Here is a 57671-nt window from a genome sequence, read left to right as displayed (position 1 = left end):
AAGATAACACCAGCCCGGCAGCGCGAAAGCCCGGCATTTGACCGCATCCTTTTCGGTCATCACCAGGGGTAGCTCTGGACTGAAACTCAGTTGTTCCAGGCTATAGCGGGCGTGATCGGCGAAGGGGTGCGGGATCGGCCGCCAGTGTAGCGTCTCGAGCGTGGTGAAGAAACGCTGTGGATTGCCGATTCCAGCGACCGCATGCAGCTGCTGGCCCGACGGAAAATGGTCAAGAGGCCAGGCCTGCCCCGTGCTCAGCTCGACTAGTTTGGATGGCTGCAGGGCAAATGCGAAACCGGAGGGACTGTCCGTCAACGCGCCGTTTATCAGCACCGCATCGACCGATCCCAGTCGCTCCAGTGGCTCACGCAGCGGCCCCGCGGGCAAGCAGCGTTGGTTGCCCAGCCCGCGAGCCGCATCGATAAGGACTAGCTCCAGATCGCGGGCCAACCGGTAATGCTGCAGCCCATCGTCGGAAAGAATCAGATCCAGCGGCTCGAGCTCGAGCAACCTACGAACCGCGCGGGAGCGGTCGGGATCGATCATTACCGGTACATTTGTTCGTTGCACAATCAATAACGGCTCATCGCCAGCTTCGGCGGCGCAGTGCTCGGGCTTCACCCGCCAAGGATACGAAGGAGGTCTGGCGCCGTAACCACGGCTGACTACACCGACCTTCAAGCCTCGTCGCTGACAATGCTCGATGAGCCGGAGAATCAAGGGGGTCTTGCCGGTACCGCCAACAGTGATATTGCCGACCACCACTACCGGCACTGGCGCCCGATAGCAATCGAGCACCCCGCTGATAAACCGCTTCCGCTTAGCGATCACCACGCGCCGGTAGAGCCATTCCAGCGGTGCGAGCAGGGCCAAGGCAGGATGCCCTTCGTACCAGGCCCGCTGGAGACGATCAGCAAAGGACATCAGGGCTCCGGCTGGGCCTCAACGGTGGTGATGCGCAGGTGCGCGAAGCCCAGTTTGCCGGCCGCATCCATGGCGGTAATGACCGCCTGATGTGGCGTTTTGCCGTCGGCGCTGATGATCATCGGCAAACTTGTATCGCCGCCTGATTCCTTGCTGAGCGCCGCCATCAGCGTGCTCAAGTCATGCTTGATCAGCGCCTTACCATTGAGGCTGAAGCTGCCACTGTCGTCGATAACAATTTCCAGCCGCTTCTGCTCATTTTCCTGCGGTGGGACACCGCTTGCCGCCTCAGGAAGATCAACCTGGAGCTGGGTTTCGCGAGTAAATGTAGTCGTCACCACGAAGAACAGCAGCAGGATGAACACCACATCAATCAGCGGGGCCAGACCGATGTCGACGTTCTCCCGCGCCTTGCGTCGAAACTTCACGCCTTGCCCTCACCCAGGTCGACGTCACGGTCACCCTGCACCACTTCAACCAGCTTGATCGCTTCCTGCTCCATGCCGACTACGAGCTCTTCGACACGGCGCAGGAGGAAACGATGGAAAAACAATGCCGGAATGCCGACCATCAGGCCTGCAGCGGTGGTAATCAACGCCTTGGAAATCCCCGCTGCAAGCAACGGCGCGTTGGCCATACCAGCGCCCATAAAGGCACTGAAGATTTCGATCATGCCCAGTACCGTGCCAAGAAGCCCGAGCAAGGGCGCGATACCTGCAATCGTACCCAAGGCATTAAGGTAGCGATCGAGATCGTGGACGACACGGGCGGCCGCTTCCTCGATGCACTCCTTCATGATCTCCCGGCCATGCTTGGAGTTAGCCAGACCAGCAGCCAGGATCTCCCCCAGCGGCGAATCCGCACGCAGCTCCTTGAGCTTCTGGTTGCTGAGCTTCTTGTCCTTGATCCATTTCCACACCTGGCCGAGCAGGTGTGGCGGAGTCACTCGGCTAGGCCGAAGCGTCCATAGCCTTTCGGCGATAATACCGGCGGCCGCGATGGAACACAGGATGATTGGCAGCATTATCCAGCCGCCCGCTTTAACCAGCTCCCACACGAGATGAATCCCCCTCGAAAAAGTGGCGCCACTCTAGCATAGGGCTGCCAGCCCGCCGACGGCCCGGGTTCTCATTTTTCCCGCCAGAATTGCCGCTCGGCACGTAATCCTCGAGCGGGCTCGAAACGGCCGAGGTGAATCTGCATCGCTCCACGCTCTGCCGTGTCATGGAGCTGTGCTCCAGCCGTCTGCAGCCGCTGCACCACATCCGGATGCGGATGGCCGAATGAGTTATGCAAGCTGCGCGAGATGAGCGCGCCTCCGGCTCCGGTTGCCTCGATGAACGCCGTCGAGGAGGAGCTGCGACTGCCGTGATGCGGCACCAGTAGCCAATCGACCGCAAGCGGCAGATCGCTGTCCATGAGCGCCTGTTCAGTTTCCACATCGATGTCGCCGGTGAGCAGCAGACGTTCGCCATTCGCCTCGATCAGCAGCACACAGGAGGACTGATTCCCATCCCTGGCCTGCGGCGACCGCCAAAGCGTGAAGCGGACTCGATCCCATTCCCAGTCGTATCCGGAACGGCACATTTCGGCGTCTAAGGAAGCGGGCAGGCCCTCCGGTTCACCACTGCGTACTCGCTCAGCTGGCATCTGTCGCTGGATCGCCAGAGCCCCACCCGCATGGTCGCTATCGGCATGGCTGAGAATCAGCAGATCGAGGCCACTCACGCCCAGCGTGCGCAACGATGGCAATACAACCCGTTCACCAATGTCGAAGTCACCATATCGCGGTCCTGCGTCATACAGCAGGGCATGTTCCTCTGTGCGCACCAGCACAGCCAGCCCCTGGCCGACATCGAACAGCCAGATTTCCGCCTGCCCAGGCAAGGGCTTGTTGGTCGGTGGAAACAGCAACGGCAGAAGAAGCACCAGACTCAGCGCCCGGAAAGGCACGCCTGAGGGCAACAGGATCAGCAGCACGCCAAGCGCAACCAACAACCAAGCCCAGATTGGCAACGACGCGGGCAGCCACGCGGATTGCCAGTCAGCGAACCATCGCAACACATCAAAGAGCATCGCCAGCAACCCGCCGGTAATCCAAAGCAACGACTCACCAACGACCGGCAGCCATAACAAGATCGTGCCCAGCAATGACAGCGGTACGATGACTACGCTGACCAAAGGCACTGCGAAGAGGTTGGCGATCGGTCCACTCAGGCTAACCGGCAAACCCAAGGCGAGCAAAACCGGAAACAGGCCCAGCCCCATGCTCCACTGCGCACGGGCTAATGCACGCCACCAACGCCAGCCGCCAAGCCGACCACGAAACACCAGAGCAAGCAGCGCAACTGCCAGGAAAGACAGCCAGAATCCCGACTGCAGCCCAACCAGCGGATCCAACAGCAGGACGCCATCGAGCGCGATCAACAGCGGAAGCCAGACTCCGAGCTGCCTATACCGTAAACGCCACACGAGCACGAGGGCGACCATCACCAGCGCTCGCTGGACCGGGACCTCAAACCCTGCCAGCCAACCGTAGCCAAGCGAACCCGCCAGAGCTAGGCCGCAAGCACAGGGCAACCAGGCGACTCGATGCGGCCAGACACCCCAACGCACCAGCAACGCCACCAGACCGTAGAGCAATCCGGCGAGCATGCCAACATGCTGCCCCGATATGACCATCAAATGGACGGTTCCGGTGTCTTGGAGGATGCGCCAATCAGCCGTGGACAGGCCACTGTCATCGCCGACCACCAAGGCGGCAAGCGCACCGGAACGACCCTGAGCGTCAACCGCCAGCAAGCGCTGCCGTAACTGGTCACGCCATGCCAACCCGCCTTCGGCCGCCCCCACGCGCTCTCCAGCTTTTATCGTGCCGCTGGCACCGATCCGCCGGGCAAGAAGCCAGGCCTCGTAATCGAAAGGATGCGGGTTGACCAGGCCCCGTGGCCGTTTCAACTTGGCAGCAACCCGCCATCGCTCGCCCGCCCGTATTACCGGACCGTCGTACCACGCAAGGCGAAGCCTTGACGGAAGACCTCTGTGCCGAGACGAAATATCCACCAGTTCGAAGCGCACCACGCCATCGCGAACATCCGGCAAACCCGCCACCTTGCCTTCCAGCCAGAACGTCCGGCCATCAAGCTCAACCGAAAGGCGATCGTGCAACGCGTCATGGGCGCAGAGACAGGCCCATGCAAACCCGCACAGAAAACATCCGATCGCTCGCCAGCGGAACGGCAACAACACCAGGCCGGCCACCAACACGAATGGCAACACCGAAGCGGGCGGCAATTGCGGTAAAAAACGCAGCAGTAGAAGGCCTGCTGCTAGCGCCAGCATCGCTGTACGCATCGGATCTCCGGAGTCCGTTCCAGTCATCGGCCGTCTGACAAATTCAGACACCGCGCCATATAGCCTGGCCAACATCCTGTCGGCGCTCACAGTGTAGAATTTATGTCACAACTCCTCTCAGCGCCGGGTCTCGTTTCAGGCATAATCGGCGCGCTTCACCCCGCCAGAGAATCTTCATGCCGCGTCGTTTTTTCAAACGCTACATGCCGCACCCTGACCGCTTAAAGACGCACAAGTCTTTGCGGTTTCTCGGCACACTGACGCATGACCCCAACCTGCTGCATCTTAATCGGCATTCGGTTTCCCGGGCGATGGCTATCGGCTTGTTCTGGGCCATGATCCCTATGCCCATGCAGATGCTTGCTGCCGCGCTGTGTGCAGTATTGGCCAGGGCCAACCTGCCGATTGCCGTTGGCCTGGTCTGGCTGACCAATCCGCTGACGATGCCGCCGGTGTTCTACTGCAACTACAAGGTAGGTGCCTGGCTACTGGACACGCCGGTTTCCCCGATGCCCATGGAACTTAGCCTTGCCTGGGTGCGCCAGATGCTGAACAGCCACTGGCAGCCGCTTTTTCTAGGCTCGTTCGTCGTCGGCATCGTGGCAGCGGTATTGGGTTACGTTGCGACTCAGAGCTACTGGCGCTGGTGGGTCGGTCGCAGTTGGCGCAAGCGGCAGATGGACCGCCGCTGACGTCGTAGTTACTCGTAGCGCAGTGCTTCGGCCGGCTGTGTTTGCGCCGCCCGCCAAGCGGGATAGACCGTTGCCAGAAAACTGAGCAGCAGCGCCGCCAGCGTTACCAGCAAGACATCTTGCAGCCGCAGCTCAGATGGCAGGGTGCTGATGAAGTACACATCCGAACTGAAGATGTGCTGTCCCGATACCTTTTCCAGCCAGGCGACCAGGGCACTGACGTTCATCGCCCCAAGCACACCCAGTACCGTCCCTATTAGGGTTCCTGTCAATCCGATGATGCTTCCCTGAACCATGAAGATCGCCATGATTTGCCGTGGCGTTGCGCCAAGGGTCCGCAGGATCGCGATATCCGCTCGCTTGTCGGCGACTACCATGATCAGGGTGGCGATGATATTGAACGCTGCCACCGCCACGATCAGCAGAAGCAACAGGCCGATCATGGTCTTTTCCATTTTCATCGCGCTGAACAAACTGCCCTGGGTAAGCGACCAGTCTTCACTGCGATAACCCTTTCCGAGACCGGCGACAAGCTCGCTTGCGATCTGCGGTGCCCGATAAAGATCAGCCAGCCTGACCCTCACGCCTTCGACCTGCCCCGGTTGCCAACGAAGAATCTGGGCTGCATCGGCCCTGTGGATCATCGCCAGACTGCCATCCAGCTCAGCACCCACCTTGAACACCCCGACGACGTTCAGACGCTGCATCCGCGGCGTTATACCGCCAGGCGCATCGCTGAGCTCAGGCACGATCAGCGTGAGCTTATCGCCCAACTTCAGACCAAACCGTCGCGCGGTCATCAGCCCGACGATAACGCCTGACTCCCCGGCCTCGAGATCGTCGAGATTGCCAGCGACCATCTTGGTGTCAAGGATCGACACTTCACCCTCGGCCTGTGGATCGATGCCGTTGATTTCAATTGGCTGCATCGAGCCACGGTAGGACAGCATGCCCTCGAGCTGGGTAATCGGTGCAGCGCCGAGCACCCCCGGGTGCGCTTGCAGTTGCTGGGCCAGCGATTGCCAGTCATCCACCGGCCGCCCATCACCGGCAATCACAGCGTGCGGCACCATGCCGAGGATGCGGTTGCTCATCTCGCGCTGGAATCCGTTCATGACCGACAGCACAATAATCATCGCCAGCACACCCAGCGACAAACCAATCATGGATGTCAGAGAAATGAATGAAATGAAATGGTTGCGGCGCTTGGCCCGCGTGTAGCGGCTGCCAATGAAGATACTGAGCGGCCTGAACATTAGCCTGCCACCAACCGGCCATCTTCCAGGCGCAGTATGTGATCCATCTGCCCCGCCAGTTGCGGATCGTGCGTGACAACAAGAAAAGCCGTACGCAACGAGCTGCTCAGCTCCAGCATCAGGTCTTGAATACCCTGGGCCGTGTGGTGATCAAGGTTGCCGGTAGGTTCATCGAGCAGCACCAGTGCCGGACGGTTCGCCAGGGCACGCGCGATCGCCACGCGCTGACGCTCTCCCCCGGACAGCTCTGAAGGCTTATGGGCGAGCCGGTGGCCAAGCCCCACACGCTGCAACAGTTCGGTTGCGCGCGTTCGCGCTTCCGGTATCGGTGTCTTGCCGATCAGCAGCGGCATGCAGACGTTTTCGAGGGCGCTGAATTCAGGCAGCAGATGATGAAACTGGTAGACGAAGCCCAGCGCACGATTACGCAGCAGGCCGCGGTCCTTTTCGCTGAGCGCAGAGAGTTCTTCCCCAGCCAGCCAGACGCTCCCCTCGCTAGGCGTATCCAGCCCGCCAAGCAGATTGAGCAGAGTGCTCTTGCCTGAGCCGGACGTGCCAACGATGGCAACCCGCTGGCCCGGAAACAACTCCAGCTCAAGACCGGAAAGCACACTGACCGACTCCGGCCCCTGTTCGTAGCGTTTTCCCAGGTTGCGGCAGCTCAGTACCGCAGCCTCGTTCGCAGACCGTCCATTCATAAGCAACTCACTCATATCGTAACGCCTCGGCCGGTTGCGTCCGGGCCGCACGCCACGCCGGATACAGGGTGGCGAAAAAGCTGAGAATCAGTGCTGCAGCGCAGACCTGGATCACATCGGCCGTCATCAGCCGGGATGGCAGATAATCGATGAAATATACGTCTGCGTTGAGAAATTTGTGCCCGATCAAGCGCTCTAACGCAGCGATCCAACTGCTTACATTGAGCGCTGCGAAGATGCCCAGCAACGCGCCCACCAGCGTACCGACAACGCCTATCACGGTGCCCTGGACCATGAAGATCGCCATGATCTGCCGCGGCGTCGCGCCAAGTGTTCGCAAAATTGCGATGTCTCCACGCTTATCCGTCACAACCATGACCAGCGTGGAAATGATGTTGAAGGCTGCTACCGCGACGATCAGCAATAGCAGCAGGCCGATCATGGCCTTTTCCATACGGATTGCCTGGTAAAGGTTACCGTGGGTGCGGGTCCAGTCCCGGGAATAGAACTCATCCCCCAACTGGCCCGCCAGCTCCCAGGCAATACGCGGGGCCTGAAACAGATCGACGAAACGCAGACGCAGCCCCTGAACCTGATCAGGCTCCCAGCGATGCAATCGCGCCAGATCAGAGATATTGGCCATCGCCACATAACCATCGATCTCGCCCGCACCCACATGAAAAATACCGCGCACGGTGAAACGCTTCATGCGCGGGAAGACACCCGCCGGCGTGACGGTGACCTCAGGGGCCACGAAGGTGACCTTGTCGCCGACAGCTACACCCAAGGTGCTGGCCGCCTTATCACCGATAACAATGCCGAACTCGCCAGGCGCCAGTTCTGCTAGCCCACCCTCACGAAAAAACTGGCCCACGATGGATACTTCCGGCTCGATAACCGGGTCCACAGCGTTAATCAATATCTTGGTCACCTGCCCGCGATGGGTCAGCAAACCTTGCATCTGTATGAACGGAGCAATCGCAGCGACTTGGGGATGCTGCGCCAACCGCTCAGCCATCGTCTGCCAGTCGTCGATAGGCGTCGCGCTTTCGATAGTGGCGTGCGGCACCATCCCTAACACACGGCTGCGCATTTCATGATCGAAACCATTCATCACCGACAGCACAACGATCATGACCAGCACACCGAGCGCCAATCCGATCATGGAGGTGAAAGAGATGAAGGAGACGAAGAGGCTGCGACGTCTGGCGCGTGTGTAGCGCGCCCCGATATACACGGACAGCGGTCTGAACATAGATCGTTGGATTCGCTTTCGCTGGCGGGAAATAACAAGCTGAATGACGACGCCAAGCAGCCTGATACACTCAAGCCATCACTGCAGCTCAGGGATCGACATGCCCATAGACGACACTGATGATCGCCGCGAATACTATCGTATCGAGGACATGATCGCACTGGAAATCCTGCCACCGGAACACGCCGAAACAGTCTCAAGTCACGGATCGACACAACGGTTCGAACTGCTCGGCGAACTCCACCAACTCGACTTCGAGACGCAGCATCTGCTGCGTCAGATAGCCGAGGGTAACCGCACGCTGGCCAACTACCTGAAGGTGCAGAACAAGCGTATCGAGCTGATTGGTCAGGCGCTCGCTCAGGATCTACTGCGGGACCTCGGCCCGCCACGCGCAACCGTGCTGTCAGAAGGCGGCATCAATTTCGTAAACGACCAAGCGCTTGATGTGGGTTCGACATGGTTACTTAAACTGGCACTGATGCCGCAGGGTCTGGGCATGCTGCTAACTGCACGTATAGCGAGCTGCCAAGCGCTCGAGAGCGGAAAATTCGCAGTCGGTACGTCTTTCGAAGCGTTGACTGATGCACAACGACAATTGCTTGCGCGGCATATCCTGCAGAAACAGGCGGCGGAACGACGCCTGGCTCGTGAAAGCTCGCAAGGACCTGATTGATGCGCCCTCTTCTACTCATTTTGCTGATATCCAGCCTGAACACATCTGCACACGCTGACGACATCAAAATCCCGGTCGGCCAGCAAGGCCAGGCCAACGTCCCGCTCCCCAGCCGCGGGGATGCGAAGATCGATGTCCTTGACCGTTTTGGTCTAGCCGATGAGGAACGTCCGGCGATCGGCCAGCCGCCGATCACTCGCTGGGATTACCGCAATTTTTCTGTCTACTTCGAGGGCAACCGGGTGATCGACAGTGTTGTCCATCACCAACATTTCCCGTCATTGCAACCAGAGAGACAACCGTGACGCTTATCTATGGCCACCGCGGCGCAAAGGGTGAGGCGCCTGAAAATACCCTGGCCGGGTTCAAGCAATGCCTCGCCCACGGCGTACGCCGCTGCGAACTCGATCTGCACCTGTCCAAAGACGGTGAGTTGATGGTCATCCATGACCCGACGCTTAAGCGCACCACAGGGCGACGCGGCAAGGTCGTCGAGCATGACGCACAAGAGCTGACCCAATACGACGCGCGCCAGGGAGGCCCAAACTGGAAACAGCCATGCCCCATACCGCGTTTAGCTGAGTTGTTCGAGCAGTGCGACTTCGAGCACTGGCAACTGGAAGTTAAAAGCGCCTCGCGCGTTCGCGCCGCACGCTCGGTGTTGGCGATCAAAGCGCTGGCAGAACGTCATAACCTGCTCGACCGGGTCACCGTTACATCAGGATCGCGGGAAGTGCTGCGCGCCTTGAAACGACTGACGCCCGAGCTTTCATGCGGCTTGGTCGCCGAATACGCCTGGCTCGACCCGCTGAAGGTGGCCAAGCAGTACGACTGCTCGCTGTTAGCCTTGAAATGGACGCTATGCACGCCGGAGCGAATCGCCAAGGCCCGCCAGCTCGGTCTGCATGTATCGGTCTGGACTGTCAACGACCCTGCGTTGATGCGTCGGCTTGCAGATTTCGGTGTAGACAGCCTGATTACCGATTATCCCGGCCTTGCCGTCACGACGCTGCGCAACGCATAAAGCGAGGCCGCCATCACAGCGGCCTGGAATTGCTGCCCTTAAAAACTTTCCCGATTCGGCCAGCGCCAGTCTCGGGTATCTTCCCCAACCGGCTCAGGCCACCGGTCAGAGCCGCTCAAAAAAGCCGGTTTAGCCCATCGAAAGCCGCAACGCGGTAAGCCTCGGCCATGGTCGGGTAGTTGAAGGTGGTATTGATGAAATACTTCAGCGTATTCGCCTCGCCCGGCTGGTTCATGATCGCCTGGCCAATGTGGACGATTTCCGAAGCCTGATAGCCGAAACAGTGCACGCCAAGTACCGCCAGCGTCTCGCGATGGAAAAGGATTTTCAGCATACCGACCGGCTCGGCTGAAATCTGCGCCCGTGCCATGCCTTTGAAAAAAGCCTTGCCTACTTCGTACGGCACCTTGGCTTCGGTCAGCTCACGCTCGTTCTTACCGATCGAACTGATCTCCGGAATGGTGTAGATACCGGTCGGCACGTCGTCGACGAAACGCCAGCTATCGTTCTCCACGATGCTGCCCGCTGCCGACCGCCCCTGATCGTAAGCAGCGCTCGCCAGGGATGGCCAACCAATTACATCACCCGCTGCGTAGATGTTGCCGATCTCAGTGCGGTAATGCTCGTCAACTTTGATCTGACCGCGGCTGTTGACCTTGAGGCCGATGTTTTCCAAGGCGAGCTTGTCGGTATTGCCAGTGCGACCGTTACACCAGAGGAAGGCATCCGCCTTGATCTTCTTGCCAGATTTGAGGTGCAGGATTACGCCATTGTCCACCCCCTCGACACGCTCGTACTCCTCGTTATGACGAATGAGCACGTTGTTGTTGCGCAGGTGATAGCTGAGCGCGTCGGAAATTTCGTCATCAAGGAAGCTGAGCAACTGGTCGCGATTGTCGATCAGGTCGACCAGTACACCAAGGCCGCTGAAGATCGATGCGTACTCGGAGCCGATCACCCCAGCCCCGTAAATAATCAGACGGCGCGGCGTGTGGCTCAAGGTCAGAATAGTGTCGCTGTCATAGACACGAGGATGCGTGAAGTCGACATCAGCCGGGCGGTAGGGGCGCGAGCCGGTCGCAATGATGAACTGGTTCGCTACCAGCGTTTCGACCATCCCGTTCGCACTGACGACTTCGACCGTCTGCTCATCGGCAAAACTGGCAGTGCCGAAGAAGATATCGATGCGGTTGCGAGCGTAGTAGCCAGTGCGAGATGTAACCTGCTTGGCGATTACGCTCTCAGCGCTTTTCAGGACGTCGGGAAAAGAGAACCAACGGGGCTCGCCAATCTGGCGGAACAGTGGGTTGGTGTTGTACTGCATGATCTGCCGCACCGAATGGCGAAGCGCTTTTGACGGGATGGTGCCCAAGTGCGTCGAGTTACCGCCCACGTGCGGCCTGCTGTCAACCACGGCAACCTTACGGCCAGCCTTGACGGCATTCATCGCCGCACCTTCGCCGGCAGGGCCTGAGCCCAACACCACCACATCGTAATTGTAGACAGCCATATTCACCCCAGACCACGCAGCAGGCAGTCCTGCCGCTGTTAACGAATTCTGTAAAGCAGATAGTGGAAGCTGCTCATCGGCGCGCAGCCGCCTGGATCGTTGCGCCGTCACTCGGGTCGCCTCGACACTGCATGCAAAGATCAGCACCCGGGACGTTGATTATTCCGGGCGTTCGAACACGTCAGTTGTCAGCGTCTGGTCGCGTCATACGCGAGATCTGCTTTTCCACCGCGACTCGCCTGTTCATTCACCTCTTCACATTTCTCACGGCTCCCGCCGCAAATCGAGCATTCCTTCTCGATGCCAAGATTGGCGATGCCCCCGCAGGAGCCTGCAATCGGTTTGCGACCCATGATCACGCCAATGGACATGCCGAACACCACTAACAACATGACCAGAAAAACGATTAACCAAGTCATTCGTCTACTCCTGCACCAAACAGCTCATCAAAAGCCTCAGTGCTTTTGCTAATAAATTCCTGCCCATCACGAATCACGAAAAACGCTGCAATGTTTCGCTCCGTCGCATATGCCAGGCCACGCTCGGGCCCGAGCACCATTAAAACAGTAGACAATCCATCTGCCCGCAATGTCGAGGGATCGACAACCGTCACGGCCGCCAGACGATGATTGATCGGCGCACCGGTCAGTGGATCAAGCGTATGCGAATAGCGCTTGCCGTCTCGCTCGAAGTAGTTGCGATAATCACCTGACGTCGAAACTCCAAGACCGTCAAGCTCGATAATTCGCTGTGCGACTCGCTCGTTGTCATGCGGCGCCTCGATTGCAATACGCCAGGGTACCCCATCAGGTTTATGACCGAGGGCCTTGAGCTCGCCAGTAATCTCCACAAGGTAACGGCGAACACCGGAAGCCTCGAGATTTGCGGTTACCCGGTCCACTGCATAGCCTGCAGCGATACTGTTGAAATCAACCTGTACGGCCGCATCTTTGCAGAGCTGCTCGCCTTCGATACGAAGATGCTGATGCCCCATATTCTTACGTGCCTGAGCAATCTCGTCTGCAGAGGGAATCCGCTCACCGGTGCCCTTCGGGCCAAAGCCCCAGAGATTGAGCAACGGCTCGACCGTCAGATCGAAAGCGCCTTCGCTTTCCTCCGAGAGCTGCTGGCCGGCTCGGAAGAGCTCCAGAACCCCCTCAGGCACGGCCATGCAGGTGCCAGCAGGAAGCGCGTTGAAAGCCTCGATATCCGAGTCAGCACGGTACGTAGACATCTGGCTGTCGATCTCGGCCAAAATCGCATCCGTTTCGTTCTGCAGCTGCTCTTTGGAAACCGCGGCGTCCCCGGGCACGTACTTCACCGAATAGGTGCTGCCCATGGTCGGCCCGCCGAAGCTTTCCACCTGCTCCTGAAACAGACAGCCCGTCAGGGCTGTCGCCAAGGCGACAACGAAGACGGGCCGTAGTAACGCTTTAGGCATGCTAGCCGCCGAAGTCGTCGAGCAGGATATTCTCCGGTTCAACGCCCAGGTCGGTCAGCATCTTGATCACCGATGCGTTCATCATTGGCGGTCCGCACATATAGAACTCGCAATCTTCAGGCGCCGGATGGCCCTTCAGGTAGTTCTCGTACAGCACGTTATGAATGAAGCCGGTCGGGCCTTCCCAATTGTCTTCCGGTTGCGGATCGGACAACGCAAGGTGCCACTGGAAGTTATCGTTCTCAGCCTGCAGCTGATCATATTCCTCGACATAGAAGGCCTCGCGCATCGAGCGAGCGCCGTACCAGAAGCTCATCTTGCGCGTGGACTTCAAACGCTTGAGTTGATCGAAGATATGGGAACGCATCGGCGCCATACCCGCACCGCCGCCGATGAAGACCATTTCCGCATCGGTGTCCTTGGCGAAGAACTCGCCGAACGGCCCGTACACGGTCACTTTGTCGCCGGGCTTCAAACTGAACACCCAAGAGGACATCTGGCCAGGTGGCAGATCGTCTTTACCGGGTGGCGGCGAAGCAATACGGATATTGAATTTCACCAGCCCAACTTCTTCCGGATAGTTCGCCATCGAGTAGGCACGAATCACGGTCTCCTCGACCTTTGACACGTACTTCCACTGATTGAACTTGTCCCAGTCGCCGCGATACTCCTCCTGGATATCGAAGTCTTTGTAACGGACCTCATGCGGCGGGCACTCCAACTGCACATAACCGCCAGCACGGAAATCGACGTTCTCACCCTCTGGCAACTTCAACGTCAGCTCCTTGATGAAGGTCGCCACGTTGGGGTTGGACAGTACGGTGCATTCCCATTTCTTTACGCCGAACACTTCTTCCGGCACTTCGATCTGCATGTTCGCTTTGACCGGAGTCTGGCAGGACAAACGCCAGCCTTCGCCCGCTTCGCGGCGAGTGAAGTGAGATTCTTCAGTCGGCAGCATCTCACCACCGCCGCTCTCGACGATGCACTTGCACTGAGCGCAGGTGCCACCACCGCCGCAGGCAGAGGAAAGGAAGATATTGTTGGCCGCCAACGTCTGCAGAAGCTTGCCGCCCGCCGGAACTGTAATGGTGCGTTCGCCGTTGATCTCGATGCTCACGTCGCCACTGGATACCAGCTTGGCGCGCGCCGCGAGGATGATCACAACCAGTGCAAGCACAATGGCCGTGAACATGCCGATGGCGAGGAAAATTTCGTAACTCATCAGTTCATCCCGTCCTTACAGCTGTACGCCAGAGAAAGACATGAAGCCCAGCGACATCAGTCCGATGGTGACGAAGGTGATCCCGAGGCCCTGAAGGCCTTCCGGCACATCGCTGTACTTGAGCTTTTCGCGAATGCCAGCAAGCAAGGCGATAGCAAGCGCCCAGGACAGACCCGAACCCATGCCATAGACCACACTTTCAGACAGGTTGTAATCGCGCTCGACCATGAACAACGTGCCGCCCATGATCGCGCAGTTCACAGTGATCAACGGCAGGAACACGCCCAACGCGTTGTAGAGGCTGGGTACATACTTGTCGAGGGTCATCTCGAGGATCTGAACGATCGCCGCAATCACCCCGATGTAGCTCAGCAGGCCGAGGAAGCTGAGATCGACTTCCGGCAAGCCAGCCCATGACAACGCACCGGCCTTCAGCAGGTAGGTGTAGATCAGGTTGTTGGCGGGAACGGTAATGGCCTGCACAACGATGACCGCGATACCCAAGCCAATGGCAGTTTCGACCTTCTTCGAGATTGCGATGAAGGTACACATGCCAAGGAAGAACGCCAGGGCCATGTTCTCGATGAACACGGCACGGACGAACAGGCTGATGTAATGCTCCATTAATAAGCCTCCTTGTTCGAGACCTGAGGCGCCATCTTGAAGGCCGGCTTCTCGACCTGCTCACGCTTCCAGGTACGAATGCCCCAGATGATCATGCCGATCAGGAAAAACGCCGACGGAGGCAACAGCAACAAGCCGTTGGGCTGGTACCAGCCGCCGTCATTGACCACTGGGAGGATGGTATAGCCCATCAGTTTGCCAGCACCGAACAGCTCGCGAACGATACCCAGCACGATCAGCATAGCGCTGTAGCCCAAGCCGTTTCCGATACCGTCGAAGAACGAGAGCACCGGCGGGTTCTGCATGGCAAACGCCTCGGCACGGCCCATCACGATGCAGTTGGTGATGATCAGCCCGACGAACACCGACAGCTGTTTGGACAGCGAGAAGGCGTAGGCCTTCAGGACCTGGTCAACCACGATTACCAACGACGCAATGATCACCATCTGCACAATCATGCGGATAGAGCCTGGAATCTGGCTACGGATCATTGAGATGAACAGGTTGGAGAACGCGACCACCAAGGTCAGCGCGACAGACATCACCAGCGCTGTTTTCAGGTTGGAGGTAACCGCCAGCGCCGAGCAAATTCCTAGAATCTGCAGGCCGATGGGGTTGTTGTTGAAGACCGGATTGAACAGGACTTCCTTAATAGTAGGTTGCGACATACTCAGGCCTCCCCAGCGCGCAGGTTAGCGATAAAAGGACCGAAGCCGTTCTCACCCAGCCAGAAATGCAGCAGGTTGTTGACTCCATTACTGGTCAGCGTTGCGCCGGCAAGCGCATCGACCTGATGGTCGGCTTTCGGGCTCTGCGGATCGACCCCGCCTTTGACGACCTGGATCGCCAGCTCGCCATCCGCGGTGTACAGCTGCTTTCCATCCCAGAGGCTGCGCCACTTTGGATTGTCGACTTCGCCACCCAGGCCTGGTGTTTCACCGTGCTGGTAGAAGCCGAGGCCCGCCACAGTATTCAGATCTTCCTGAAGGGCAAGGAAACCATAGAGCGTTGACCAGAGACCGTAGCCACGCACCGGAAGCACCAATGTATCGAGCTCGCCTTCGGTTTCGACGATATACACGACGCTGTACTTCTCACGGCGCTTGATCGAAGCGATGTCCTGCTCTGGTGGCAGTGCATCGGACAGCTGTGGGTCCTTCGCAGCAACCAGTGGGTCGAAGGTGTTCGGATCGAACTCGTCGCTGAACTTGCCAGTCTCGAGATTGACCAGCTTGGCTACGATGCGTTCTTTATACAGGGCCTTCACCTCGGCGCCGGACATACCGGCCTCACCAAGCCCCGCGATCGCCAGGATGCTGCGCTGCTTATCGAGCTGACGGTTCTCCAGCTGTGTCGGCCGCAGCGCGACAGCCGCACCGGCGACGAACACCGAGCACACCAGACAAACCAGCAGGGCCACTATCAACGTACGGACAGTGGATTCTTTTTGACTAGACATTACGCGCCAGCCTCCGCTTGATATTGGCCTGAATGACAAAGTGGTCAATCAACGGTGCACAAAGGTTGGCAAACAGAATCGCCAGCATCATGCCTTCCGGGAAGGCCGGGTTGACTACACGGATCAGCACCACCATCACCCCGATGAAGATGCCGAAGACCCACTTGCCGGTGTTGGTCATGGATGCCGAAACCGGGTCGGTGGCCATATAGATCAAGCCGAAGGCAAAGCCACCCACCACCATGTGCCAGTACCACGGCATGGCAAACATCGGATTGCTGTCCGAACCGATCAGATTGAACAGCGAGCTCAGCGCGATCATGCCGATCATGGTGCCCGCAACGATACGTATCGATGCGATCTTGGTCAGCAGCAGTACCGCGCCGCCGATAAAGATGGCCAGCGTGCTGGTTTCACCCAGCGAACCATGAATGGTGCCGACAAACGCGTCCATCCAGGTAATGCCACTCTCTACGACGTTTTCTATACCACCGGCAAAGCTCAGGCTCAGCGCAGTAGCACTGGCATAGCCATCGACCGCAGTCCAAACGGCGTCACCGGACATTTGCGCCGGGTAGGCGAAAAACAGAAATGCACGGCCGGTCAGGGCGGGGTTGAGGAAATTCTTACCGGTGCCGCCAAAGATTTCCTTGCCGATCACGATACCGAAGCTGATGCCGAGCGCGACCTGCCACAGCGGAATGCTGGGCGGCAGCGTGAGCGCGAACAGAACCGAGGTAACGAAGAAGCCCTCGTTGACCTCATGCTTGCGGATCGACGCGAAGAGCACTTCCCAGAAGCCACCAACAATGAAGGTGACCGCATAAACCGGAACGAAGTACGCTGCGCCCTGGATGAAGTTGTCCCAGGCACTGGACGGGTCAAAACCCGCCAACGCGCTGATCAATGCAAACTGCCAGCCTTCCTGAGCCGCAAGCAGATCGGGGCTTTGTGCATAGATCAGGTTGGCCTGGTAACCGGTGTTCCACATACCGAAGAACATTGCAGGAAAGGTGCAGAGCCAGACGGTGATCATCATCCGCTTCAGGTCAATACCATCACGCACGTGGGCGGTGGTCTTGGTGACGCTGCCCGGACGGTAGAGGAAGGTGTCCGCCGCTTCGTAGAGCGCGTACCACTTCTCGTACTTGCCGCCCTTTTCGAAGTTGTGCTCGATCTTGTCGAGGAATTCGCGAATGCCCATTCTTTAACCCTCCTTCTCGATACGGGTCAGATTGTCCCGCAGGATCGGGCCGTACTCGTACTTGCCAGCACAGACGTAGGTGCACAACGCCAGGTCTTCTTCATCCAGCTCGAGGCAGCCCAATTTTTGTGCAACCTCGGTGTCTCCAACGATCAAGGAGCGCAGCAGCTGGGTCGGCAGCATGTCGAGCGGCATGACCTCTTCGTAGTTACCGACTGGAACCATGGCTCGAGGACTGCCGTTGGTGGACGTGGAGAAGGCGAACTTCTTGCCACCCATCAGCTTGGAGATATAGATGTTGAGGATCGAGTGCTTGTCACTGCCGGCGCGCAGGTAGTGCAACATCTCCCGCTCCTTACCTTCACGCAGGCAGGAGACCTGCTGGTGGTAACGACCGAGAAAGGCGAAAGCGCCATGTGCGGTACGACCACCCAGGACAGATCCAGAGACGACACGGTTTGCGCCAGGCTGCAGCTCGCCAGCGGTCAATTCATCGAGATTGGCACCCAGCCGGGTGCGCAGCAGACGCGGAGTCTCGACGACCGGGCCGGCCAACGAAACCACGCGCTCCACCGACAGCTTGCCAGTCAGAAACAGCGCACCGATCGCGATGACGTCCTGGTAACCAATTGTCCACACGCTTTTGGAAGCGCTGACTGGATCCAGGAAATGAATATGCGTACCGGCCAGACCGGCAGGATGCGGACCAGCGAAGCTCTCCGTCTGAACTTTCGCAATCTGCTCGCCGGCCAGCGAAGCCCCTTCGGCTTTGCACAGAAACAGCTTGCCCAGATTGCCGAGAACCTTTAGGCCTGCTTCGAAATCAGCAGCTCGCTCCGCGATGATCACTGCCGGATCGGCAGCCAACGGATGCGTGTCGATGGCAGTAACGAAGATCGAGCTGGGCACAGCATCGACAGCCGGAACCTTGCTATACGGGCGAGTGCGCAACGCAGCCCAAAGACCGGCCTGCTGCAGATTCTCACGAACCTTCTCGTTACCCAAGCCTTCCAGCTCGGCTGAGCCGTACTGATTGAAAGAGACCTCTTCGGTACCTTCCAAATCGATGACGACCGATTGCAGGACGCGCTTCTCGCCACGATGAATCGCAGCGACCACACCAGCCCCAGGCGCGGTGAAATGGACGCCAGGTGTCTTCTTGTCGGAAAACAGTACCTGTCCCAATTTCACGCGATCACCGACCTGAACTTCCATGGTCGGTTTCATGCCAGGGTAATCAAACCCTACTACGGCGACGCTTCGCACGGGCCTTCCGGCCTCGATACGCTGCGCCGGCGCACCTGCAATGGGCAAATCTAGCCCACGTTTTATATTGATCATCGGCTCGCCTAACCACTGATTTTGAAAGACTTTTTTACAGGCCCAGCGATTTAGCTGAAGGTCGAATTGCACGACGCACACCGAAACGTATATCGGCGCGACGCTATGCCACGGGCCCAGGTAGAAATCCGCCCGATTATAGAGGCCACGACCCGCGACTGACCACCCAAGGCCTTCCAATTTTTTGACTCAAGACAAGTGGTCATCCGTAACCGACTATTGACGGTTCGAGTACAAGCCGTCGAGCGCAGCGCCTATGGAGAACCAAAAAAAACGAAAACGGGAGCCGAAGCTCCCGTTATTTGCGGTTAAACCTAGGTGTTTAGCGCGGGAAGGCAGGTGGATTAACCCCAGCCATGTCTTCCATCACACGCACCACCTGGCAGCTGTATCCAAACTCATTGTCATACCAGACATACAGAACGACACGGTTGTCGCTGCAGATCGTTGCCTCGGCATCCACCACGCCAGCGTGACGGGAACCTACGAAGTCGCTCGAAACAACCTCCTGCGAATTGACGTAATCGATCTGCTTCTGAAGATCCGAATGCATGGCCATCTGGCGCAGGTACTCGTTGATCTCTTCGCGGCTCGTGGCCTTTTCCAGGTTTAGGTTGAGGATCGCCATCGAGACGTTCGGCGTCGGAACCCGAATGGCATTACCGGTCAACTTGCCCTTTAGCACCGGCAGCGCCTTGGCAGCGGCTGTCGCAGCACCCGTTTCGGTGATGACCATGTTCAGCGCAGCGCTACGACCACGACGACTGCCTTTGTGGAAGTTGTCAATCAGGTTCTGGTCGTTGGTGTAGGAATGCACAGTCTCGACGTGACCGTTGACAATGCCGTACTGGTCATTGACCGCCTTGAGCACCGGCACAATGGCGTTAGTGGTGCAAGATGCCGCGGAGACTATCTTGTCGTCAGCGGTAATCGCGCCATGGTTGATGCCATGAACGATGTTCTTCAGCTCGCCCTTGCCCGGCGCAGTCAGCACAACCCGGTCGACACCTGGGCACTTGAGGTGCTGACCGAGGCCTTCGGCGTCACGCCATTTGCCGGTGTTGTCCACCAGCAGCGCATTCTCGATGCCGTACTGGGTGTAATCCACCGAAGACGGGTCGTTCGAGTAGATCACCTGGATCAGGTTGCCGTTCGCGGTGATGGTGTTGTTTTCCGCATCGATATGGATGGTGCCTTCGAACGGACCATGTACCGAATCGCGACGCAGCAGGCTGGCGCGCTTGACCAGGTCGTTTTCAGCACCCTTGCGCACGACGATGGCACGCAGACGCAGGCCATCACCGCCGCCAGTCTTCTCGATCAGGATGCGGGCCAGCAAGCGACCGATACGACCGAAGCCATACAACACGACGTCCGTGCCCTTATGAACGCCCGTGGTGTTGCGCTTGCCTGCCACCTCAGCGAGCTCGTCACGCACGAACTGGTCAAGGCTGCGGCTATTTCCCTCAGCCTTGAACTTCGCCACGACTTTACCCAAGTCCACCGAAGCGGCGCCAAGGTCCATCTGACTCATGGTGGTAAGAATTTGATGAGTTTCATTGACGCACAGCTCGGCCTCGTCAGCCTGACGGTGACGCGCAAAACGATGTGCTTTGAGCAGTGCGATGACCGAACGGTTGATCAACCCGCGGCCGTAAATGGAAGTCACCACGTTGTTGTTACGATACAGCTGACCAATCAGCGGAATCATCGCTTCGGCGAGGGCTTCTCGATCAATCCATTCACCAAGACACTGGTCGGGCTTCTGAGTCACGGGCAGTTCCTTCCAACATGTAGGGGCTGAGAAAAAGGGCTACATTATGCCGCCGCACCCTAGCGCCGGCAATCTGTGCAGCCGAAACACTGACAGCGTCCCGCGCGGATAGTTACAATCCTGGCGGTCCATTTTATCGACCGGAGCCACGCCCACTCGTGTCCGTATTGCGCCTTCCACCCATGCCTGCCGCCAGCGGCAAGCAAACCTGGGGCAACCTCCCTGGAGCCGCGCTGAGCCTGGCCATTGCCGAAGCAGCCAGCAACGCAGATCGATTCACGCTCCTTCTCACCGCCGACAGCCAGAGCGCCGAACGCCTGCAGGAAGAGCTCGCTTTCTTTGCGCCTGAGCTGCCGGTTCTGCACTTTCCCGACTGGGAGACGCTGCCCTATGACGTGTTTTCACCGCATCAGGACATCATCTCCCAGCGGATCGCAGCGCTCTATCAGCTGCCGGAACTAACCCACGGCGTCCTGGTAGTCCCCATCACAACAGCGCTACACAAGTTGGCCCCGAAGCGGTTTCTGCTCGGCTCCAGCCTGGTGCTGGATATTGGCCAAAAGCTCGATGTCGAACAGATGCGTGCCCGCCTTGAAGCGGCCGGTTACCGCTGCGTAGACACGGTGTACGAACATGGCGAATTCGCCGTTCGCGGCGCACTGATCGACCTGTTTCCGATGGGCAGCCCCCTGCCCTACCGCATCGACCTGTTCGACGATGAAATCGAAACACTGCGCACATTCGATCCGGAAAATCAGCGCTCAATCGACAAGGTCGATTCGATCCGCCTGCTGCCGGCTCGCGAGTTTCCGCTGAAGAAAGAGTCGGTCACCGGATTCCGCGCGCGCTTCCGTGAACGCTTTGATGTGGATTTCCGTCGTTGCCCGGTCTACCAGGATCTGTCTACTGGCATCACCCCGGCCGGGATCGAGTACTACCTGCCGCTGTTCTTCGATGAAACTTCAACGCTGTTCGATTACATGCCAGAGGACACTCAGGTGTTTTCGCTGCCCGGTATCGAGCAGGCCGCGGAGCACTTCTGGAAAGATGTCCGTACTCGCTACGAAGAGCGTCGCGTAGACCCGGAGCGGCCATTGTTGCCGCCGGCCGAATTGTTCATGGCGGTCGAGGATTGCTTCGCGCACCTGAAGCTCTGGCCGCGCGTCGTCGCCAGCCAGGACGATGTGGAAAGCGGCATCGGCCGTGAACGTTTCGCCGCCAGTCGCTTTCCGGAACTGGCGATCGACGCCAAGGCCAGTGAGCCGCTCGGTGCGCTTCGCCGTTTCCTCGACGAGTTCCCCGGCCGCGTGCTTTTCACCGCCGAATCGGCCGGGCGCCGGGAAGTGCTGCTAGAGCTGCTGGCGCGCTTGAAGCTACGTCCACAGGAAGTTTCGGGCTGGCCGCAGTTCGTCGAAAGTAGCGAGCGTCTGGCCATCTCCATCGCGCCTCTGGACGACGGCTTGCTGTTGCAGGATCCGGCTATCGCGCTCATCGCCGAAAGCCCGCTGTTCGGCCAACGCATCATGCAGCGCCGTCGGCGTGAAAAAGGTCGTGATGCCGGCGAAAACGTCATCAAGAACCTTACCGAGCTGCGTGAAGGCGCGCCGGTGGTTCACATCGACCACGGTGTCGGTCGTTATCACGGCCTGGTCACGCTGGAAATCGAAGGCCAGGCGGCCGAATTCCTCATGCTGCAGTACGCCGAGGACGCCAAACTCTATGTGCCGGTCTCCAGCCTGCATCTGATCGCCCGCTACACCGGCAGTGACGATGCGCTGGCGCCGCTGCACCGACTGGGTTCGGAAACCTGGCAGAAGGCCAAGCGCAAAGCCGCCGAGCAGGTTCGCGATGTCGCCGCCGAACTGCTCGACATCTATGCCCGTCGCGCCGCACGCGAAGGCTACGCCTTTGAAGATCCGCAGCTGGATTACGAAACCTTTAGTGCCGGCTTCCCCTTCGAGGAAACACCGGACCAGCAGGCCGCCATCGAAGCCGTACGTCACGACATGCTCGCGCCCAAGCCCATGGACCGCCTGATCTGCGGCGATGTGGGCTTCGGCAAGACCGAAGTCGCCATGCGAGCGGCCTTCATCGCGGTGCACAGCGGCCGTCAAGTGGCGGTGCTGGTGCCCACCACCCTGCTCGCCCAGCAGCACTACAACAGCTTCCGTGACCGTTTCGCCGACTGGCCGGTGCGCGTCGAAGTGATGAGCCGCTTCAAGTCCGCCAAGGAGATTCAGGCCGCGGTCGACCAGTTGGCCGAAGGCAAAGTCGACATCCTCATCGGCACGCACAAGCTGCTGCAAGACGATGTGAAGTTCACCAACCTGGGCCTTGTGATCATCGATGAGGAACACCGCTTCGGGGTGCGCCAGAAGGAACAGCTCAAGGCGCTGCGCAGTGAAGTGGACATTCTGACTCTGACCGCCACGCCGATTCCGCGCACGCTGAACATGGCCGTCGCGGGGATGCGCGATCTGTCCATTATCGCCACGCCGCCGGCGCGTCGACTGTCAGTACGCACCTTTGTCATGGAGCAGCAAAACTCCGTGATCAAAGAGGCGCTACTGCGCGAGCTGCTGCGCGGCGGCCAGGTCTATTACCTGCACAACGATGTGAAAACGATCGAGAAGTGCGCCGCCGACCTCGCCGAATTGGTCCCGGAAGCGCGTATCGGCGTAGGCCACGGGCAGATGCGCGAACGTGAACTCGAACAGGTGATGGGCGACTTCTACCACAAGCGCTTCAACGTACTGATCGCCTCGACCATTATTGAAACGGGCATCGACGTACCGAGCGCCAACACCATCATCATCGAGCGCGCCGACAAGTTCGGGCTGGCCCAGCTGCATCAGTTGCGCGGTCGGGTCGGGCGCAGTCACCACCAGGCCTACGCCTACCTGCTGACACCACCGCGCAAGCAGATGACGCCGGATGCTGAAAAGCGCCTGGAAGCCATCGCCAATGCACAGGATCTTGGGGCTGGATTCGTCCTCGCCACCCACGATCTGGAGATTCGCGGCGCAGGCGAGTTACTGGGCGACGGTCAAAGCGGGCAGATTCAGGCGGTCGGCTTCACCCTCTATATGGAAATGCTCGAGCGCGCGGTCAAATCCATTCAGAAAGGTGAACAGCCGAACCTCGATCAACCTCTGGGTGGCGGCCCGGAAATCAACCTGCGCGTTCCGGCGCTCATCCCGGAAGACTATCTGCCGGATGTGCATGCACGCCTGATTCTCTACAAGCGCATCGCCAATGCTGCCGATGAGAACGGCCTGCGCGAACTGCAAGTGGAGATGATCGATCGGTTCGGACTGCTGCCGGAGCCGGCCAAGCACCTGGTCAGGTTGACCTTGCTCAAGCTACAGGCCGCCAGCCTTGGCATCACCAAGATCGACGCCGGGCCTCAAGGCGGGCGTATCGAGTTCGCCGCGGACACCAGCGTCGATCCGATGGTGCTGATCAAGCTGATCCAGAGCCAGCCCAACCGCTACAAGTTCGAAGGCGCCACGATGTTCAAGTTTCAGGTGCCGATGGAGCGTGCCGAGGAGCGCTTCAACACGCTCGAAGCATTACTCGAACGGTTGTCTGTGGAGAAGCCGTAACGATGTCGAAGACGCCCGTGTTCGCCATCCGACCCACCGATGCAGGGTGACTTTCTCCCCAACCTGCCAGCCGCGTGGCGATTACCGTTTTCTGAAAACGCAATCGCCAGGGGCCAGCAGTACGCAGCGGAGAACCGCATCCGGATTGTGCGCGAGGACTCGCGGTACGTTGAGGCGACATGCCGCGGTTCAGCAGGCAGCGTCTACCGTCAGTCGCTTGAGTTGTCCCGCGACGGCCGGCTCAGCTGCATCTGCAACTGCCCGGTTGGTCGTAACTGCAAACATTGCGTAGCCCTGATCGCGACTCTCGAAGCGCAATCCGAGCGCTTGCCCGCCAAGCAGAGCGAGCAGTCCGGTGAGCGCTTCACTGACCGGCTGGAACAGTGGCTATCGCAGCTCCCGCAGGCGTTGGGCGACAACCTCCAAGCCGGCCAAGGCTGGTGCCTGCACTATTTGTTATGCCCTGACTTCTCCATAGAGGTCCACAAAGCGCGCCAGCACAAAGACGGCACCTGGGGCGAGCGACAGCCCTACTACGGTCTGCGTGAGGCCAGCTTTCGCCAGCCAAGCTTCATGCAGCCGCTGGATCTACGCATTGCTGCACTGGTTACGCTGGGCCGCACGTCAGGTAACGGGTTCAACCCGAATGGAGAAAACGGCGGAGAAACCCTGCGGCTGATTCTCCAGACCGGTCGCGCCTTTCTCAGCTGGGACCAGCCACCTCTGCAGCCCGGAAGAACCCGCCAGGCACGCTTCAGCTGGAACGAGCAATCCGATGGCAGCTTCAAGCCTGGCCTGGACATGGCCGACACCGACGGCGAGCTGATTACGGCAGTAGACCCGCTGTACTACATCGACAGGACTCGGAACGAACTGGGCTTGGTCGAGCACGGCCTGCCGACATCACTGGCCCGCCACCTTCTCGATGCACCTGCGGTGCCGTCCGCCCAGGCCGCCCTGTTCAGCCTGACGCTGCATGAAATCGCCCCCCAGCTGCCGGCCCCCGCCAAGCCTGAAGAACACCGGGTTGATGACCTGCTCCCCCTGCCCCACTTAAGCCTCGGCAGTCATCAGGCGGTCAACTATCAGCCCAGCAGCGGGCGAATGGTCAGCGAGCACCAGCACCGTGCCGGGCTGAGCTTCCTCTATGGCCGCACCCAGGTTCACGGCAAAGCCAAGCCAGGCCAGCGCGTACGCCAGACCGAAGGCGCCCGCGTGTTGAGCATCGCGCGCCAGCCAGACGCGGAACAGTCGCTGCGCCAGCTGTTGCAGCAACTGGGTTTCCGACCTGCCCTGCGTCAGAGCCTGGCGCTTCCCAAGGACTCGGCAGAGATGTTCGAGCTGCCGAACGAGGCGGCCTGGCTGAACTTCACGCAAATCCAGCTCGCCCCGCTTCGCGAGCAAGGCTGGCAGGTCGTCATGCAGCCCGGATTCGCCTATGACCTGACGCCGATTGATGCCTGGTACGCCGAGGTCGACGAGCCACCCGAGCACAGCTGGTTCGACCTGGAACTGGGCATCATCGTCGAAGGCGAGCGGATCAGTCTGTTGCCGGTGCTGCTCAGCCTGATCAGACGCAACCCGGCCCTACTTTCAGCACACGCGCTGGCGCAACGCAGCGACGACGAGACCCTGCGGGTACAACTTGACCGACGCCGTAACGATGATGAGCAGCCGTTACAGGTATTGCTGCCATTTGGTCGTTTGAAGCCCATCCTTGCGACACTTTCCGAGCTTTATCTGCAGGAACAGCCAAGCGGCGAACACCTGCGATTGGAGCGATCCGATGCAGCCCGGCTGGCAGAGCTGGATTCGCTGCCCTTGCAATGGAATGGCGGCGAGTACCTGCGGAATTTCGCCCAGCGACTTCGCGATTACCGCGAAGAAGACATCCGCCCTCTGCAGGGTTTGAACGCAACGTTGCGCCCCTACCAGCTGGACGGTGTGCGCTGGATGCAAACGTTACGGACCCTGGAAGTCGGCGGCATTCTGGGCGACGACATGGGCCTGGGTAAAACCTTGCAGACACTCGCCCACCTGTTGCTGGAGAAGCAAGCCGGCAAGCTGGACCGGCCCTCGCTCGTGGTGATGCCCACCACGCTCATCCCCAATTGGCAGGATGAAGCGGCCCGTTTTGCGCCATCGCTGAGCGTTGCGACCCTGCACGGGACGACGCGCCGACAGCTCTTCCAGCACCTGGGCGACTACGATCTGCTGCTCACCACCTACGCACTGTTGCCCCGAGATATCGACCTGCTCGCAGAAGTCCCGCTGCATGTGCTGGTGCTCGATGAGGCTCAGAACATCAAGAATGCCAGCAGCAAGGCGGCGCAAGCTGCCGGACGGCTGGATGCCCGCCAGCGCCTCTGCCTCACCGGAACGCCGCTGGAAAATCATCTAGGCGAGCTCTGGTCGCTGTTTCATTTCCTCATGCCCGGCTGGCTGGGTGATACCAAGCAATTCAACCGGGACTACCGCACGCCCATCGAGAAACACGGCGACGCCGAACGACTGGAACATCTCATCAAGCGGATAAAACCCTTCCTGCTCAGGCGCCGTAAAGAACAGGTCGCTCAGGAGCTGCCGCCGAAAACCGAGATCCTGCACTGGATCGAACTCAGCCCGGCTCAGCGTGACCTCTATGAAACCGTACGACTGGCCATGGACAGCAAGGTCCGCGAGGAGATCGACCGCAAAGGCCTGGCGCGCAGCCAGATCGTCATTCTCGACGCGCTGCTCAAGCTGCGCCAGGTCTGCTGCGACCTGCGCCTGGTCAAGGGCGAAGCAGCCCGGCCAGTCCGTGGCGGCACATCCGGCAAGCTCGACAGCCTGATGGAGATGCTGACCGAACTGCTCGCCGAAGGCCGGCGAATCCTGTTGTTTTCACAGTTCACCTCGATGCTCGCGTTGATTGAACAAGAGTTGCAGAGCCGCACCATCGACTACGTTCAGATCACCGGCGAAACCAAGGACCGTCGCACGCCCGTCGAGCGGTTCCAGAACGGAGAAGTCCCGCTGTTTCTGATCAGCCTCAAAGCCGGTGGCACAGGGCTGAACCTGACCGCAGCGGACACCGTGATTCATTACGATCCCTGGTGGAACCCGGCCGCGGAAAACCAGGCCACCGACCGCGCCCACCGCATCGGCCAGGACAAGCCGGTGTTCGTCTACAAGCTGATCGCCCGGGCCACCGTGGAAGAGAAGATTCAGCAATTGCAGCAACGCAAAGCCGACCTCGCGGCAGGCGTGCTGGATGCCGGTGACAGCGGCGGCTGGCAACTGGAACCCGGAGATATCGAAGCGCTGTTCGCGCCGCTGCCCTAGGAGAACGGACATGCGCCGACTGGTTGTCCCTGCCGATTTCGATCGCATCTACGACATCTACATGCACGAATGGGTGGTGCCTTTCCTCGGCTTCGAGCCGATGCCACGCGCGGCTTTCAGCAAGGTGTTCGACCCGCTGTTCGAGAGCGGCTGTTTCTACCTGTACGAGGTCGACGGCGAAGTGATGGGCTTCTACCAGGCGCAGCGGCATGTCGGGCGCACCGCCCATGTGGCCTACCTGGGAACCTTGGCCGTGGCGCCGGAAGCGCAAGGTCGGGGTGTCGCCGTTGCGATGATGCAGGACGCGATCTCGCGGCTGTGGCAAGCGGGCATCACCCGGATCGAGCTGACAGTTGAGGCGGACAATCGCCGTGCCATCGCGTTTTATGAACGCCTGGGCTTTGTCCACGAGGGTACCCAGCGGGCAGCCTACAAACGTGCCAGCGACTCCGATTATGTCGACGAACTGATGTACGGGCTGCTGCGCAACGATTGATTGCGGGCCGCCGAGTGCCGGGCGAGCCAAGCCGCCTCGGCACCATGGGCAGTCGATCAGCCTTTCAGCTTCACCGTGGTCTGAGCCACTAGCTCGCCCTGATAGCGGGCAATGGTCAGCTCCTTGTTCGAAGGCTGACGCGAGCCATCACCGCCAGCGATAGTCGAAGCGCCGTAAGGCGTTCCGCCGTTCATTTCGGAAATATCGAAGAACTCGCCAATACCGTATCCGGTCGGCACGATGATCATTCCGTGGTGGGCCAGAGTGGTCCAGGTGGACGTGATCGTCATTTCCTGGCCGCCGCCGGTGCCGGTCGAGGTAAATACGCTGGCGACCTTGCCATGCAGCGCGCCCTTGGCCCAGAGGCCACCGGTCTGGTCGAGGAAGGTGCGCATCTGGCTCGACATGTTGCCGAAGCGGGTCGGCGTGCCAAAGATGATCGCATCGTAGTCGGCCAGCTCCGTCGGGCTGGCGATCGGTGCCTGCTGATCGACCTTGCCGCCGGCATTCTTGAACGCGTCCTGCGGCATGGTTTCCGGCACGCGCTTGATAGTCACCTCAGCGCCGTCAACACGGCGGGCACCTTCGGCAACCGCGTTGGCCATGGTTTCGATGTGGCCATACATTGAGTGGTACAACACGAGAATCTTCGCCATTTTGGTTTCCTCTTTCTGGGTTGGTTTTCGGTTTGCTACTGGGAGTCGCCAGGTTCAGCGCACGTCGATCAGCACGATTTCACTGTCCCCCAAAGCCTTGATGCTCAGCCGCGCCTCATCTCGCACTGCGACGCCATCACCTGCAGCCGCAACTCGCTCACCTACTGCGATACGCCCGCTGGCAGGCACCAGGTAGACCTTCCGGTCCGGGCCAATGTCGTACTCGGCAACCTGACCTGCCGAAAGTGTCGCGGCAACCAGACGGGCATCGGCTCGTATGGGCAGGGCGTCGCCGTCTTCGGCCATGCCGCTGGCCAGAGTGACGAAGCTGCCAGCCCGGTCGCCTGCTGGAAACGGCCGTGTGCCCCAGGCGGGCGGTAAGCCGGACTGGTCCGGATAGATCCAGATCTGGAAGATCTCGGTGGTTTCGTCTTCAAGATTGAATTCGCTGTGGGCGATGCCGGTGCCAGCGCTCATCACCTGAACATCACCCGCCACGGTCCGCCCGCGGTTACCGAGGCTGTCCTCGTGGGTGATCGCACCCTTGCGTACATAGGTGATGATTTCCATGTCCCGGTGCGGATGGGTCGGGAAGCCGGAATGCGGCGCGATGCTGTCGTCATTCCAGACACGTAGATGGCCCCAGTGCATGCGCGCCGGATCGTGGTATTCAGCGAACGAGAAGTGGTGACGCGTATCCAGCCATCCGTGTTGAGCAGCGCCAAGGTCCGCGCGGGGACGAATATCGATCATTACAGAAGCCTCAAAGTCGTGCCGCTCGAGGTAGCGCCGAGCGGCGGAATGAAGTCATCTTCTATTGGATTGACGAGTACATGGTTGGATTATTCAGCACAAACCAATCGCAAAATTCGATACATTTTGGTTAACCCGTCAGCCGAGAAAAGCCAACACTTCTTCCAGAAGCAACTCGGGAACTTCCTCAGGCAAATAGTGGCCTGCCGGCAACGCCCTGCCCCGCACATCCTGCGCCACCGCACGCCATTCCTTCAGCGGATCGAAGCATCGCTCAATAACACCGCGCGCGCCCCAGAGCACCAGCAACGGCACCTGGATCACTCGGCCAGCGGAGCGATCAGCACGGTCATGCTCAAGGTCGATACCGGCACTGGCTCGATAGTCCTCGCAGAACGCGTGGATGGTGCCGGGCAGTTTCATGCAACGCAGGTATTCGGCATAAGCCGCCTCAGCGAATGGGTGCACATGATCGACACGAGTCGCCACGGCGCTTTGCAGCACGAGCTCGGGGTTCGCTTCGAGCAGGGTTTCCGGCAGCGGCGCCGGGCGGATCAGAAAGAACCAGTGCCAATAAGCACGCGCGAAGGTTTCATCGGTCTGGCTGTACATGGCCAGGGTCGGCGCAATGTCCAGCAGGATCATTCTCCGTACCGCCTCAGGATGATCCATCGCCAGCCGATGGCTGACGCGCGCACCGCGATCATGGGCGAGAATATCGAAGCGTTCGAAGCCCAGGGAGCGCATCAGCTCGACTTGATCCCGCGCCATTTCGCGCTTGCTGTAGGCGACGTGGTCCTCGCCGCCGTCGGGCTTGCTGCTATCGCCGTAACCACGCAGGTCCGCCGCCACTACGGTAAAGCGTTCAGCCAGCTGATCGGCGATTTCGTGCCAGATCACATGGGTTTGCGGGTAGCCGTGCAGCAGGAGCAGGGGCGGACCGGAGCCGCCCTTCCGATAGTTGATCCGAACGCCATTGACTTCGCACTCGCTACGCTGGAACTGCTCGAACATGGGTTCGCTCCTGAGATGGAAGTCCTAAGCGTAGGCGTAGCCGAAACAATCGCAACAGCTATGAGGCAGCAAAACAGCGTCAGCCCAGCGCCAGCGGCAAGAACAGCGCGATCAGAATGCCCAGCAAGCTCATGCCCAGCGCGGCGAAGGCGCCACATTCGTCCCCCTCCTCCAGCGCCCGGGCCGTGCCGATGGCGTGTGCGTTGATGCCGTAACTCAAGCCTCGCGCCGCCGGGTGATCGACGCCCGCCCAGCCCAGCAGCAACGGCCCCAGGGCGGTGCCGATGACGCCGGTGAGCATGACGAACACGGCGGCCAGCGACGCCAGGCCACCCAGTTGCTCGGCCACCAGCATGGCAATCGGCATGGTTGCAGCCTTGGGTGACAGGCTCATCAAGACGGTCAGGTCCGCGCCTAACGCACCGGCGATGGTCAGCGTCAGAACAACGCCAAGCACCCCGCCGCTCACCAGCGTAATCAGGATGGGCCAGAACAGCTGCTGAATGCGGCGAATGTGACGGTACAACGGCACCGCCAACGCGACGGTCGCAGGGCCGACCAGGATGGCGATCATCGACGCATCAACCCGATACCTCGCATAGTCGATGCCGCACAGGTACAGCGTGCCGACCACCAGCAGCATACCGACCATCACCGGCTGCAGCACCAGCCAGCCGCTGCGCTGATAGAGCGTCAGCGCCAGCTGAAACGCGATCAAAGTGAGCCCCACGGAGAACAGCGGGTGATCCAGCGTCATGCTCCAGACGCTGCGCCAATCGATACCGCTCATGCCTGGTCCTCCCGCTGCCGATCCATTCTTCTGATCAGCGTCTGCATCAGCCAACCACAGAACGGCACGGTTACCACCAGCGCCAGGACCAAACCGGCGGCAATAGCCGGCAGGTCGGCGAGCAGCGCATCGCTGCTGGTCATGATCCCCGCCGCCGGCACGATGAGCAGCAACGGCAGATACAACAACAGCAGCGCAGCGGTCTTCTCGATGGATTCAGGAATGCCTCGCCGCAGCAACAACAGAGCAAACAGCAACACCATGCCAATGATCGGGCCCGGCAGTGCGGGCAGCAGCGAGAGGTGGATGATGCTACCGAGCAATTGCAGCACGACCAGCCAGGTCAGGCCTTTGAGAATCATCAGGGATCCTTTTAATACAGCGGAACGGAATAGGTAATCATGCCGGGAACGGCCGCCGACAGCACGCCTCGGCGTGACAGCCGGAGACTATCGCCCGCGACCACTGCGGCGAAACAGGTGCAGATTCGTTGAAAAAAATCGAATCAGATGGCTGGCTCCTGCTGTGGCCTGGTGTCGCAGCTGCGGGAGTCAGATCGCGCTGGAGATTCCCGCAGGCCTGCCAACCAATCTGTCACGGCCAGGAAAGATGCTCCATACAGCCGTATTTCATCGATTGCAGGGCGCCTCGTCCAGCTGGCCTTATCATCTGATCCGTGTTTTTTCGAAAGACCTGAGTCTGTTATGCGAGAGGCCCCAACTGGATCATCAGCGCCGCCTGATTAGCCTGACAGGGGCGACACAATGACCGAACGCATCCCCGCAACGATCATCGACACCGTCGATCCACACAAGCCAATCCGCTTAACGCCGGCACAGGCGGGCGGGCCGATTCACACCCGCAGTTTTACCGGCCTGTTCCGCAATCTGCGCCTGATCGGCGGCGGGCTCTTGTTCCTGCTCTATTTCGGCACCCAGTGGCTGACCTGGGGCGGACGCCAGGCGGTGCTATGGGATCTGAACAAACAACAATTCCATATCTTCGGGGCGACATTCTGGCCGCAGGATTTCATCCTGTTATCGGCGTTGCTGATCATTGCCGCCTTCGGCTTGTTCTTCATCACCGTGCTCGCCGGCCGAGTCTGGTGCGGCTACGCCTGCCCACAAAGCACTTGGACTTGGCTGTTCATGTGGGCTGAGAAAGTCACCGAGGGCGATCGCAGCCAGCGAATCAAGCTGGACGCCGCCCCGCTGTCATTCAGCAAGCTGTCACGACGCGCTGCCAAGCACGCCGTCTGGCTGGCCGTAAGCCTGGCCACGGCGATTGCCTTCGTCGGCTACTTCACTCCGGTCCGTGAACTGGTCATCGATCTGTTCAGTCTGCAGCTGGGCGGAACCGCCGCGTTCTGGCTGTTCTTCTTCACCGCCGCGACGTATATCAATGCTGGCTGGCTGCGTGAAAAGGTGTGTGTGCACATGTGCCCCTATTCGCGGTTCCAAAGCGTGATGTTCGATGCCGACACACTGGTGGTGTCCTACGATGCCGCGCGGGGTGAACAACGCGGCGCGCGACGCAAAGACGCTGATCCAAGGGCCGAGGGACTTGGTGACTGCATAGACTGCACGCTGTGCGTACAGGTCTGTCCCACCGGCATCGATATCCGCGACGGCCTGCAACTCGATTGCCTGAGTTGCGGTGCCTGTATCGACGCCTGCGACAGTGTCATGGACAAGATGGGTTACGCCCGAGGCCTGGTTCGATATACCTCCGAACGTGCGCTTGAAGGCGGTCAGACCAGGCTGCTGCGACCGCGCCTGATCGGCTATACCGGAGCGCTGGTGATTATGATCGGTGCCTTCGTCTGGGCGTTGGAAGCGCGACCGACGTTATCCCTGGATGTAACCAAGGACCGGACCCTCTACCGCGAAAACAGCCAGGGCCAGATCGAAAACATGTACAGCCTGAAGATCATCAACAAAACCCTGCAGCCGCACGACTATCTGATCACCTTGGGCGAAGGCCCCTACGAGCTGCACGGCCCGCACCAGCTCAGCCTGACCGCAGGTGAGATCGTCGATGTGCCGGTCAGCGTGGCGCTCGTTGACGACAACGGGAACGCGCAAGAAACAGTGCATTTCTCGGTCACCGACGCGAGCGACCCGGCACGCCAGGTAACCGCCCCGAGCACCTTCATTGCTCCAAGGGTTCGGTAGGATGGTGGCAGCGCGCACGAGCCCGCTCACGTGGCAGACCGATATTGCTGAAGCAGAAGCAGATGAAGCGCTACGAGAAATTCGCTGACGAAATTGCCGAACTGATCCGCTCCGGCGTACTGGCGCCAGGTGAAAAGGTGCCGTCCGTGCGCCATGCCAGTCGCACCTACGGCGTAAGCCCCTCCACCGTGTTCCAAGCCTACTACCTGCTGGAGGATCGTGGCTTGATCCAGGCCCGGGCGCGCTCGGGCTATTTTGTCCGCGAGCACGCCAGGCGCCTGCTTCCCGAGCCCGAGATCAGCCCACGCCTGAGCGAAACCACCGATGTCGACGTTAGCGAACTGGTGTTCTCGGTGCTCGCCTCGCTGCGCGATCCGGACACCGTTCCGTTCGGTTCCGCCTTCCCCAGTCCCGATCTGTTCCCGCTGCAACGCCTGGCGCGCTCAATGGCGCAGACCGTGCGCGAGATGCCGGGGCGTGAAGTGATCGCCGAGATGACTACCGGCCACCCTGACCTGCGCCGGCAGATCGCACTGCGCTATATGGTCAGCGGAGTCATGCTGCCGTTGGACGAACTGGTAATCACCACCGGCGCCATGGAAGCGTTGAATCTCTGTTTACAGGTGGTCACCCAGCCGGGGGACTTGGTCGCCATCGAAGCACCTGCGTTCTACGCCACCTTGCAGGTGCTGGAGCGGCTCAAGCTCAAGGCAGTGGAGATCCCGGTGCATCCGCGCGACGGGATCGACCTGGACACATTGGAAAGGCGTCTGGACAGCCTGCCGATCAAGGCCTGCTGGTTCATGAGTAGCCTGCAGAACCCGCTCGGTGCGAGCATCTCCGAGGCAAACAAAGAGAAGCTCTATGCGCTGTTGCAGCGCCATCAGGTCCCGCTGATCGAAGACGACGTCTACGCCGAGCTGTACTTCAACCAGGAGCCGCCGAAACCGGTCAAGAGCCATGACCGTGACGGCTGGGTAATGCATTGCGGCTCGTTTTCCAAAAGCCTGGCGCCGGGATACCGGGTCGGCTGGGTGGCGGGCGGACGTTACGCCGAACAAATCAGCCGCCTCAAGTTGATGACGACGATCTCGCCCTCGGTGCCGGCCCAAGCGGCTATCGCTGACTATCTGCAGAACGGCGGCTACGACCGGCACTTGCGTAAATTGCGTCATGCGCTGGAACGTCAACAGGGCGAAATGCTTGCCTCCGCCGCGCGTCATTTCCCGGCCAGCACGCGCGTAACACGGCCCAGCGGCGGTTACTTCCTCTGGTTCGAATTCCCCGAGGGAGTCGATTCGCTGCAATTGTTGCAGCTGGCGCTCGCGCAGGGCATCAGCCTCGCTCCAGGCCCGATCTTTTCGGCCACCCGGCGCTTTCGCAATTGCGCACGCCTGAACTACGGCCATCCCTGGGACGAGCGCAGCGAAAAGGCGATGGAATTGCTCGGGCGGATCGTGAAATCGTTTTAGCGCCCGGCTCGATAGCGACGCTGCGTGACCCTCTGTTCCACACCCGGGAACTACAGCTCAATCGTGCCCTGTAAATTCAGGACCGCATGCCCGGCGACAAAAACGCGCTCGCCTTCCACCCGGCAGTGCAGCAAACCGCTTCGGCGTGAGGCCTGCAAGATTAGGTTCGCCAAGCGGAAGAGTGTCGCCGAGCGCCGGCTGATCGGCAAAGGCCATCTGTGATAGGGGCCGAAGCGGTCAGTGTGCCCAACCGCTCGACCCGCCCTGCTCAAGGCTTCTTCTCGGTGCTCGCTGTCAGCGTCGGCTTCAGCGGCTCGTCGAGCGGCTGGCATTGTGTCTGCGCTCCGGGCTGCAGGTATGGCTGCAGTATCGGCGCCATGCCCTTGAGCACCTGTACCGGTAGCGCAGAGGTAAAGCGGAAGCTATCCGCCCCGCGCCCCGGTACGTAGGCCGTCAGCGTGCCGAAGTGATTCGGCCCGAGGTAGAACACAAAGGTTGCGGTACGATTCAGCGCCAGCGAGCTGATCAGCCGACCGCCCGCGCCAACGGTCTGGATCCGGTTGTCACCCGTCCCGGTCTTGCCGCCAATGCGCAACGCTTCGCCATCTGCCTGCATGAAGCTGCCGCGAATGCGACGGGCAGTGCCGCCTTCGACCACACTGGCAAGTGCCTCGCGCAACGCCGTCGCCACCTCGCTGGGCAAGACTCGCACCCCGGCATCCGGTTTGATGCCGAGGCGCGTTTCGTACGGGGTTTCGTTGGCGAAATGCAGGCTGTCGATGCGCACACTGGGCAGTCGCACGCCGTCGTTGACGATGATGCCCATCAACTCGGCCAACGCCGCCGGGCGGTCACCGGAACTGCCCAGCGCTGTCGCCAGCGACGGCACCAGATGGTCGAACGGATAACCCAGCCGCTGCCAGCGGCGATGGATATCGGTAAACGCCTCCACCTCGAGCATGATACGGATACGGCTGTCGCGAGCGCTCTTGTGCCGGCTGCGGAACAGCCAGCCGTACACCTCTTGGCGCTCGGCGGTACTGGCCGCAATCACCTCGGTGATGCCGGCCTCCGGATGCTTGATCAGGTAACCCAGTAGCCACAGGTCCAGCGGGTGGACGCGAGCGATGTAGCCCTGATCGGGCAGGCTGTAGGCGCCCGGCGCGTAGCGTTCGTACAGCGAGTCGACGGCCTTGTCGGTGATATCTGCCGTCGGCAGACGCGCCTTGAGAAAGCGCTCGAAGGTCGCACGATCCGCCTCGGGCATCAGGTAACGATGCACCGCAGCCAACCTCGATGGCGTCGGGCGCATGCCGTCCAGCAACGCTTCGATGCGCTCCTCCGCGCTCTTGCCGCGGTACTTGCGCCAGAAGCGTTGAAGGAACACCGAGCCCTCACGATCGGCAAAACGCTGCAGGTATTCCCGCCGCTCGGGGTTGTCATCACTTTTGAGCAGCTCGGCGCCATTGGATGTCTGGTAGGTGCTGTAGCTCACCAGATCGCGCATCAACCGAACGAACGGCAGGTTGATCGACTCCTGCAGCGCTTCGCGCATGGTCGGCAGGCGGCCGTCGTCCTCACGGCGGAAATTGCCGAAGCGGTGCATGCCGGCACCGGTGAAGAAGCGCTCGGCCGGGCTGGCCGAATAGCGCCGCTCCAGCGCCGCATCAAGCATTGCCGGTAGATTTCGATCCTCGTTCTGGATCAGATAACCCAGCGCCCAGCGGGTCAGCGGATCTACCGCCTCGGTCTTGCGCAAATCGGCTACTTCGCTTGTCGCGTAGCGCTGATGCAGCTCGGCGATGACTTCCAGATAGGTCGTCAGCACCCGCAGCTTGGCGGTCGAGCCCAGCTCCAGTTTACTGCCCTCGTTGATGTCGAATGGCTGGTTGGTGTTGTCGGTCTGCACCCGTACACGGAAGCCCTGCTCGCCGCGCTCGAACAACGTGAAGCTGTAACGCACGTCACCGGTACGCTCAGGTGACAACATGCGCTCGCCAAACAAGCCCACTTCACCGGCGAACGACGGATCGGCCAGGCGATGCAGATATTCGGTCACTTGGGTCTGAAGCTCACCATGCAGCGGTGTGGTCGCAGCCAGATCGAGACGGTCCAGCTCATACAACGAAACACCCAGCAGGTTGCTCAGGCGCATCCGTGCCGCCGTGATGCCCTTGCTGGAAGGCACCTCACGAATGCCCGGCTCGAGACGCAAATTGCGGAACTCAACCTGCTGCTGCAAGGCGGCGTTGCGCAACCGCGTGCCGATCACACCGCCATTGGCCAGCAGGCGAATATGACTGTCGGTGAGTTCCGCCATGTCGTCGCGCCCTGCGCCCAGGTAGTACGATGGGCGCCGCTGAGCGATCAGCAGCGAGAGCACCTGACGCAGCGCCAGCCCCTGCGTTTCATAACTGACGCCTTCATTGCGCCGAGCATCGAGGACCCGGTTAACCTCGGCGAAATCGGCGCCGTACCAGAGGCGCAGACCATCGGCGATGCCGTGCACCTCGCCATGTCCATAGGCGGCAGACAGCGGCACGCTGTTGAGGTAGTCGCGGACGATGCGCTGCCGGGTCGCCATGGTTTGCTGGCCTTCGCGGTAGGTGCGCACGCTCGCGGAAATCATCTGCCGAATCTTTTCCTCCGCGCTTCCGGTGCGCCCTTCAGGCGAATGGCGATATTTCTCCACCTGGGTCGCGAGCGTGCTACCTCCAGCGGCCTGGACCGGCAGGCCCAGCTTCTTTTCCACCTGACTCACCGCCGCCATGGTGAACCGCGGCCAATCCACCGCCGGGTTGGCGCGAGGGCGCTCCGCGTTTAGCAGCCCACGATCCTCGATGAACAACAGGCTCATCGCAATAACAGGCGGCACATCGTCGAAGGTTTCGTAGTACTGGTGCGGGTAGCTATTGGCATACAGCGGCTCGCCACGACAATCGTCGATGGTCAGCCCGGCCTGGGACTTTTCCGGATAAGGCACGAAAAAGCCGTGGCTGACATACCGCTGCAAGGCCGGCGAAAAGCGCACCTGCTGCTGAATGTCGAACCCACGCGCGCTCAAGCGCTCGAGAAATGTCGGCAAGGCCGCATAGCCAAGACGTCGGTCGAAGGGCCCGGCCTCGGGAAACTTAATACTGCTACTGACGCCGGATTCGACCTGGTAGTCGAGGTTCTCTGCGTAACGGCTCAGCCAGAGCGCCTGCAGCTTCGAGGTGTGCATCTCATGCCAGGCGGCATAGCCTCCGCCGGCTAACAACGAAACGCCCAGCAACACGCTCATGCGGCGCGCCAGACGACTACCGGGGGAGCGTGTTTTGCCCGGCTTTTTGGCGGTTGGCACGCGCGTGCTACCACCTGCTCGGGATGTATCGGTCCGCCATACTGCGCCCATCTTTTTCCGGCCTGGCTTTCTAGGGAAATCACAGGCTTAAGCTTAGCTGGAGGCGCTTCGTTCAACGTGCCCAAGCAGACGAACGGAAGGGCTCAAACTGGCGGGTTGGAAGCCAAACGATCGGGGTTGGCTACCGCCCGATTCACTCGATCCAGCGCGGATAAAAACCGAGTTGCGCCTGCAATTGGCTGTCCTGCATCTGCTCGACCTCGACAGGCAGTGGCTTCGGCTCGTTTTCAGCGGCTGCGGCGTCTCCCTGGAAAAAGAAACGTCGACCATCATCAAGGGTCAGGAATAACCCCAGAGCGCCGTGCCCAGGCAGTTTTACCAGTACCAGCCGTTCGTCGCCGACCAGGTCGAGGCTTTCCTGGAACCCATAAAACGGACGTCGTTCGAAGCGCAGAGGGTGCCATTTGACGCCATGGGCGAACTGCGCCGGAAGGACTGCAGGAGGTGTCGCGTTGTGTACGTAGTTAATACTCTCCGGGCTGGCCAGCACCGGCACCTCGGCGAAATCAGCCAGCCCGGATGCGTACTGCCAGCGGGCGCATCCCAATACAACCCGGTCGACCTCAACACCGTCGCGATCAAGTTGGTCACGAACCGGCTGCACAGCACCGTAGCGCTTTTCGCGCCATGGGATTTCGCTGTCCAACTCCGCGTCGATCTGCCGCCCCAGGCCTGTACCGAACAGTAGCCGGCGGCCCCGATGCTCGATCAGCACAGCGATATGATTGATCGGATGCGGCTGGACCCAGCCGCCATCACGCCAGGCAAACTCTCCACTGGACAGCGTTTGCCCGGTACGGACCAGGCTGAACCGCAATTCAGCTGCATCCACGCCAGCGGCTAACAGCGCCAGAGCCAGAGCCATTCCAATCATCCTCAAGCGACGCATGACTCACGCTCCTAGTCCGGGAAGAAAAGGCGAGTTGTCCGGCGCTGCAAATGCCAGGGGCAGACGTGAGCGCCGCAGAACCCAACGACCCGGCGTCAGCGCGAGCATGCGCTCGGCACCAGGCGGCGCGGTAATGCCCATTGCGGCGTACTGCTCGGGCCAGACAAGCTCCGCCAGCGCCTGCATCTGGAGCAGATCGCCGCTGGCGAAATCGACGAACAGCAGCCCGCAACGCGGTTCACGCACCAGATTGCCCAAGGTGTTGAACAACCGATTGCCACTGTAATCCGGCAACCAGAGGCGACCATCCCGATCGATTTCAACGAAGCCCACCGGGCCGCCACGGTGGGATATGTCGACACCACCACCCTGTGGGTCCGCGCTATGGCTGGCGATGAACAGCGTGTCGGCCTTCTGCAGCAGCGCCCGCAGCTCATCGTCCAGCCCATCGCCTTGGAGCATGGGCCCTGGCTGACGGGCGGCTGGCCGGCAATCCCTCGACTGGATGTACTTCGGGCAATTGCCGAATGACTGCACCACCGCAACACTGAAGCCCTGGGCATCGCTTTCGACGATTCGCCCGTTCATCCGGTTGCGCCTGCGGGTCGGCCACTCCAACCCCAGCAAACCGACCATGGCGCTCGGGCGTAACAACGCTGCAATCGGGTCATCAGCCTGCGCATTGGCACCGACGCAAAGTAACTCGGGGTGTGGCGACCAGGCGAACCCGGCCGCCCCCCAGAGCACCGACGCATGAGGCTGCCCTTCACTGTCCACCGCCGCGACCAGCAGCACAGGCAACTGAGCGAAGAATTCACGGTGTTGATCGGGCATGAACGCGCGGATCACCCGGTTGCCGATCTGCTCGGCTTTTTCGCGCACACCGGCACGGCTCTGCACCCATTGCTCACCGACATGGAAGGGACTGCTCATGGCCGCAGCTCCTATTCCAGACCCGGCATGCCGATGTAGCCCGGCAGCTCGCGAATGCGTGAACACCACGCTCTTACTGCCGGGTAAGGCGCCAGATCGATACCACCGTCGGGGGCCAACGCCGCGTAGGGATATACGGCGATGTCGGCGATGGTTGGCGTCTTGGTTTCAGCCAGCCAAGTGTGTTCGACGAGCTGCTGCTCAAGCAATTGCATGGCCGCCAGTGCACGTTCTGAGGTCAAGGCTTCGTCGATTGGCCGACCGAACAAGCGCGCCACTCGAGCCGTGGCCGGGCCATGCTGCATCTCGTTGGCGGCGAAACTCAGCCAACCAACGATGCGCGCCTGCGTCTGCGCATCCGACGCAAACCAGCTCTCATCGGCATAACGCCGCGCCAGATAGACAAGAATGGCCTGCGAGTCGATCACCCGCACATCCCCATCCTCAAGCACCGGCACTTGCCCACGCGGATTGATCGCAAGAAACGGCGGTTGCTTGTGCTCGCCTTTCAGTAGATTCACCGGCACCACCTCAGCCGCTTGGCCGATCAGGCTGAGAAACAGGCGCGCCTTGTAGCAATTACCGGACAGGGTCAGATCGTAGAGTTTCATCGTGTCGCTCCTCGTAAAGGATCGGGGCCGGTGAGGCACGACTGGATAATAGACAGACCTGTCTGTACACTGCAAGCACATTTTTTGCCTAGATGGCAATTGGTGGGAACTGAGCCGCTCCCGCATAATGACCGTCCGAGGAGATTCAAATGGCAACGAACAAACGCGATCTGCTGCTCAGCACTGCCGAGCGGCTGTTCTACACAGAGGGTTATCACGCCACGGGCATCGATCGGATTCTCAGCGAATCCGGCGTGGCCAAGATGACGCTGTACAAGCACTTCAAGTCGAAGGAAGAGCTGATTCTGGCGGTACTGGACGCTCGACAGCAGCCAATGCTCGAACGCCTACGCGAAGCACGCGACAAGCTGCCGCCACGCAAGGCGCTGCTCGGCGTTTTCGAGGGATTGAACAATATGATTAACAGCCCCAGTGCGTTCTGTGGCTGCCTGTTCATCAATGCCGCCGCCGAATATCACGACCGCGACCACCCAATTCATCAGCGCTCGGCTACTTATAAGGCAGAGTTCCAGACGCACCTGCGCGAACTGCTAGAAGCACTTGATGCACCGCAACCCGAGCAACTTGCGCGGCAACTGCAATTTTTGATCGAAGGTGCGCTGAGCATGGCGCACATCGAAGGTCCGGCTGATCAGGCGCTGCTGGCCAAGGCGGCGGCCGACAAACTGCTGCAAGCCTCCGGCATCTGAGAGATGCCGGCGATGCGCCCCTACACCGCTCGTTCTTCCTTGACCCGGAACCAGGCTGCATAAAGCGCCGGCAGGAACAACAGCGTCAAGGCAGTCGCGACGATCAGGCCACCCATGATCGCCACCGCCATCGGTCCGAAGAACACGCTACGCGACAGTGGAATCATCGCCAGTACCGAAGCCAGGGCGGTCAGCACGATGGGCCGGAAGCGACGTACCGTGGCGTCGATGATGGCGTTGAAACGATCCTGCCCGGCGCCGATGTCCTGCTCGATCTGATCCACCAGAATCACCGAGTTGCGCATGATCATCCCGGACAGCGCGATGGTGCCGAGCATCGCGACAAAGCCGAACGGCTTGCCGAACAACAGCAGGAACAACGCAACGCCAATCAGCCCCAGCGGCGCGGTAAGAAAGACCATCGCAGATCGCGAAAAGCTTTTGAGCTGGAGCATTAACAGGCTGACCACGACGATAACGAATAGCGGCATGCCGGCATTTACCGAAGCCTGGCCGCGACTGGAATCCTCCACGGTGCCACCGACTTCCAGCAGATAACCGCTGGGCAGCGCATCACGAATTTCGCTCAGCGTCGGCTCTATCTGCTGCACCAGCGAAGCCGGCTGCTGCTCGCCATAGATGTCGGCACGCACCGTTACGGTTGGCAGGCGATTGCGATGCCAGATCACGCCCTCCTCGAAGCCGTACTCCAGGGTTGCGACCTGCGACAACGGCACGCTGCGACCGCTGGCGGTGGGAATCGCCAGACTCGGCAGCATCGACAGCATTTCCCGCTCGCGAGCCGTACCGCGCAGCAGGATCTCGATCAGCTCGTTATCCTCACGGAACTGGCCGGCGGTGGTGCCGGTAAAGGTGCGCTTGAGGAATTGGGACAATTCGACCGTGCTCACCCCGAGCGCGCGCGCGCGATCTTGATCGACATTCAGCCAGACGACCTTGCTTGGTTCCTGCCAGTCGAGATGGACGTTAGCCACGTAGGGGTTTTCACGCACCTTGGCCGCCACCTGACGTGCCAGCGTGCGTACGACATCGATATGCTCGCCGGTCACGCGGAACTGCACCGGATAGCCCACCGGAGGGCCATTTTCCAGCCGGCTGACGCGCCCGCGCAGTGTTGGGAAGTCCTCTCTCAGCCGTTCAATCAACCAGCTGCGCAGAGCTTCGCGCTCCTCGATGCTGTTGGCCAACACCACGATCTGGGCGAAGCTGGTGGCAGGCAGCTGTTGATCCAGTGGTAGATAGAAACGCGGCGAACCGTTGCCGACATAGGCAACGTAATTGTCGATGCCGGCGCGCTCCTCGAGCATCTTTTCGAGGCGGTGCACCTCGGCTTCAGTGGCCTTGAGCGACACGCCTTCGGCCAGCTTCAGGTCGACCATCAGCTCGAGGCGACCTGAAGCCGGAAAGAACTGCTGCGGGACGATACGGAACAGCCCTATCGCGCCGACAAAGAGCAGCAGCGTCAGCACGATCACCGTCTTGCGCCGGTGCACGCACCAGTGAATCACGCGGCGCACGCGCTGGTAGAACGGCGTCGAATACGGGTCATGCCCTTGGTCGCTACCGCCGTGTTTCAGCGCGTGACGCTTGGCCAGATCCGGCAGCAGCTTCTCGCCCAGCAGAGGGACGAACACCACCGCCGCGATCCAGGAAGCCACCAGCGCGATGGTCACCACCTGGAAGATCGATCGGGTGTACTCGCCGGTACTCGACTGCGCAGTGGCGATCGGCAAAAAGCCGGCAGCTGTAATGAGCGTACCGGTGAGCATTGGAAAGGCGGTACTGGTCCAGGCGTAGCTGGCGGCCTTGAGCCGATCGAAGCCCTGTTCCATCTTGATCGCCATCATCTCCACCGCGATGATCGCATCATCCACCATCAGCCCGAGCGCCAGCACCAGCGCGCCCAGCGATATCTTGTGCAGGCCGATGTCGAGGTAATGCATGGTTGCGAACGTCATCGCCAGGACCAAGGGAATCGACAAGGCGACCACCAGCCCAGTGCGCACACCGAGCGAGAAGAAGCTCACCAGCAGCACGATTGCCAGCGCCTCGATCAGCACCCGCACGAATTCACCGACACTGGTTTTCACCGCCGCGGGCTGATCGGAGACCTTGCGCAACTCCATACCAGCCGGCAGCTCCTGCTGCAGCCGGGCGAACTCGCCTTGCAGCGCATCCCCCAGCATGAGGATGTCACCGCCGGCCTTCATTGACACCGCCAGGCCAATCGCCGGTTCCCCCATGAAGCGCATGCGTGGCGCCGGCGGATCGTTGAAGCCACGATAAACCTCCGCGACGTCGCCAATACGGAAGGTGCTGCCAGCAACTCGGATGGGGAAGTCGCGGATCTCCTTGACCGTCTCGAAGCTACCGGTGACACGCAGTTGCACACGATCGCTGGCGGTTTCGACGAAGCCGGCAGACATCACCGTGTTCTGCGCCTCAAGCGCCTGTTGCACAGCCTCCAGCGGCACGCCCAGATTCGCCAGTTTGACGTTGGATAGCTCGATCCAGATCTTTTCGTCCTGCAGACCGATCAGCTCGACCTTGCCGACGTTCTTGACCCGCTGCAGCTGCAACTGGATGCGATCGGCGTAGTCCTTGAGCACCGCGTAATCGAAGCCCTGCCCGGTCAAGGCGTAGATGTTGCCGAAGGTGGTACCGAATTCATCATTGAAGAACGGTCCCTGGACGCCTGCCGGGAGCGTGTGGCGAATGTCGCCGATCTTCTTGCGAATCTGATACCAGAGATCCGGTATCTGCTCGGAGCGCATCGAATCGCGCGCCATGAAGGTCACGTTCGATTCCCCCGGCCGCGAGAAGGAGACGATGCGCTCGTATTCGCCGGTCTCCATCAGCTTCTTTTCGATGCGTTCGGTGACCTGCCGGGAGACTTCCTCGGCGGTCGCGCCGGGCCACTGGGTCTGAATGACCATGGCCTTGAAGGTAAACGGTGGGTCCTCACTCTGACCCAGCTTGCTGTACGAAAGCGCACCGACGACGGCCATCAGCAGCATCAGATAGACAACGATCTGCCGGTTGCCCAGCGCCCAGGCGGAAAGATTGAAGCGCATCCTGATTACTCCTGCGCTGCCAGCTCGACCGGGCGGTTGTCACGATCGACCGCCCTCACCGACTGGTTCTCGTGGAGCATCTGCACGCCGGCCAGCACGACCCAGTCATCGGCGTGCAAGCCTTTGAGGATGGGCACCTGTGTTTCGCCAAAGGCACCGGTTTGCACCGCAACACGCTCCAGCGTGGCGTCGTCCTTTACTCTCCAGACGTAGGCCTTGCCCTTCTCGGCAGTGACCGCGGAAAGCGGCACGGCCAAGGGCACCTCGCCGTCGCTGCGGATCGACACCAGCGCACTCTGCCCCAGCTCGGCAGGTACATCGGTATCGGCGAATGCGACACGCGCCGAATAGGTACGCGACTGCGGATCGGCAGCCGGCGACAGCTCGCGAATGTGACCGGGATACTGCTTGCCCGGATGGGACCAGATTTCCACCGAGACCTTTTGGCCAACCGAATACCGGTCCAGCGCCTGTTCCGGCAAGTTGATCGCTACCTCGCGCTCACCATCGGCAGCCAACACGAACGCCGTCTGGCCGGCGGCGACCACCTGCCCCACCTCAACCTGGCGCTGGGCGATCACCCCTTCGTGCGTGGCGCGCAGAATGGCGTAGTCGACTTGGTTGTTCGCCACATCGAACTCGGCACGCGCTTGCTTCAGACGCGCCTGGGCCGAGCGAAAGGCGTTTTCAGAGGAATCGAACTGCGAGCGGCTGACCAGTTGCCGATCCATCAAGGTCTTGTAGCGTTCATGCTCGGCACGGGCGACCCGGAGGTTGGCTTCAGCCGCCGCCACCTGGGCACGGATCCCCTCAAGTTGCAGCTGCACATCCTGCGGGTCGAGCTTGGCCAACGGCTGATCCTTGCGCACGCGCTCGCCGGCTTCGACCATGCGCTCGGTTACCTTCCCGCCGATTCGGAACGCCAGTTCCGGTTCGTAGCGCGCATGCACTTCGCCCGGATAGCTTTCAAAGGCCTCACCGGCGGGCTGTGGCTGGGCCACCATCACGGGGCGCGTCGAGAGCGGCTCAGGCTCACCATTGCCGCAACCGGCAAGCAAGGCAAAACCAAAAACACCGAGGAAGGGCAAGGCATGTCGGAACACGTCGAATCTCTCTCTGTCGCGAAGCGGGTTCTAATACTTATACTGCGCGGTATAGTAAAAATACCGAACTCACCAGTCTAGTATTAAAACGCACATGATAAAGAACCCACCCGCACCCTCTGGCCCGGGCCGTCCGAAGGACCCCGCCAAACGCGAGGCCATCCTGATGGCCGCTCAGGTGCTGTTTCTCAACAATGGTTACGAAGGCAGCAGCATGGACGCCATCGCGGCCGAAGCCGGTGTCTCGAAGCTCACGCTGTACAGCCACTTCAAGGACAAGGAGGCGCTGTTCGGCGAGGCAGTGAAGACCACCTGCGAAACACGCCTGCCGCGCCGGCTGTTTGTGCTGGAGGATGGGCGTGAGTTCCGTTCGGTCCTGCTGGACATTGCCCATGCTTTTCACGAGCTGGTCATCAGTCCCGAATCCATCGGTTTGCACCGGGTGATGGTGGCGATGGCAACGCAGAACCCGGCCCTGTCGCAGATGTTCTTCGACGCGGGCCCACAGAAGCTATTGGTCGACCTGGAGCAGATGCTCGACCAGGCTCACCAGCGCCAGTTGCTGAACGTGCCCGAACCGATGCGCGCTGCAGAACATTTTTGTTCATTGATCAAAGGCGTTGCCCATTTCCGTCTGCTGATCGGCTATGCCGAGCAACCGGACGTAGCAGACATGAAGCGACATGTTAAGGATTGCGTCGATCTGTTCATGCGCGCGTACACCCGCGATCCCCTTGCAGCGACTGAAGCAGCCAACTGAAGCAGCAGCCTGGGCTTCGCAGCGGGAACGAGCCCTGCGACCGGGAACGACCGGCCGCCCCGCGCATGCTGCCCAACGATTCCGCAAGGCAACCCGCTCCACACGCCGCAGGAGCCGTGCGACGACCAAACATCGTCGATTTTCCATTGGCCTGGGCCGCGATAAATACGCAGAGCCAAGGCAGCTGCGAATGCCTGCCAGACGGCAGGCCTGGGTCACAGCGCAGAGAGAACGCGGTATTCGTCCTGCGCCAGTTGATCGGTCATGCCGCTGACGAAGTCTTGCAACATGCGGCAGCGGTAATAGAACTCCCACAACGGCTGGTCGTCACGCCTCTCAGGGAGCGTTCTGAGCGACTCGTGGTAGGCCTTTATCAGTTGACTGGGCAGCCGTCGGGCGAGCATCTGCAGGTGCGGTTCGCTGCGGCAGCTGCCTTCGGTCAATGCCTGGAAGGTCGCAGGTGCAACGGCCAGCAGTGGCGCGTAGGCGTCCAGCAGCCCCTGCAGAATCCGGTAGCCCTGCAGCTGCAGGGTCTCGACTTCGCGATGGCAGAACACGCGGTCCATCGCGACATCCTTGAACGTCTGCACGATGGCGTTGGGCAGGCTTGCGTCTTCCAGCAGGGCACGGTCCAGCGTGCCGTTGTGGACCGCTTCGATATGCTCGATAAATTGCTGGGCCGCGTGCTGCACCAGCGGGTGCACCATGTTCACCCGCAGCCAGATGAAGAATTCGCCCACCTTGTTGATCGGCTCCTTGGCAGCGCGCGCCTGAGCGTACTCGACCATGCTGCGAAAGCTGCGGCCGGTACTCGCAATCAGCTCGTCGGGCGAGCCGTGTTCGGCGAATTTGTCGATCAGCAGCTGTGATAGCTGCTCAATGCTGAAGATGCCCTTCTCCACCGAGTCTTCGATGTCGGCGAGACAATAGGCGATGTCATCGGCTGCCTCCATGATGTACGCAACCGGATGACGCGTGCCTGGTTGCAGACCCAGCGCAGCCTGCAAATCTGCGACGAAAGGCTCCTCCGAAAGATAGAAGCCAGGCTTCTTCAGCAGATAGGCGCCCGGGGCTCCCTTGGCCGGCTTAGGCGCATAAGCGGCGCGCACGTACTTCAGCAGGCCTGCTGTCTGTGTGTAGGTCAGGTTGAGCCGCAGCAGGCTGACCACCAGGCGAATTGCCTGGGCATTGCCTTCGAACTGTTCGAGGTCGACCAGCATCCGACTGCGCAATTCGTTGTCGCCCTGCCCGTCAGGAACCGCGGTGTCGAACAGCAGGTTCAGGTGCCGCTTGAACCACTCGCCAATGGCGAACTCGCCAAAGTGGCCAAACGGCGGGTTGCCGATGTCGTGCATCAGGCAGGTCATTTCGACGAGACTTTCCAGCGCACCTTCCAGGCCATCCAGGCCATATTGGGTCGCCCGCGAACCGAGCTGTTTGTACAGAGTGCGCACAATAAAGCGCCCGGTCTGCTGGACCTCCAGCGAATGCGTCAGGCGACTGCGCACCGCCGCATTGCGCTCCAGCGGGAACACCTGGGTCTTCTGTTGCAATCGGCGCACGGCAGCGGAATTAATGATGCGGCCGCGATCACTTTCGAGCTGATCGATAATCAGCGACAAATCACCTTCGGACGCCTTGAGCCCCGACTCCGGGCGCCCATAAGGCCGTTGACGGGAGAGCTTGTCCTTGAAGTTCACAGACCGCGGCATGATTCGAACTCGATAAACGACAGAATCGCGAGCCTAGCGCGGCACAGCAGCTTTACCAAGCGATCAGGCGCCAACTGCCGTGGTCGTTTAGAATCGCCCGCTCAGTTTGAGGAGCAGCCATGAGCCGGTCGGAGTTTCATCAGCAACATGCCGAGCGTGCGACCGCCGAAGCGCGACGACTGCTCGAACAACGACAGGCGCTGGGCACCCGCTGGCTGGGCTGGGTCGCAACCGAGCTGTATCAGCTGAAACTGCCAGAATTCGCCGCCATGGTGCGTCGCGAGCTGGCCCGTCTCAACGCCACTTGAGCAAGCCCCTTCTCACTCATCCAGATCAGAGGGTGCTCATGCAATGGCCGGCTGAAGGTCCCTTCCTACGCAACCAACTGCTGCGGCTGCCGGGTACGGAGAAGCCGTCAGCCATCGACAAACAACTGGTGATGAGCGGCGTCTGGCTTGATTTCAACGGGCTGCAGGGCGACCGAGTCGCCGATAACCGTTTCCATGGCGGGCCGGATCGCAGCCTTTGCCACTATCCGGCCGATCATTACTCTCACTGGCGCAGGCTTTTTCCGCATTTGCCGGGCATCGGCCCCGCCGCGTTTGGCGAAAATATGTCGACGCTGGGCCTGGATGAACGACAGGTATGCATCGGTGATCGCTTTCGGTGGGGTGATGCCCTGATCGAAGTCAGCCAGCCTCGTTCACCCTGCAGCAACCTCGACCGGCGACACGACGCCCGCGGCCTCGCCCGGCAACTGGCCAAAAGCGGCAGAACCGGCTGGCTGTACCGAACCCTTGAACCCGGTACCGTTCCCCCTGGTGCAATGCTGCGGTTGATCGAACGGCCCTGCCCCGCCGCGAGTGTGCTGCGCATCTGGCGCGGCTACATGAACGAAGACCTCAGCGATGCCGAACTCGACTGGCTGACGAGTCTGTTGCCGCTGGCGAACGAATACCGCACACGTTTTCGTCAACGCCTGGACAGTCGCCGTCGAAAACAGGACCAGGGTGCGTTGTTCTGATGTCATCAAGCGGCGGCGTGCCGCTCAGCCGCACCGCTGACCGCGAGTAGGCCATCATCGAAGCGGCCACCGAAAGAAGTCGCCGCACCACCCGCCCGGACACCGTAGGGGCGTTTTGCTGTCAGGCCGTTGAACTGCCGAAAGCCGTGCGCAGTCGGCCAACCACCCACCCCCCGCCTACGTTGATCACCAGACCCAGCATGACCAGCAGCGCGCCAACCGCCTGGAGCAGGCCCAGGTGCTCGTCCAGCAGTACCGCGGCGGAGGTCAGCCCAACGACGGGGATGAGCAGCGAGAACGGCGCAACGGTATTGGCCGGATAGCGCGACAACAGACGACTCCAGAGCCCGTAACCAAGAATGGTCGCGCCGAACGCCAGGTAGATCAGCACCAGCGCCGAATCCATCCCGAAGCCACGCAATGCGCCCCCGATCGCTTCCGGCCCCTCCAGCACCCAAGACAGCGCGAAGAACGGAATCGGTGGGATCAGGCTTCCCCACACTACCAGCCCGACCAGATTCACCTTGCCCACCTTGCGGGTGACGATATTGCCCAGTGCCCACATCGATGCCGCGCAGATGGTCAGCAGGAAACCGGCCAGCGTCATGCTGCGGTCGCCTTGCATACCGATCAGCAGCAAACCGCCAGCGGCGATCACCAGCCCCACCAGATTGCTTGCACGAAACCGTTCGCCCAGAAACAGGACGGCGAACAACAGCGTAAAGAATGCCTGCGATTGCAGCACCAGCGAGGCCAAGCCAGCCGGCATGCCGACTTTCATCGCGGAGAAGAGAAAAGCGAATTGACCGAGGGATATGGTTCCACCGTAGGCCAGCAACCAGCGCAGCGGCATCTGAGGCCGTTTAATGAAGAGGACCGCCGGAAACGCGGCGAGCGCAAAACGCAGCGCCCCCAACAGCATCGGTGGAATGTCATCCAGACCGATCTTGATCACGACGAAATTCATGCCCCATACGACGATTACAACCAGAGCCAGCAGCAAGTCTTTTGGCGCCATGGGCGGTTCCCCAGACAAAAATCCAGTTAAGCCGCCCGCCAGGGTTTTGTCTTCATACAGCGATCAGGCATTTGGGCGTTACAGTCATCGCTGGTGCCATACGTCCTGCGGTAAGCAGACAAATGCGCGTGGTTCGTGCCTGCCACAGCGCCAACGGCTAGAATCGCCTCTAACGATCGACCCCATCAACTTGCAACAGTGACGAGAGTAACCATGGGCGCACAGTGGAAAGCGAAACATAAGGAAGCGGCAGCCAACGCGAAGGGACGAACCTTCGGCAAGCTGTCGAAAGAAATCATGATCGCAGCCCGTAGCGGCGCCGACCCGGACATGAATCCTCGCTTGCGTCTGGTGGTCGAACAGGCCAAGAAAGCCTCGATGCCACGTGAAACCCTGGAACGCGCCATCAAGAAAGGTGCAGGGCTGCTCGGCGAGAGCGTCAACTACGAGCGCACCACCTATGAAGGTTTCGCACCGCATCAGGTCCCGGTGATCGTCGAGTGCCTGACCGATAACGTCAACCGCACTGTGGCCGAGATCCGCGTGCTGTTTCGCAAGGGACAGCTCGGCGCCTCCGGCTCGGTCGCCTGGGACTTCGATCACTGCGGCATGATCGAAGCTGTGCCGGCGACTGCCGATGCGGACCCAGAACTGGCCGCCATCGAGGCCGGCGCACAGGATTTCGAAGCCGCTGACGAAGGCGCCACGCTGTTCATCAGCGATGCTACCGACATGGACGTAGTCTGCCGCGCCTTGCCGGAGCAGGGTTTCACTGTCCAGTCGGCGCAGCTCGGATATCGTCCGAAGAACCCCGTCTCCACGCTGTCCGAGGCCGAACTCGAAGAGGTCGAAGCCTTCCTCAGCGCCATCGATGCCCACGACGACGTGCAGAACGTCTACGTAGGGCTGGCCGGCTGAAGCACACTACAACCGTTGAGCTAGAGGCACAGCGATGAGTACGAACAAACCCAACACCCCTTACGCTCAGCGCGAACAGGGCTATCGTGAAAAAGCGCTGAAGATGTATCCGTGGGTCTGTGGACGTTGCGCTCGGGAGTTCTCGGGCAAGCGCCTGAGCGAGTTGACGGTCCACCACAAGGACCACAACCACGACAACAACCCCGAAGACGGCTCGAACTGGGAGTTGCTCTGCCTGTACTGCCACGACAATGAGCACTCACGCTATACCGACAACCAGTATCAGGCCGAAGCCCGGCCGGGTAGCGATCTGGGGCCGAAGGAGACGTTCAAGGCCTTCGCCAACCTCGGCGACCTGCTCAAGGGCAAGCAGGACTGACGCTGGCGAAGGCAGGTGTCGGTCACTTCACCAGGAGGACCGGCACCGAGACCTCATGAACCACCCGGTTGGCGACCGAGCCCATCAGCATGCCGGTAAAACTTCCCATACCCCGGGTCCCCATCACCACGGTGTCGCAGCCGAACCTTTGCACCGCATTGCTCACCTCCTCAGCCACATTGCCCAGAATGGCGTGAGTCTGGTGTGAAATCCCTGCCGTTTGCAGCGCTGTAGCCGCGTCCGCAAGGGTACGGTTCGATTTGTCGATAAAGCTCTTGTTCAGCTCATCAACCGTTCCCGCGGTCACGAATTCGCCGTAGAGCACCGGTTCCTGCTGTACGTTCAGTACGTGCACCTGCAGCGGCTTAGTCACATCGGCGGCAAAATCGATGATGTATTGCAGCGCCCGTTTGGCATTGTCCGAACCGTCATAAGCGAGAAGAATGTTGCGCATAGCGAGTCTCCAACCAGATGTGACGACAGCATAGACCATCACCCCGCCGCGCTTGGGTGCCAAAAACGCATCTGTTGCTCTGGATCAATCTCCACGGTCACCGCCATTCGAGGCCCAACCATGAGTACAAACTTAAGCGCGCCGTTTGGTGTGGGCGATGCTTCATTTCAGGCAGCGGGAGGCGAATCTGGCCTGACCCGCCTGGTCGACGATTTCTACCAGATCATGGACGAACGCAAGGATGCAGCCCGTGTCCGCCGCCTGTATCCAGGCGACCTTGACGAATCGCGCCAGCGGCTGGCTGCGTTCCTTTGCGGCTGGTTGGGTGGTCCACGGCGTTACTCGGAACGCTACGGCAGCATCAGCATTCCACAATTTCACACGCGCTGGAGCGTGGGTGAAACCGAGCGAGATGCCTGGCTCAACTGCATGGCACTCGCGATCGCCAAGCAGGGATACTCCGATGAGTTTGCCGGTTACTTGCTGACTCAGTTGCAAATCCCAGCAGAACGCATTCTCCAGGCTGGCCAGCGCGCATGTCCCGTACAGCCAACTACGCGGTAACCCGGCCCGGTCAGGCGCGAGGCCGAACCCCTGCCGCCTCGCTGCGTCATATCTGTAGCCGTTACAGACTCGGCGACACTGACCCACGTAGCCAGGTGATCATATGAAGATCCGCTTTGCCTCGGTGAACGAGCAAAAGATTCGCGATGCGGAAGAATTCCTCGGGAAAAGCGGCATTGAGATCATCAGGTTCCCGGTGCGCATCGTTGAAACTCAGACCGAAGACCTGAACCAACTGGTCAGCGACAAATTGCTGGCCGCTTTCAAACTGATTGGCAAGCCGGTGTTTGTCGAGCATTCCGGCCTGTTCATCAACAGCCTGAACGGTTTTCCTGGCGGCCTTACCCAGACCTTCTGGGATCGCCTGCACGCGGTACGTTTCTCCGATCTGATCGGCAGTCTCGACGACCCCTCTGCCGTAGCACGCACGCTGATCGGCTATTGCGACGGCCGCAAACGGCACTTCTTCAAAGGGGAGGTCACCGGCAGGATCTCCCGCACCCCGGCGGGTGATCAGGGTTTCGAGTGGGACAACGTATTCGTGCCGGATGGCTACTCATGCACCTTCGCGGAACTGGGCGGTGTGCATAACGATCTGTCGATGCGCAGGCGCGCTCTGGATGCGTTCATCACCTACTTGCGGAGGGTTTGAGGTGATGACGCAGAAGCTGCTGGAGGCGTATCGAAACAATCGGCTGATTCTCTTCGTGGGCTCGGGGGTGTCCGCCAACATCGGGCTGCCGCCATGGCGCGAATTGATCAATGAGATAGCGACTCAGCTCGATTACGACCCCGAGGTCTTCGACACCTACGGTAATTTCCTGTCGCTGGCCGAGTACTACCGCATCAAGAAGGGCAACATCGGCCCACTGCGCAGTTGGATGGACCGCGAGTGGCACAAGGACATCGATATTCGCGACTCGGAAATACACCGGTTGATCGTTCAGGGTCGGTTTCCTGCTATCTACACCACTAACTATGACCGCTGGCTAGAGAACGCGCATGACGCCCACGGCGTCAGCTATCTGAAAATTGCCAACGCCAGTGATCTGGTGAAGGCACGCGACGGTGTGCGGCAGATCGTCAAGTTTCACGGCGATTTCGACGATGACGATTCCATCGTGCTTGACGAGACCAGCTACTACGAAAGGCTGCAATTCGAGACACCACTGGATATCAAGCTACGCGCAGATACGCTAAGCAAGGCCGTGCTGTTTATTGGCTACAGTCTTTCGGACACAAACATACGATTGCTGTTTTATAAACTGTCGAAAATGTGGAACCGGCACGAAACCCTGGGCGTCCGTCCTATCTCATATGTTTTCTCGCATAAACCCAACCCCGTGCAGGAGGAGATCCTCAGTCAGTGGGGGATTCGCATGATCACCTCTGAAGATGACGAGCCTGGGCTGGCATTGCAGAACTTTCTGAAAGAGTTGGTGGAGGGCTGAACAGAAGACGCGCAAACTTGCACCCGCTCAGCACACCACATAGAGCAAGTACGATGCGTTAAACATCGCACTTGTTGGCCTCAGTAGTTGTAGCCGATCCCAACGCTGTAGAAAAAAGCCCCATCGTCGTAACGATCTCGCGCATCGCTTCCGCTTTTGAAGAGGAATTGATATTCGGCCATTGCTGTGATGAAGGTTTTGTCCTGTACCCAGTATTTGATACCGACTTCAGGCCCACCCATAAAGGTCTCGTCAACCTCCTCGCCATAGATCCCACCGACACTCAACCCGACAAACGGACGGGTGTTGCCACTGCCGAAGTGATAGTCGTAAAACACACGGGTCGAACCGTCGAATTGCACACTCTCCCCTTCCGAGTCGCGGGCATTCACGGTTTGCCGAACGCCCCACATGGAGGACTCATCCAGATAGGTACCCCAACTACCCTGTAAGGAGAACACTGTATCGTCGAAGTCCTTATCGCTACTGCCCGCACCACCCAGCGTAACCTCGCGATCACCTGCCACAGGAGCGGCAACTGCAATAGCGGGAAGCATGGCGGCGACCAGAAGGGAAGTTTTGAAAAGTCTGTTCATGACAACACCTCTTGTTCTTACTAACTATGGCGGAGTGCGCAACTTATTCGATGCGCATTGTTAATGACAGGCACCCGCCATGACTGTTCATTTTATTTTAGGTATGTTGCGCAAGCGCTTGTTTATGAATATCTTTTTTATTTGAAAAAGCCCTTATTCAGATACTTTCAAGCACGAGAAACAAACGAAACGTACAACTAACGGAACGGTAAATCCCGGTGCGATGATCAGGTATTAACTTGTTCCGGGGTCGCTATATCGTCCGGAAGCATTTCATCGTCGGGGTCGTTATCGAACTCACGCCCCATGGCGATCCGCAACCAGACCGGTATCAACAACAGGCCTACCGCAAGACATATCCAGCTGATCAATGCAGAACCACCCGGTGGTGGAAACATCAGGCGCCCAACACCCACCAACAGCGAAAAGAGCGAAACAGCCGTTATCGCAACCGCAAAAAGGCGCGAGCCAAGCGCCTTGACCGATACGGCGCCCGCCACCCCATTAAGCCGCGCTGCGCGCCGCCAGAAGCCGAACGGGCGTACACGTCGGTAGAAGCGCTTAAGCGTGGCATCGTCGGTAGCAGGGGTAATGAAGGTCACCAGGATTGCAGCTGAGGTGGTCGTCAACGCCATGATTCCAAGGCGCACCCACTCGCGATCAGGGTCGGTGCCCAAGTAGTAAAGCAGCAGTGGCGCTGTTATCAGCGATACCGCCATGGCCGTCAGCTCTGAATAGAGATTGATCCTTTCCCACAGCCAGCGCAGCACCAGCACAGAGCCCATTCCCGCGCCGAATAGCAGCGAAATGAACCAGGCCGTCTGGATCGAGCCGAGATTGGCCATGATGATCATCGCAATCAGCAAAATCAGCACGTTGGACAACCGCGCGACCAGGACCAGCTCGCGATCCTTAGGTTTGCGCTTGAGGACATGCGGCGCGAACACGCCGCCATAGACATCATTGCTCCAATAAGAGGCACCCCAGTTAAGGTGCGTATCGACGGTTGATGCCAGCGCTGCCAGCAAGCCAACCAGCATCAGGCCCCTCACGCCAGGCGGCAGCAGATCTTCGATACCTTGCACGAACAATGCCTCGCGCGCAGCTGTGAAGCCATCACCGGCCATTTCCGCTGGCGTGAACGGATACAGCACCAATAATCCGATGGCGATGGCCATCCAGAACAGGCTGCGCAGGAATATCTGTAGCCAAGTGAACACCAGGCCGGCAATCCGAGCGTCACGGTCGGTCGGGCATGCCATGCTTCGCTGCGCAAGGTAGCCGGTACCGTCAGCGTTCATCTGGAAGAACCACTGCAAGCCAACGATGATCAAAAATGGCATCAATGCCTCACCCGCGTCTGCAGGCGGGGCGAAAGACAGCATCTGGCCTGCCTGCTCGCTGCCATAGAGTTCAACGATGCGGTCCGTCAGCCCACCCAGTCCGCCCGCTGCATCAACCACGAACCAGGCGTAGAGCAACGTGCCGATCATCGCCAAGCTGAACTGCACAACGTCAGTCTGCACCACCGCGCGCAAGCCGCCCGTAATCGAATACATCGCGGTAAACGCAAGGATCAGCAGGATCGATATCAGATTGTTGGCGCTCATCACCGCCGGCTCGAGTCCGGTGATGCTTTCACCCAGCTGAATGCCGGTACTGGCGATAAACGCGACGATGGGCTCATAGAGGCCAGCCGGTAACCACAGATGCCAGGGCAGAAATACTTCCGCGATGCGAATGGCTGCCACCAGAACCATCGCCAGCACCACGCAATTGATGACCGTGCCGTAATAGATTGCTTTGAGTAAACGCAGCGGAGTAACGCCCTTGCCGCTATAGCGCACGCAGGTCAGCTCGGCGTCGGTCAAGACCCCGGCGCGGCGCCAGCCCACCGCGAACACGAATGCCATCAACAGAAACGCAAGGCCGTAGATCCAGAGACGCCAAAGAGCAAAGACGCCAGCCGTCGCAACCAACCCCGTCACCAACAGCGGTGTATCAGCCGCGAACTGAGTCGCGCCCATGGAAAAGCCTGCCTTCCAACCCTTGATAGTCCTGCCTGCAAGAAAATACTCATCGAGGCTCTGCGAAGCCTTGCCTCTTGCACGCAGGCCGGAACCCAGACCGTAGAGAATGAAGGCCATAACGATCAGTAGGTCTAGCATCGTATTTTCCCCTCGCGGGTGGGCTGATCTTTCTGAGAGCCCGGACAAGATGGAAAATTGCAAGTGCCAGATAAACGGAGCGACCGACAGATCCTTATGCGGGCTGCTCGGGCGGCCGGCTGACAAGCATCGGTTAATATTCGGCAGCACCGGTGGAGAACAACTAGTGGAAGCTTCTCAGCTACGTCAGCTGCCCAACGAAAGCCGACTTTTACTCAACAAGTTTTACCGAGCCCACCGCAGCCATATGCGAGCGCCGGCTGGCGCCCGCTACTGGGTCGCGGGGCACTCGGACATTCTTGCGGGCCTGTGTCTCACAGGCGTTGACGGCGGCGAATGGCTTACCGGTTTGCTGGTCGCACCGAGTCGCCGCAACCAGGGATTGGGGCGGAGTCTGGTGGTGCAAGCCCTGGCTGGCTGCGAAGGGCCTGTATGGCTGTTTTGCGAGCCGAAATTGGTGTCCTTCTACCAGCCACTGGGTTTCGCTGTGGCCACTGCATTGCCAGAGGCGCTCGCCCCCCGCTTGCAGCGCTATAACCAACACAAAACGCTGGTGGCGCTATGTCACGATAACGAGAACGCCCGATGACTTTGACCATTTTGAAGATCGCCACGGCCTGCCTGCTTGATGAGACGGGACGCGTGCTGGTCGTACGCAAGCGCGGCACCCAGGCATTCATGTTGCCTGGAGGCAAGATCGAAATGGGGGAAACGCCTCGGCAGGCGCTCGGGAGGGAACTGCACGAGGAACTGAATCTAACGATGGACCCATCGCAGCTAGAGTCGCTCGGCCACTTCCAGTCGCGAGCGGCCAACGAGCCGGACCATTGGGTGGAAGCTGATGTTTTCTTCGCCCGCCTCGAACGCTCGGTAAAGGCACAGGCGGAAATCGATGCGTTGGACTGGCTGGAAGTACATGCAGAGCGGCAGGGGCACCTGGCGCCCCTGCTGCGAGAACAAGTACTTCCCGCACTGCGCAAAAGGCTGCTTGAAGACTAACCGAAGAGCATCAATCAGCAACTACGGGGAAATGGGATCACTTGCAGGAAACGTCTCTTCCAGAGCCTCATCCAGCTGGTCGTCATCAGCCTCATCTGGGTTACGTTTGATCGGGTCCTGCTTATCTTGCCCAGGCTGGGCGG

General features: G+C 60.1%; 53 protein-coding genes (1 of these 53 running past the window's edge). 20 read left to right on the top strand and 33 right to left on the bottom strand.

What is annotated here, in order from left to right; all coding sequences use genetic code 11:
- From lpxK to PSTU_RS0118280, 4 genes are all read right to left on the bottom strand, one after another.
- On the bottom strand, window positions 1–924 hold the 5' portion of the coding sequence (gene lpxK / locus PSTU_RS0118295) for a tetraacyldisaccharide 4'-kinase (RefSeq protein WP_019342469.1). The gene continues 84 nt to the left of window position 1, outside the view; 924 of the gene's 1008 nt are visible here — the first part of the coding sequence; the start codon lies at window positions 922–924; its stop codon lies off the left edge, out of view.
- Entirely contained in the window at window positions 924–1352 is a 429-nt protein-coding gene (locus tag PSTU_RS0118290) for an ExbD/TolR family protein (RefSeq protein WP_019342468.1), read from the bottom strand. Before PSTU_RS0118290 ends, lpxK begins: the two co-directional genes overlap by 1 nt.
- The gene (locus PSTU_RS0118285) at window positions 1349–1981 is read right to left on the bottom strand and encodes a MotA/TolQ/ExbB proton channel family protein (protein ID WP_019342467.1); all 633 of its coding nucleotides are present in this window, start codon (window positions 1979–1981) and stop codon (window positions 1349–1351) included. The genes PSTU_RS0118290 and PSTU_RS0118285 overlap by 4 nt, the downstream gene beginning before the upstream one ends.
- A 71-nt stretch (window positions 1982–2052) precedes the next feature.
- On the bottom strand, window positions 2053–4278 hold the full coding sequence (locus PSTU_RS0118280) for a DNA internalization-related competence protein ComEC/Rec2 (protein WP_019342466.1): 2226 nt from the start codon (window positions 4276–4278) through the stop codon (window positions 2053–2055).
- Between the two features lie 176 nt (window positions 4279–4454).
- On the opposite strand from PSTU_RS0118280, the gene PSTU_RS0118275 reads away from it, so the two are divergent.
- Window positions 4455–4970, top strand: a complete 516-nt coding sequence (locus PSTU_RS0118275) for a DUF2062 domain-containing protein (protein ID WP_019342465.1) — start codon at window positions 4455–4457, stop codon at window positions 4968–4970.
- An 8-nt stretch (window positions 4971–4978) separates the two neighbouring features.
- On the opposite strand, the gene PSTU_RS0118270 is transcribed toward PSTU_RS0118275, so the two are convergent.
- Genes PSTU_RS0118270 through PSTU_RS0118260 form a run of 3 tightly spaced genes read right to left on the bottom strand, consistent with a single transcriptional unit; the run spans window position 4979 to window position 8179 of the window.
- Entirely contained in the window at window positions 4979–6226 is a 1248-nt protein-coding gene (locus tag PSTU_RS0118270; RefSeq protein ID WP_019342464.1) for a lipoprotein-releasing ABC transporter permease subunit, read from the bottom strand.
- The gene (lolD, locus tag PSTU_RS0118265; RefSeq protein ID WP_019342463.1) at window positions 6226–6939 is read right to left on the bottom strand and encodes a lipoprotein-releasing ABC transporter ATP-binding protein LolD; all 714 of its coding nucleotides are present in this window, start codon (window positions 6937–6939) and stop codon (window positions 6226–6228) included. Before lolD ends, PSTU_RS0118270 begins: the two co-directional genes overlap by 1 nt.
- Entirely contained in the window at window positions 6932–8179 is a 1248-nt protein-coding gene (locus tag PSTU_RS0118260) for a lipoprotein-releasing ABC transporter permease subunit (protein ID WP_019342462.1), read from the bottom strand. Before PSTU_RS0118260 ends, lolD begins: the two co-directional genes overlap by 8 nt.
- Before the next feature lie 100 nt (window positions 8180–8279).
- On the opposite strand from PSTU_RS0118260, the gene PSTU_RS0118255 reads away from it, so the two are divergent.
- From PSTU_RS0118255 to PSTU_RS0118245, 3 genes are read left to right on the top strand one after another with little or no spacing between them, the layout of a single operon-like run.
- Window positions 8280–8855, top strand: a complete 576-nt coding sequence (locus tag PSTU_RS0118255; protein ID WP_029404864.1) for a PilZ domain-containing protein — start codon at window positions 8280–8282, stop codon at window positions 8853–8855.
- Window positions 8855–9160 (top strand): hypothetical protein, encoded by a 306-nt coding sequence (locus tag PSTU_RS0118250; RefSeq protein ID WP_019342460.1) that lies wholly within the window; start codon window positions 8855–8857, stop codon window positions 9158–9160. The genes PSTU_RS0118255 and PSTU_RS0118250 overlap by 1 nt, the downstream gene beginning before the upstream one ends.
- Window positions 9157–9879: a glycerophosphodiester phosphodiesterase gene (locus tag PSTU_RS0118245; protein ID WP_019342459.1), complete on the top strand. Its 723-nt coding sequence runs from the start codon at window positions 9157–9159 to the stop codon at window positions 9877–9879. Before PSTU_RS0118250 ends, PSTU_RS0118245 begins: the two co-directional genes overlap by 4 nt.
- A gap of 115 nt (window positions 9880–9994) precedes the next feature.
- On the opposite strand, the gene sthA is transcribed toward PSTU_RS0118245, so the two are convergent.
- From sthA to PSTU_RS0118195, 10 genes are all read right to left on the bottom strand, one after another.
- On the bottom strand, window positions 9995–11389 hold the full coding sequence (sthA, locus tag PSTU_RS0118240) for a Si-specific NAD(P)(+) transhydrogenase (protein ID WP_019342458.1): 1395 nt from the start codon (window positions 11387–11389) through the stop codon (window positions 9995–9997).
- A 188-nt stretch (window positions 11390–11577) separates the two neighbouring features.
- A complete protein-coding gene (gene nqrM, locus PSTU_RS0118235; RefSeq protein WP_019342457.1) occupies window positions 11578–11808 on the bottom strand; it encodes a (Na+)-NQR maturation NqrM in 231 nt (76 codons plus the stop codon).
- Window positions 11805–12830 (bottom strand): FAD:protein FMN transferase, encoded by a 1026-nt coding sequence (locus PSTU_RS0118230; RefSeq protein ID WP_019342456.1) that lies wholly within the window; start codon window positions 12828–12830, stop codon window positions 11805–11807. Before PSTU_RS0118230 ends, nqrM begins: the two co-directional genes overlap by 4 nt.
- 1 nt (window position 12831) lies before the next feature.
- Window positions 12832–14058, bottom strand: a complete 1227-nt coding sequence (gene nqrF, locus PSTU_RS0118225) for an NADH:ubiquinone reductase (Na(+)-transporting) subunit F (RefSeq protein WP_029404863.1) — start codon at window positions 14056–14058, stop codon at window positions 12832–12834.
- 12 nt (window positions 14059–14070) lie between these two features.
- The gene (nqrE, locus tag PSTU_RS0118220) at window positions 14071–14679 is read right to left on the bottom strand and encodes an NADH:ubiquinone reductase (Na(+)-transporting) subunit E (RefSeq protein ID WP_019342454.1); all 609 of its coding nucleotides are present in this window, start codon (window positions 14677–14679) and stop codon (window positions 14071–14073) included.
- On the bottom strand, window positions 14679–15353 hold the full coding sequence (locus tag PSTU_RS0118215) for an NADH:ubiquinone reductase (Na(+)-transporting) subunit D (protein ID WP_172830720.1): 675 nt from the start codon (window positions 15351–15353) through the stop codon (window positions 14679–14681). The genes nqrE and PSTU_RS0118215 overlap by 1 nt, the downstream gene beginning before the upstream one ends.
- A complete protein-coding gene (locus PSTU_RS0118210) occupies window positions 15350–16138 on the bottom strand; it encodes a Na(+)-translocating NADH-quinone reductase subunit C (RefSeq protein WP_019342452.1) in 789 nt (262 codons plus the stop codon). The genes PSTU_RS0118215 and PSTU_RS0118210 overlap by 4 nt, the downstream gene beginning before the upstream one ends.
- Entirely contained in the window at window positions 16131–17342 is a 1212-nt protein-coding gene (locus PSTU_RS0118205; RefSeq protein ID WP_019342451.1) for an NADH:ubiquinone reductase (Na(+)-transporting) subunit B, read from the bottom strand. Before PSTU_RS0118205 ends, PSTU_RS0118210 begins: the two co-directional genes overlap by 8 nt.
- A gap of 3 nt (window positions 17343–17345) precedes the next feature.
- Complete coding sequence (locus PSTU_RS0118200; RefSeq protein ID WP_019342450.1) at window positions 17346–18683, bottom strand: Na(+)-translocating NADH-quinone reductase subunit A; 1338 nt, start codon at window positions 18681–18683, stop codon at window positions 17346–17348.
- 322 nt (window positions 18684–19005) lie between these two features.
- Window positions 19006–20457, bottom strand: coding sequence for a glyceraldehyde-3-phosphate dehydrogenase (locus PSTU_RS0118195; protein ID WP_019342449.1), 1452 nt, complete (start codon window positions 20455–20457; stop codon window positions 19006–19008).
- A gap of 158 nt (window positions 20458–20615) precedes the next feature.
- Between PSTU_RS0118195 and mfd the strand changes: the two genes are divergently transcribed.
- The 3 genes from mfd to PSTU_RS0118180 are packed head-to-tail and all read left to right on the top strand — an operon-like array spanning window position 20616 to window position 27882.
- Window positions 20616–24062, top strand: a complete 3447-nt coding sequence (gene mfd / locus PSTU_RS0118190) for a transcription-repair coupling factor (protein WP_019342448.1) — start codon at window positions 20616–20618, stop codon at window positions 24060–24062.
- Window positions 24063–24101: 39 nt separating this feature from the next.
- Complete coding sequence (locus PSTU_RS0118185) at window positions 24102–27386, top strand: SNF2-related protein (protein WP_019342447.1); 3285 nt, start codon at window positions 24102–24104, stop codon at window positions 27384–27386.
- A gap of 10 nt (window positions 27387–27396) precedes the next feature.
- Window positions 27397–27882: a GNAT family N-acetyltransferase gene (locus tag PSTU_RS0118180; RefSeq protein ID WP_019342446.1), complete on the top strand. Its 486-nt coding sequence runs from the start codon at window positions 27397–27399 to the stop codon at window positions 27880–27882.
- 56 nt (window positions 27883–27938) lie between these two features.
- Here the strand turns inward: PSTU_RS0118180 and wrbA are convergent, their stop codons facing one another.
- From wrbA to PSTU_RS0118155, 5 genes are all read right to left on the bottom strand, one after another.
- On the bottom strand, window positions 27939–28538 hold the full coding sequence (gene wrbA / locus PSTU_RS0118175) for an NAD(P)H:quinone oxidoreductase (protein WP_019342445.1): 600 nt from the start codon (window positions 28536–28538) through the stop codon (window positions 27939–27941).
- A 54-nt stretch (window positions 28539–28592) separates the two neighbouring features.
- Window positions 28593–29291 (bottom strand): pirin family protein, encoded by a 699-nt coding sequence (locus tag PSTU_RS0118170; RefSeq protein WP_019342444.1) that lies wholly within the window; start codon window positions 29289–29291, stop codon window positions 28593–28595.
- Window positions 29292–29429: 138 nt separating this feature from the next.
- Window positions 29430–30305, bottom strand: coding sequence for an alpha/beta fold hydrolase (locus tag PSTU_RS0118165; RefSeq protein ID WP_019342443.1), 876 nt, complete (start codon window positions 30303–30305; stop codon window positions 29430–29432).
- Between the two features lie 79 nt (window positions 30306–30384).
- The gene (locus tag PSTU_RS0118160; RefSeq protein WP_019342442.1) at window positions 30385–31095 is read right to left on the bottom strand and encodes an LrgB family protein; all 711 of its coding nucleotides are present in this window, start codon (window positions 31093–31095) and stop codon (window positions 30385–30387) included.
- Window positions 31092–31457: a CidA/LrgA family protein gene (locus PSTU_RS0118155; RefSeq protein WP_019342441.1), complete on the bottom strand. Its 366-nt coding sequence runs from the start codon at window positions 31455–31457 to the stop codon at window positions 31092–31094. The genes PSTU_RS0118160 and PSTU_RS0118155 overlap by 4 nt, the downstream gene beginning before the upstream one ends.
- 402 nt (window positions 31458–31859) lie before the next feature.
- On the opposite strand from PSTU_RS0118155, the gene ccoG reads away from it, so the two are divergent.
- Together ccoG and mapR are read left to right on the top strand one after the other, a co-directional pair.
- Window positions 31860–33269 carry a cytochrome c oxidase accessory protein CcoG gene (gene ccoG, locus PSTU_RS0118150; protein ID WP_019342440.1) on the top strand — a complete coding sequence of 470 codons (1410 nt, stop codon included), beginning with the start codon at window positions 31860–31862 and terminating at the stop codon, window positions 33267–33269.
- A 62-nt stretch (window positions 33270–33331) separates the two neighbouring features.
- Window positions 33332–34741, top strand: a complete 1410-nt coding sequence (gene mapR, locus PSTU_RS0118145; RefSeq protein ID WP_029404861.1) for a GntR family transcriptional regulator MpaR — start codon at window positions 33332–33334, stop codon at window positions 34739–34741.
- Window positions 34742–35009: 268 nt separating this feature from the next.
- Here the strand turns inward: mapR and PSTU_RS21000 are convergent, their stop codons facing one another.
- The 4 genes from PSTU_RS21000 to PSTU_RS0118125 all read right to left on the bottom strand — a co-directional run bounded on the left by PSTU_RS21000 (window position 35010) and on the right by PSTU_RS0118125 (window position 40577).
- Window positions 35010–38135: a transglycosylase domain-containing protein gene (locus tag PSTU_RS21000; RefSeq protein ID WP_080571222.1), complete on the bottom strand. Its 3126-nt coding sequence runs from the start codon at window positions 38133–38135 to the stop codon at window positions 35010–35012.
- Window positions 38136–38277: 142 nt separating this feature from the next.
- The gene (locus PSTU_RS0118135; RefSeq protein WP_019342437.1) at window positions 38278–39009 is read right to left on the bottom strand and encodes a hypothetical protein; all 732 of its coding nucleotides are present in this window, start codon (window positions 39007–39009) and stop codon (window positions 38278–38280) included.
- Between the two features lie 27 nt (window positions 39010–39036).
- Window positions 39037–39966 carry a pyridoxamine 5'-phosphate oxidase family protein gene (locus tag PSTU_RS0118130; RefSeq protein ID WP_019342436.1) on the bottom strand — a complete coding sequence of 310 codons (930 nt, stop codon included), beginning with the start codon at window positions 39964–39966 and terminating at the stop codon, window positions 39037–39039.
- An 11-nt stretch (window positions 39967–39977) separates the two neighbouring features.
- On the bottom strand, window positions 39978–40577 hold the full coding sequence (locus PSTU_RS0118125; RefSeq protein WP_019342435.1) for a glutathione S-transferase family protein: 600 nt from the start codon (window positions 40575–40577) through the stop codon (window positions 39978–39980).
- Window positions 40578–40726: 149 nt separating this feature from the next.
- Between PSTU_RS0118125 and PSTU_RS0118120 the strand changes: the two genes are divergently transcribed.
- Window positions 40727–41287, top strand: a complete 561-nt coding sequence (locus PSTU_RS0118120) for a TetR/AcrR family transcriptional regulator (protein WP_019342434.1) — start codon at window positions 40727–40729, stop codon at window positions 41285–41287.
- Between the two features lie 20 nt (window positions 41288–41307).
- On the opposite strand, the gene PSTU_RS0118115 is transcribed toward PSTU_RS0118120, so the two are convergent.
- On the bottom strand, window positions 41308–44382 hold the full coding sequence (locus PSTU_RS0118115; RefSeq protein ID WP_019342433.1) for an efflux RND transporter permease subunit: 3075 nt from the start codon (window positions 44380–44382) through the stop codon (window positions 41308–41310).
- 5 nt (window positions 44383–44387) lie between these two features.
- Entirely contained in the window at window positions 44388–45485 is a 1098-nt protein-coding gene (locus PSTU_RS0118110; protein ID WP_019342432.1) for an efflux RND transporter periplasmic adaptor subunit, read from the bottom strand.
- A 94-nt stretch (window positions 45486–45579) separates the two neighbouring features.
- Here PSTU_RS0118110 and PSTU_RS0118105 point away from each other — a divergent pair, with 94 nt between their 5' ends.
- A complete protein-coding gene (locus tag PSTU_RS0118105) occupies window positions 45580–46245 on the top strand; it encodes a TetR/AcrR family transcriptional regulator (protein ID WP_019342431.1) in 666 nt (221 codons plus the stop codon).
- 215 nt (window positions 46246–46460) lie between these two features.
- On the opposite strand, the gene dgt is transcribed toward PSTU_RS0118105, so the two are convergent.
- Window positions 46461–47957 carry a dGTPase gene (gene dgt, locus PSTU_RS0118100; RefSeq protein WP_019342430.1) on the bottom strand — a complete coding sequence of 499 codons (1497 nt, stop codon included), beginning with the start codon at window positions 47955–47957 and terminating at the stop codon, window positions 46461–46463.
- 119 nt (window positions 47958–48076) lie between these two features.
- Between dgt and PSTU_RS0118095 the strand changes: the two genes are divergently transcribed.
- Window positions 48077–48265, top strand: coding sequence for a hypothetical protein (locus tag PSTU_RS0118095; RefSeq protein WP_019342429.1), 189 nt, complete (start codon window positions 48077–48079; stop codon window positions 48263–48265).
- A 38-nt stretch (window positions 48266–48303) separates the two neighbouring features.
- Complete coding sequence (locus PSTU_RS0118090; RefSeq protein WP_019342428.1) at window positions 48304–48981, top strand: MOSC domain-containing protein; 678 nt, start codon at window positions 48304–48306, stop codon at window positions 48979–48981.
- 121 nt (window positions 48982–49102) lie between these two features.
- Here PSTU_RS0118090 and PSTU_RS0118085 read toward each other — a convergent pair whose 3' ends face one another.
- Window positions 49103–49999 (bottom strand): EamA family transporter, encoded by an 897-nt coding sequence (locus PSTU_RS0118085; RefSeq protein ID WP_019342427.1) that lies wholly within the window; start codon window positions 49997–49999, stop codon window positions 49103–49105.
- Between the two features lie 213 nt (window positions 50000–50212).
- Between PSTU_RS0118085 and PSTU_RS0118080 the strand changes: the two genes are divergently transcribed.
- Window positions 50213–50917: a YebC/PmpR family DNA-binding transcriptional regulator gene (locus PSTU_RS0118080; RefSeq protein WP_019342426.1), complete on the top strand. Its 705-nt coding sequence runs from the start codon at window positions 50213–50215 to the stop codon at window positions 50915–50917.
- Between the two features lie 34 nt (window positions 50918–50951).
- On the top strand, window positions 50952–51296 hold the full coding sequence (locus PSTU_RS0118075) for a YajD family HNH nuclease (RefSeq protein WP_019342425.1): 345 nt from the start codon (window positions 50952–50954) through the stop codon (window positions 51294–51296).
- A 22-nt stretch (window positions 51297–51318) separates the two neighbouring features.
- On the opposite strand, the gene PSTU_RS0118070 is transcribed toward PSTU_RS0118075, so the two are convergent.
- Entirely contained in the window at window positions 51319–51750 is a 432-nt protein-coding gene (locus PSTU_RS0118070) for a universal stress protein (RefSeq protein WP_019342424.1), read from the bottom strand.
- Window positions 51751–51870: 120 nt separating this feature from the next.
- Here PSTU_RS0118070 and PSTU_RS0118065 point away from each other — a divergent pair, with 120 nt between their 5' ends.
- The 3 genes from PSTU_RS0118065 (at window position 51871) to PSTU_RS0118055 (ending at window position 53765) form a co-directional block, all read left to right on the top strand.
- A complete protein-coding gene (locus PSTU_RS0118065; RefSeq protein WP_019342423.1) occupies window positions 51871–52314 on the top strand; it encodes a group II truncated hemoglobin in 444 nt (147 codons plus the stop codon).
- Between the two features lie 103 nt (window positions 52315–52417).
- A complete protein-coding gene (locus PSTU_RS0118060) occupies window positions 52418–52966 on the top strand; it encodes a non-canonical purine NTP pyrophosphatase (RefSeq protein WP_019342422.1) in 549 nt (182 codons plus the stop codon).
- A 4-nt stretch (window positions 52967–52970) separates the two neighbouring features.
- Window positions 52971–53765, top strand: coding sequence for an SIR2 family protein (locus PSTU_RS0118055; protein ID WP_019342421.1), 795 nt, complete (start codon window positions 52971–52973; stop codon window positions 53763–53765).
- An 80-nt stretch (window positions 53766–53845) separates the two neighbouring features.
- On the opposite strand, the gene PSTU_RS0118050 is transcribed toward PSTU_RS0118055, so the two are convergent.
- Window positions 53846–54361, bottom strand: coding sequence for a hypothetical protein (locus PSTU_RS0118050; protein ID WP_019342420.1), 516 nt, complete (start codon window positions 54359–54361; stop codon window positions 53846–53848).
- Between the two features lie 227 nt (window positions 54362–54588).
- Complete coding sequence (locus PSTU_RS0118045) at window positions 54589–56529, bottom strand: sodium:solute symporter family protein (RefSeq protein ID WP_019342419.1); 1941 nt, start codon at window positions 56527–56529, stop codon at window positions 54589–54591.
- Window positions 56530–56695: 166 nt separating this feature from the next.
- On the opposite strand from PSTU_RS0118045, the gene PSTU_RS21870 reads away from it, so the two are divergent.
- Entirely contained in the window at window positions 56696–57118 is a 423-nt protein-coding gene (locus tag PSTU_RS21870; protein ID WP_051127911.1) for a GNAT family N-acetyltransferase, read from the top strand.
- Complete coding sequence (locus PSTU_RS21865; protein WP_036993409.1) at window positions 57115–57528, top strand: NUDIX hydrolase; 414 nt, start codon at window positions 57115–57117, stop codon at window positions 57526–57528. Before PSTU_RS21870 ends, PSTU_RS21865 begins: the two co-directional genes overlap by 4 nt.
- Window positions 57529–57671: the final 143 nt, after the last annotated feature.

The organism is Stutzerimonas stutzeri SDM-LAC, from assembly GCF_000235745.1.
Lineage (GTDB): Bacteria > Pseudomonadota > Gammaproteobacteria > Pseudomonadales > Pseudomonadaceae > Stutzerimonas > Stutzerimonas stutzeri_H.
This window is presented reverse-complemented; position numbering and strand designations above follow the sequence as displayed.

Bases quoted from the DNA above. Each gene is read 5' to 3' on its own strand.
- PSTU_RS0118280 (WP_019342466.1), bottom strand. From the start codon at position 4,278: ATGCGTACAGCGATGCTGGCGCTAGCAGCAGGCCTTCTACTGCTGCGT.
- PSTU_RS0118275 (WP_019342465.1), top strand. From the start codon at position 4,455: ATGCCGCGTCGTTTTTTCAAACGCTACATGCCGCACCCTGACCGCTTA.
- PSTU_RS0118270 (WP_019342464.1), bottom strand. From the start codon at position 6,226: ATGTTCAGGCCGCTCAGTATCTTCATTGGCAGCCGCTACACGCGGGCC.
- lolD (WP_019342463.1), bottom strand. From the start codon at position 6,939: ATGAGTGAGTTGCTTATGAATGGACGGTCTGCGAACGAGGCTGCGGTA.
- PSTU_RS0118260 (WP_019342462.1), bottom strand. From the start codon at position 8,179: ATGTTCAGACCGCTGTCCGTGTATATCGGGGCGCGCTACACACGCGCC.
- PSTU_RS0118255 (WP_029404864.1), top strand. From the start codon at position 8,280: ATGCCCATAGACGACACTGATGATCGCCGCGAATACTATCGTATCGAG.
- PSTU_RS0118250 (WP_019342460.1), top strand. From the start codon at position 8,855: ATGCGCCCTCTTCTACTCATTTTGCTGATATCCAGCCTGAACACATCT.
- sthA (WP_019342458.1), bottom strand. From the start codon at position 11,389: ATGGCTGTCTACAATTACGATGTGGTGGTGTTGGGCTCAGGCCCTGCC.
- nqrM (WP_019342457.1), bottom strand. From the start codon at position 11,808: ATGACTTGGTTAATCGTTTTTCTGGTCATGTTGTTAGTGGTGTTCGGC.
- PSTU_RS0118230 (WP_019342456.1), bottom strand. From the start codon at position 12,830: ATGCCTAAAGCGTTACTACGGCCCGTCTTCGTTGTCGCCTTGGCGACA.
- nqrE (WP_019342454.1), bottom strand. From the start codon at position 14,679: ATGGAGCATTACATCAGCCTGTTCGTCCGTGCCGTGTTCATCGAGAAC.
- PSTU_RS0118210 (WP_019342452.1), bottom strand. From the start codon at position 16,138: ATGTCTAGTCAAAAAGAATCCACTGTCCGTACGTTGATAGTGGCCCTG.
- PSTU_RS0118205 (WP_019342451.1), bottom strand. From the start codon at position 17,342: ATGGGCATTCGCGAATTCCTCGACAAGATCGAGCACAACTTCGAAAAG.
- PSTU_RS0118200 (WP_019342450.1), bottom strand. From the start codon at position 18,683: ATGATCAATATAAAACGTGGGCTAGATTTGCCCATTGCAGGTGCGCCG.
- PSTU_RS0118185 (WP_019342447.1), top strand. From the start codon at position 24,102: ATGCAGGGTGACTTTCTCCCCAACCTGCCAGCCGCGTGGCGATTACCG.
- PSTU_RS0118180 (WP_019342446.1), top strand. From the start codon at position 27,397: ATGCGCCGACTGGTTGTCCCTGCCGATTTCGATCGCATCTACGACATC.
- wrbA (WP_019342445.1), bottom strand. From the start codon at position 28,538: ATGGCGAAGATTCTCGTGTTGTACCACTCAATGTATGGCCACATCGAA.
- PSTU_RS0118170 (WP_019342444.1), bottom strand. From the start codon at position 29,291: ATGATCGATATTCGTCCCCGCGCGGACCTTGGCGCTGCTCAACACGGA.
- PSTU_RS0118165 (WP_019342443.1), bottom strand. From the start codon at position 30,305: ATGTTCGAGCAGTTCCAGCGTAGCGAGTGCGAAGTCAATGGCGTTCGG.
- PSTU_RS0118160 (WP_019342442.1), bottom strand. From the start codon at position 31,095: ATGAGCGGTATCGATTGGCGCAGCGTCTGGAGCATGACGCTGGATCAC.
- PSTU_RS0118155 (WP_019342441.1), bottom strand. From the start codon at position 31,457: ATGATTCTCAAAGGCCTGACCTGGCTGGTCGTGCTGCAATTGCTCGGT.
- ccoG (WP_019342440.1), top strand. From the start codon at position 31,860: ATGACCGAACGCATCCCCGCAACGATCATCGACACCGTCGATCCACAC.
- mapR (WP_029404861.1), top strand. From the start codon at position 33,332: ATGAAGCGCTACGAGAAATTCGCTGACGAAATTGCCGAACTGATCCGC.
- PSTU_RS21000 (WP_080571222.1), bottom strand. From the start codon at position 38,135: ATGGGCGCAGTATGGCGGACCGATACATCCCGAGCAGGTGGTAGCACG.
- PSTU_RS0118135 (WP_019342437.1), bottom strand. From the start codon at position 39,009: ATGGCTCTGGCTCTGGCGCTGTTAGCCGCTGGCGTGGATGCAGCTGAA.
- PSTU_RS0118130 (WP_019342436.1), bottom strand. From the start codon at position 39,966: ATGAGCAGTCCCTTCCATGTCGGTGAGCAATGGGTGCAGAGCCGTGCC.
- PSTU_RS0118125 (WP_019342435.1), bottom strand. From the start codon at position 40,577: ATGAAACTCTACGATCTGACCCTGTCCGGTAATTGCTACAAGGCGCGC.
- PSTU_RS0118120 (WP_019342434.1), top strand. From the start codon at position 40,727: ATGGCAACGAACAAACGCGATCTGCTGCTCAGCACTGCCGAGCGGCTG.
- PSTU_RS0118115 (WP_019342433.1), bottom strand. From the start codon at position 44,382: ATGCGCTTCAATCTTTCCGCCTGGGCGCTGGGCAACCGGCAGATCGTT.
- PSTU_RS0118105 (WP_019342431.1), top strand. From the start codon at position 45,580: ATGATAAAGAACCCACCCGCACCCTCTGGCCCGGGCCGTCCGAAGGAC.
- dgt (WP_019342430.1), bottom strand. From the start codon at position 47,957: ATGCCGCGGTCTGTGAACTTCAAGGACAAGCTCTCCCGTCAACGGCCT.
- PSTU_RS0118095 (WP_019342429.1), top strand. From the start codon at position 48,077: ATGAGCCGGTCGGAGTTTCATCAGCAACATGCCGAGCGTGCGACCGCC.
- PSTU_RS0118090 (WP_019342428.1), top strand. From the start codon at position 48,304: ATGCAATGGCCGGCTGAAGGTCCCTTCCTACGCAACCAACTGCTGCGG.
- PSTU_RS0118085 (WP_019342427.1), bottom strand. From the start codon at position 49,999: ATGGCGCCAAAAGACTTGCTGCTGGCTCTGGTTGTAATCGTCGTATGG.
- PSTU_RS0118080 (WP_019342426.1), top strand. From the start codon at position 50,213: ATGGGCGCACAGTGGAAAGCGAAACATAAGGAAGCGGCAGCCAACGCG.
- PSTU_RS0118075 (WP_019342425.1), top strand. From the start codon at position 50,952: ATGAGTACGAACAAACCCAACACCCCTTACGCTCAGCGCGAACAGGGC.
- PSTU_RS0118070 (WP_019342424.1), bottom strand. From the start codon at position 51,750: ATGCGCAACATTCTTCTCGCTTATGACGGTTCGGACAATGCCAAACGG.
- PSTU_RS0118065 (WP_019342423.1), top strand. From the start codon at position 51,871: ATGAGTACAAACTTAAGCGCGCCGTTTGGTGTGGGCGATGCTTCATTT.
- PSTU_RS0118060 (WP_019342422.1), top strand. From the start codon at position 52,418: ATGAAGATCCGCTTTGCCTCGGTGAACGAGCAAAAGATTCGCGATGCG.
- PSTU_RS0118055 (WP_019342421.1), top strand. From the start codon at position 52,971: ATGACGCAGAAGCTGCTGGAGGCGTATCGAAACAATCGGCTGATTCTC.
- PSTU_RS0118050 (WP_019342420.1), bottom strand. From the start codon at position 54,361: ATGAACAGACTTTTCAAAACTTCCCTTCTGGTCGCCGCCATGCTTCCC.
- PSTU_RS0118045 (WP_019342419.1), bottom strand. From the start codon at position 56,529: ATGCTAGACCTACTGATCGTTATGGCCTTCATTCTCTACGGTCTGGGT.
- PSTU_RS21865 (WP_036993409.1), top strand. From the start codon at position 57,115: ATGACTTTGACCATTTTGAAGATCGCCACGGCCTGCCTGCTTGATGAG.